We start from the raw sequence: 57,671 nt of genomic DNA on the forward strand, positions 1-57,671 counted from the left end.
TCAGGCAGTTAGCAAAGCTGCGCAGGAGGTACAGGAAAAACCGGGCAAAACTGTTAAAAAAGCTACAGAAAAAATGGTTCAGGCTCAGGCATATACCGGAATGGTTCAAAACGGCTCCCAAATGTTTATGAACCAGGTTAAACAACCGAACCCTCCCACACTGGTAGAAGATAAAGTATGGGCTAAACAGCCTACTTCAGGAATTTATAATGCCAGTACGATACCGGGAAACCAGGTGGCAGGAATCAATCGTGTGGTAAAACTTGAAATCGTAATTGACGGAAAAGTAATTAAACATTTCAAGCATTTTCAGCTAAAACAAAGTGCAGTAAAACATCATGAATTCGACTTGATGCTTGCTCACGATACTTTAGGAAGTTCAGAAAACCATAACCTGGAAGAAGCTCAAAACTTTCTTGGAAAAAGAATTACTGTAATTTTCAGGTATAAAGATGTTGAAGACGGTCCGGAACGAAACTTTGTAGGAGTTATCACAGAGGTTGGTTTTAGCCAGGAAAAAGGAAGTCTGGGAAATATTGTTCTTACGGGATCAAGCCCGACAGTGCTTTTAGATGCAGCTCCCCATATTCAAAGTTTTGGCGGAACACAGGAGATCAGTCTTAACAGTATTGCAGATCAGGTGATCAAAGAAGGTCTGGGACAGGGTACATTTGATTTTAGAGTAGATGCCGCCCATGGAAACGTTTCCTACAGCTCACAATATGAAGAAACCCATTATAACTATCTGGCCAGAATTGCGGAAGCCTATGGTGAACAGTTCTATTATGATGGTGAAGTATTGCATTTCGGGAAACTTCCTCCTCAGGAAAAGCCTGTAAAGCTCACCTATGGCAGCAGTGTGAGCGATGTTAAAATAAAAATGAAAGCCCAGCATGTGAATCCTTCATTTTATGGTTATAACAGCAGTAAAAATGAAAAACTGACAGCAGGGAATTCAAAAATTAATCATACCTCAGATATAGCCAAAAGAGCATATGAAATTTCAGGAAAAACTTTTACAACTCCCTCGTTAAGGGTAGCTCCCATAAAAGCGGTGTCTTTTATGGATGTGGAAAATTCCCAGAAAGGAACAGCCGGAAGTAAGGCTGCTGAAGTATTTGTTATTTCAGGAATTACCACAGTGCCATTTCTTTATCCTGGCTGTATTGCAGATATTGAGATGAGAAAAGCTGAAAGCAGTGAAACGACCTATTTTACCAAACTGATGATTACAGATATGCATCATGAGGTAGATGCCAGAGGATATTACACCGGAACTTTTGAGGCTATAGCTTCTGATACTGGATTTATTCCACGCCCGGAGTTTCATACTCCAAAAGCAGATGCACAATTTGCCAAAGTAATTTCCAATGCAGATCCTTTAAATCAGGGACGGGTTAAAGTTCAGTTCGACTGGCAAAACGGTTCTACCACCACAGAATATATCAGGGTAATGACTCCGGATGGCGGGGGAAGCGAAAAAGTGAGTAAAAACCGTGGTTTCATGGCAATTCCGGAAGAAGGAGATCAGGTAGTAGTCAATTTTGCACACCAGCATCCTGACCGTCCGTTTGTGATGGGAGGAATGTTCCATGGCGGAGTTGGCGGTGGCGGCGGTGCCGGAAATAATATTAAAAGCTTAAGCAGTAAAAGCGGACATACAATGAGTCTGGACGATGCTGGTGGAATTACCGTGAAAGATAAAGATCAGAATTCTGTTTTTCTGGATGGAGCAGGAAATATAAGCATAGACAGCAAAATTTCCATTACGCTGAATTGCGGAAGCAGTTCAATCTATATGGATAAAGATGGGAATATCCAGATTAAAGGAAAAGAAATATTTGTACAGGGAGTCAATATTGGTGTTGGTGGAACAACGAGTATTGGTGTTGGAGTAGGACCTGAAGACGGTGAGCCTACTTCCGGTGTTGGAATCAAATCTGATACCCTGGATATCGGAACCAATACGCTTTCCATGAGAGGTGATACTGAAGCCAATCTTAGCAGTGGAGGCAAAATTAATGTCGGCGGGGGAAGCGAAACGAATATTGTAAGTGGAACTGTAAAACTGAATTAATGAATCCTGTAGATTTGGAGCTGGTTAAATTAAAAAGACAATGGCAGAAAGTTGTTTCGAAGAATGAAGAAAAACCCATGCTGATCTGTTGGGGAGAAAAACATGAAACCGATCTTTTTGATGGATTTATTAAATCGAAGCTTTCTGAAGATGAGGATGGAGATGATATTTTTTTACTGCACTATCAGGAATTTAAAGGAATGGCCTCTTTCGGACAAACCTTATTGGATGAATGGACTGAGTTCTACGAGATGCTGAAGAAAAGCGAAGAGAATATTCCGCAATGGGAGCTGAAAAACCCGGAAGAAAAATTTAAAACAGATGCTTACAAAGCCTTTTATCCTTTAATGGAATTAAAGAAAAACTTCCCGAATATTAAGGATGCTAAAATATACCTCTACATTGCTCCACTCAGAATTAGTGATACCGGAGAACTTGCTTTATGGGTGAAAGAATGGTGTAGTATCTGTGAAAGAACGGGAAATAAAGATATTAAACTGGTCTGGGCTGAGCATCACACTTACAGAACTTTGCCCAAGATCTCTTCAGCACATAGCTTCAGAATAGAGGTAGACATTCATCAGTTAATGCAGAATACGGCTGCTCATACCAACCGAAAGAAGAATAGTCCGGATACGGACTTTCAACAGCAGATTCTTATAGCAAGTAATCATTTAAGCAAGGAAAGATTCAAAGAAGCAGAGCAAGCCTTGAAAACAGCAGTGAAGCTTGCCAAAGAACAAAAGAATAAACAGGGAGAAATCTCTGCCTATTTTATGCTTACACAGACTTATACGGCAGACAGGAAGAAAGATAAAGCGGAAGATACCTATCAGATGATATTGGAAGAAGTAGAGCCGGATACACCCTTGGAAGTGCAGATGTACATGAATTATGGCAGCTACTTGTTAGGGAACTCCAAAAAGTCCAAAGCAGAAAAAATATTTGAAAAAGCCGCAGAAACCGCTCAGAAAATAGGAGAATATGCAATGGCGATTGAGTGTTACAGAATCATTGCTACATTGAATGATACGGTTCTGACAAAAGATAAAATGATCCGGTATTTTGAAAAATGTCTGGACATAGCAAAATTGATGGAACCTTCGGCAAGAGAACAGAGCAGTCTGAGGTTTGTAGCTTCAATGCTTATTCTCAAATATGAAGGCGATACCAACAAAAAAACAATACTGGACAATGAAATGAAGACTTATTTTGGTGATGACTGGAAGGTGAGTGTAGAAAAACCAAAAGCAGGGTAATCTCAAATTAAAAAAATCATGGCAGATCTGAATAAAAAAACAGTAAAACCAATCAAGGTAACGAATCCGGACATGAACCCGGATCGCTCCTTGAAGGTAAACACAGACGTTACTTCAGTAAGTTGGGATAAAACTACACAGGGATGGAAGAACGGAATGAAAAATAATTTTGATTCCCTGAATCCTGTTTCCATGGTTAAATCCATAGCAGGAGGAGATGCTGATCAGCCAGCTAAAAGTAGTGGAGGCGGAGGCGGAGGTGGAGACAGTGCTGTGACTGCAGAAATAGCGGCTCCGGAAAGCAAAGTGAAACTGATTAAAGTCAATAATCCTGCAATGCCTTCTACTGCTATTCAGCATACGAGTAAGCATTTTGATATTGTACTGGCCATTGATATCCACTGGACTCTTATTCCGCCGCCGCCTTCATTCATGCTTATTCCGTTGCCACTGCCACATCCTTTTATCGGAATTGTTTTTGATATTATGGATTATATTACGATCAAAATTCCAGTTCCGCAATTTGCAAGAAATCTGATGCCCTCTCTTCCGGAAAGTATTCCGATGGGAGGTTCAATATATGTTCATGGAAGACATAAAGCTACTACCACAACCAGTGTAATGGGAGTTGTTATTCCATTCAGACACGTTACATCACTTATTCCTGTGTATATCATTCCTTTTCCTCAGGAAGCTCCACACGAAGGAGAGGTTTATTATGGCTCACAGACTGTTTTAGCACAGGGAAGTAAAATGAGTGGAAACCAGCCCCAGCAGGTATTAACCTGTATGGGATTCCCTTTCGGAATGACCATGCTGCCTGCAATGCCAAATAAACCAAAGAAAAATCCATTGGCCTATTTTGCTTTCTATAATAACTTTTCGAGTATGTATATCCAGATCAATACGGGAGGGCCTGTATTGGTGGGAGGAGCCTTTGTGCCGCATACTTATACCCCTGGAGAAATGCTGATGCGTCTTGCAGGGATGTTTCTTATGAGAAGTTTAATGAAGAAAATTGGAAAACTGGGAGCTAACGGTTTAAAAAAACTCAATAACAGTGTCCTTAAAAAAGCTCCGTTCAATAAATTCAAATTTGCAAACGCCTTATCCAAAAAATTATGTCATTTCGGACTTGAACCTGTGAATTTTGCAACTGGCGCCATGGTTTTCGAATGGGATGATTTTATTATTCAGGGCAGTACACCTTTAAGTTGGAAAAATATCTGGCACAGCGACCGGCCTTATGACTTTGGACCTCTTGGAAATGGCGTTTTCAATAATCATGATCTGTTTATTCTGCCTGAAGAAGATAATAAGCTGGCTGGCTGGATGCATCCTGATGAAAATATAGCCATGCTGATTCCTGCACCTGAGATTGGAGAAGAAATGACTTATTTCAGAGATCAGAAAATATGGCAGTACAGACCAAACAGCAGTATCTGGGTGATACGCAAAGGGATTGATGTCTATACTTATAGACGTTTTCATCATATTTCGGAAGGAGCCATATATAAAGTAACTCGTATTGAATTTGGTGACGGAACAATTCGGGAATATGATTATGAAGATCGCAATATTGTCCTGAAAACTATCAAAGACGTTAATAGCGGATTCAGTATAGAAACTGTAATCCATCCTGAATATAAAAAAATAACGGAAGTTTATTATTGTTATAAAAAGCAGAAAGATCTGCAGGTTCGTTATGATTATGATGAGCATGGAAATCTTACTCATGTCTGGGATATTCACAAAAAAGCAATTGCTTTTGAATATAATGGAAAAAACGAAGTAGTGAGAAGAACCAACCGAAACGGGATGAGCTATCAGTGGGAATATGACAAAAAGGGAAGAGTAGTGCATACCAAAGGTTTGGATGGGTATATGGAAGGAAAAATTCATTACCATGATGACGAGGGATTCACAGAAGTTATATATCCAAAGCAAAATAATAAAACAGAAGAATATCATTATGATGAAAACTTTTTGGTTTACAAAAAGGTAGATGGAGAAGGAGGCGAAACCTGGTATGATTACACAGTCCACAACGAATTGAAGATGATGGGAACCCCGGAAGGACGCGTTCACGGATATACTTATGATGAGATGGGAAATATCAAAATTTACCATACTCCAGATGGAGAAGAATATCATTACCATTACAATGAGTACGGACAGGTTACGGCTCGCTTTTCCCCTTCAGGAGCTTCAGAAATATGGCATTATGATCAGGATGGAAAGTTGTTAAGTTACACCGATCCTACAGAAGAAACTATCAGCTATGAATATCCTGATGGAGGGAAAGTGCCTGAAAGAAGTTTTAAAAGAGATATAATTACCCACTATGGATATAATGACCGAGGCCAGCTTATCCAGCTGACGAATAATGTCGGCGCAGAGCAGTACTGGAAGTATGATGCTTATGGCAGACTTCTGATTTATAGTCCAAAACCTTTGAACAAAACTCTTTGGAACAGAGATAAAATAGGAAGGGTTATAGAAATGAATGAACAGGGGCAATTGCCGTTAAAAGTCAGTTATGATGCTTATGACCTTCCTGTATATGCTACAGACGGGCATGCAGAATGGCTGATGAGTTATACGCCGATGGGAAGCCTGAAACGTCAGGTGCGACGCAATGCACAGACCCATAAAAAAGAAGAAACTTTAGTCTTCGGATATGATGCGTATGAAAATTTAATGAGCATTACCAATGAAAAAGGAGAAAGCTATTCTTTTGAAAGAAATAATAACAATGACATCATTGGCGAAACAGGCTTTGACGGTCAGAAGAAATTCTTTATAAGGGATAAAGACGGCCTGGTGAGCCAAAGCCGGACACCTCTTGGAAAAAATGTGTTTTATGAATATGATCTGGCTGGCCGATTGACCCAGGCACATTATGCGGATGGAGCCTGGGAAGCTTATCAGTATGATACTTCAGGATTATTGATAAGGGCAGATAATGAAAGCAGCAGCGTTCTCTTCCGGAGAAATAAACTGGGATTGGTTACCAGTGAGCAGCAAGGTGAGCATTCCATTCAGTATGAATACGACAATCATGGTAATCTGATCAGCTTACAAAGCAGTTTGGGTGCAGAAATCGATTATTCTTATAATGATTTTGATCAGCTAATAACAGTAGCAGCGTCCAGTCAAAATTCGGATCTACCCTGGAATATGAATCTTGAAATTAGCCGTAACGGACAGATGTATTCCCGCGAAATGACTGGTGGGGTAGAAAGTACCTTTGAATTTGATCACATCGGAATGCCTGTAAGTCAGAAAGTAGTGGTGAATAAAACCAATACCAAAGTCCATAAAGATTATGACTGGAGTGCCGGAAGCCGTCTGCTACATGTATTGGACAGAGTTACGGGAGGAAGAACAAGATTTGACTATGATGCTTTCGGAAGCCTGGTGGCAGCAGAATATTCCAACGGCGAAGTACAGTATAAAAACCCTGATGAAACCGGTTGTCTGTATGAAAGTGCCAAAAGAAATGACCGTATTTACGACAAAGGTGGAAAGCTTATGCGGGATAAAAACTGGTTTTATCATTATGATGAAGAGGGAAATTTACTCTTAAAAAGTAAGCGGCCTATCAATAATATTAAACCTGAACCTACCGAAAAACAGGAAAATATTCATCCTTATTACAAACCCATAGCTTCAGATTGGTTTAGTAATCAAAAAATACTGAAAGAAACCGATTTGCCTGATGTACATACTGGCCTTTCAGAAGAAATCCAGAATCCAGAATGGGAATCCGGAGATTGGGCGTATTCGTGGAATGCCAACGGAATGCTGGCAAAAGTAAAACGTCCCAATAGTAAAGAAGTACGTTTTGAATATGATGCACTTGGACGGAGAATTTCAAAAATCACAGAAAATAAAGTAACCCGATTTGTATGGGATGCTAATGTCCTTTTACATGAATGGAGTTATGATATAGAAGAAATTCCTAAAACCCACATCACTGATGCAGGTGAATGGGAAAAAGAAGATGAAGTAACAGAAAATATCGTAACGTGGGTATACGAAAGAGGCGCATTTTGTCCTTGTGCAAAAATTATAAATGGAGAGCGCTTCAGTATCGTTTCAGATTATATTGGAAGACCCATACAGTCCTATAATGAAAAAGGAGAGCTGATCTGGAAGGCTGAGTTTGATATCTATGGAAACCTCAGAGATTGTACAGGAGACCTGTATTTTATTCCATTCCGTCAACTTGGCCAGTATGCAGATCAGGAAGTGGAAGGGATTTATTATAACAGATGGAGATATTATGATTCTTCTTCCGGAACATATATATCAAAAGATCCTATTGGATTACTGGGTAATAACGATACCATGTATGCTTTTGTAAGTGACAGCAATACCTGGGTAGATGTTTTTGGTCTACATAATGATCCTGTTAACTTTTTACAGGAGTTAGTTAAGGATGCCCACAGTACTCTTGGTGATGCCAAAGGATTCAGTGTCACGGCTGTAGGAACGGATGGTAATGGTAATTACTATGTTTCTTCAAGTAAGAAATATGTACCAAGACAGATAAAAGAATGGGCAAAAGAAATGGGAGTTACTGTGATACAAAGTAAAGCAGACAATGTTCACGCTGAGGAAGCTTTAATTAATGCTAAAAAAGGAATTAAGGAAATTGAACCTAGCACGAAAATTTGTATTGATTGTGAGCATCACATGAACAATAATAATGTTAAATTTGAAGAAGGTACAACAGGTAAGTGTAGTAAAAATAGACAGGAAGGAGGGAAGTACCACATTCCTGAAGGAAAATATCAACCAAAATATAAATAAACAGACATGAGCGAAAATTCAGTTAAAGAAAAATCATTAAACCTTAGTAAAGAAAATAAAATCAAATTTAATCTGTCATCACTTATAAGAATTAAAGACCTGTATCAACTTTTTGAAGAGGAAATTAAAGATGATGATTATGATTATGCTCAGCGTTTTAAGAATGGGAGTACGCTGCTTACTGAGTTTTCTGACTATGTTTTCAACCATGTTTTTATGGGTAATGAGCTAAATTATTCAGATATTGAGAGGTTTAATAATCTGGATCAGTTAGCTCCTGAAGACGATGAATACAGTAGTTATCAGGCCGCAATTGCGGTGAATATTGTCATGATTGCAACCAATATCATAAAGATTGTAAAAGGAGAGGAGTTGAAGATAAAATCAACAATAGATTATACTTTAGATGTAATCAATAACCTGAAATCTGAAGAGTTTTTTACAGATAATCCTGATGGAGATGATGAAGAAAGTGAAGAATATCTTGAACAATTTTATGATAATGAAATAGCTGCAGAAGATAGACTGATAGATAGTATTGACAACATTTCGCAAAATGATTTTATAGCATTCAATGAGGAAAATATGATCAGTTAATACCGAACCTCCTATTTTAATGATATGACGGATCCGCCTGTCATATTTAAAAAGGTAGACGAAATTTAATCCAAATCCAATCCATATATGAAGAAAATATTCTCAGAACTTAAAGGTTTCGTGGTGTTTAGTCCACAGCTGTTAGCAAAATATCTGGAAGAAAATCATCTTTCAGGTAATAATATTTTAAAGTATTTTGTAGAAAACGAACACGGGGATGAAATAACAAAATCAGGAATTGCTATTCCAATCATAGGAGTAGAGGAAGACTATTATGCATTCAGGGTTTCTGTGAATGAGGAAAAAATCCTGAATGATGATGAAGTGGAAGTAGAATCAAGAGGCTGGGTATTCCAGACGGCTAATAATGAAGTGAAAATTGTAGGAATCGGCTATTTAAAAGATATTACTACAATTAATGAGGAAAATAGTATTACGCTATCATTGGAAAACGGATGGCATTCTTTAAAAATACGGGGAGGAAGTAAAAACGGCGAAAGATTATTTGAGTTACATATGGAGAAACAGGATATGTACCCAACTTTTAGCGGAGACGTGACTACCGAGTATTACTATGGTTAAAAAATTAGTGAAAAAATATTGAACCGTAAATATTTCATCCCTGAGTTTAAATATCTGATGTTGAGATCTTAATATTCAAATTTTATTTGGTTAAGGGCATTGCTGTCTCTTTAAAACACCAGAAATACGAATTTTATTGAAAAAATATTTTGTCAGTAATAAAAAACTTTCTATATTTGCACCACTGAAAACAACGGTACTACCGGAGTTGAAGGAGAGTTGGCAGAGTGGTCGATTGCGGCAGTCTTGAAAACTGTTGACTGTAACAGGTCCGGGGGTTCGAATCCCTCACTCTCCGCAGAGTATGAAAAGTAAATTTTTCAAAAACACTCAAAAATGTATTAAAAAGCTGTAATTTAATTAATTACAGCTTTTTTTATGCTTTGTATATGCGCATAATTTTTAAAATTGCTTAAAATTATTCTGGCAGAATCGTGGCAGTTTTAGGACGACCAAAAAACTGCCATGGAATTGGTTTTAAGTATTTATAGATGAACTGGTTAAGGTGGTTGACGACTTGACTTTATGGTAATTTAATTCGAATTTTAATAATCCAAAATTTTCGAATTATGTTAGAAAAAAGTTTAGGCGTTTCTTTTTTTTTAAAGACGCCTTGGAAAAAAGGCGATAGTTTCCGATTTGTATATCTAAGAGTTACAGTTGATGGAATACCAAAAGAAATCTCGACAAAAAGAAAGTGGGATAACCATCGATGGAATCAGAATGTTGAGAGAGCAATAGGTAATAAGGAAGATGCAAGATCTTTAAATCAATATTTAGATTCTATAATTTTAAGGATCAGTAATTTTAGAACTGAATTAATAACTAATGGAAAATCCATTACTACAAAGGCTATTATTGATTTTATTCAAGGAAATACAATAGCTAAAACAACTGTACTGCAAGAGTTTCAAAAACATAATGACGAAATGTTAGCTTTAGTTGAAGTTGGTGACTATGCTAAAGGAACACATGATCGTTATGTAACGGCAAGATCTCATGTGAAGGATTTTATTTTTGATCATTATAAATGTGAAGATATTGAATTCCGAGAATTAAACTATAGTTTTATCATCAATTATGAATTTTACCTTAAAACAATAAGAAAGTGTTCTAATAATACAACACTGAAATATATTGCAAATTTTAAAAAAATAGTTTTTCGTGCTATAGCCAAAGAAATTATAACAAAAGATCCTTTCAAGTTGTTTAAATCTCAAAAAACAAAACTTGATAAAAAACCTTTAACTAGTAAAGAGTTAAGTACAATTGAGAATAAAGTTTTTTCAACAGACAGATTAAATACTATTAGAGATATTTTCGTATTTCAATGCTATACCGGTCTTGCATATATAGATGTAAAACAACTTAGGAAAACTGATATTAAAGATGGAATTGATGGATCGATGTGGATTATTTCTAAACGTCAAAAAACTAAATCTCGAACAGATATCCCGTTACTTGAAAAAGCAGTTTCACTTATTAATATGTACAGTAGACATCCTTTGTGTGTAGAAACAAATCTGGTCCTTCCTGTTAAATCAAATCAAAAAATGAACGAATACCTAAAAGAAATTGCTGCGATTTGCGAAATTGAGGGAGATTTAAATACCCATAGAGCACGCAGAACATTTGGTAGCACTGTGACCTTGAAAAATGGTGTTCCAATTCATGTTGTAAAGGAAATGATGGGACATCATTCAGTTACGCAAACTGAAGATTATGCGATTACAACCCAAGAAATGATTAACAGAGAAATGCAAATTTTAAAAGAAAAATTTAAGACTGAGAAAAATATAAAGGATTATAAAGATAATGAATAGGAGATAATGTCTAAACGAAAGAGAGCTTAATAGTTAAAGCTCTCTTTTTATTTGCTGAATTAGTCAACATCGAACTTAGTCAAGATTGCATCCGTATATAACTTCTGATTTTTGGATGATAGGAAGGATAATAAATGATATAGCCAATTGCCTGTAATTCTTTAAAATATTTATGATATGTGGGTAGAGTTAAAATGTGTGATTTCTTCATAAGTATACTTCTGCTGACTCTAATGGTTTTTGTCTCGTTTTGATCTATACCTAATTGCATAATTGCCATAAGAAGAACAAGATGCCATACATTTAGTCTTCTATCCTCCGAAATTCTTTTCAAAAATGTTTTCCAATACTTATCCATTATCATTCTGTTTTAAATAATAGTTCTAAATCTTTTTTGTTGTAGTAATAAGAGCCCAGTATTTTTTTATACCTGATTTTTCCTCCAATACGAAGATTTTGTAAGGTTGCAGGTGAGATTGCAAGTAATTTCCGAATTGCCTTACTTCTAAGCCAATCCCATTCATTTTCATTTTTATCTAAAGTCTTGCTGTTTTCTACAAATATTTTATGTAATTCATGAAACAGTTCCTTCTTAAATTCACATAAATCATCTTTTGTTAAATATTCCATGTTGTTGATATTATTTAATAAAATTATTTCTAAAAGTTCGTAAGTACCGGATATTTTACTTTTAAGAGGTACTTTGGCTGCTACTGTCTGATTGTTTAGTTGAAATATTTACATTTTTCATAATCAACCGGTAAAAAGGCAGCTAAGGTATTGTTGACAGCCATTTCCTGTTGCCAGCAAAAGACTACGGCATAAACGGTTTCCTCCCTAAAGGTACCCTCCAATTATTCCGTTTCCTTTTGCTCTTATTCATTGCCAACACTTCATATCTGCTTTCTTTTTTCCGGTTTTTCTTTTGAAAAATATTTAGCGAAGCCCACGAGGGCTTTGAGAGAAAGAACTGAGAAGAGATTGAAAACTTATCAAAATGTGCAATTTTAAAAAGAACAATTATGAACATTATCGGAAGACTGACAAGAGATGCGGAAGTCCGTACTCTGTCAAACAAAAAACAAGTAGTTAATTTCTCTATTGCTACCAATGACAATTATCGCAACAAACAAGGCGAGCGTATCGAACAGACAACTTTTTTTGACTGCTCTTACTGGATTACTTCTAAAGTGGCTGAACTTTTAACTAAAGGCACATTAGTCGAATTGATGGGGAGAGTTTATACAAGAGCATGGATTGGAAAAGACGGCGAAGCACATGCGGGGCTCAATTTTCATACATCAAAGATTAAGATACACAGTATTAGCAAAACTAAACCTGAAAAAGAGACAACAAGCAAAGAACCAAAATCCAATCAAAATGATAAGGATGATGACTTACCATTCTAAAATTATTAAACACATTTTTTAACATTTAAATATTAACATCATGGCACATAATTTAAATTTCAACAACAGAACAGGAAAATATTCATTTTTCAGCGTAAAGGAAAAAACATGGCATAACCTGGGACAGATTGTACAAGAACATCCAACAAGTGAGGAGGCAATAAAATTTGCTGGCCTTGATTATGACGTAGAAAAATCTCCGCTTTTTACCAAAGGTTCAGGAATTATTGAAAATGAAAACGGGATAGAAATATCAAATACAGAGTTAGAAGTTCCCAACTACTATGCAAATATCCGAACGGATAATAATACAGTTTTGGGCGTGGTGGGTAAAGACTATCAAATTGTCCAAAATCGTGAAGCTTTTACATTTTTTGATGCTATCGTAGGCGGTGAAGATGGTATTTTATACGAGACTGCCGGAGCATTGGGAAACGGTGAACGCATATTTATAACGGCAAAATTACCTGATTATATAAGAGTGGGAAATGGAGACGATGTTACAGAAAAATATATTTTTCTTACTACTTCACACGATGGAAGCGGAAGCATAACAGCCGCATTTACTCCTGTGCGAATTGTTTGCCAAAACACCTTAAATGCTTCTCTTAAAAATATGAGTAATGTAGTACGTATAAGACATACTGCAGGAGCAAAGCAGAGATTAGAAGACGCTCATAAAGTCATGGGATTAGCCAACAAACTAAGTAGCGAATTGCAAAATACATTTAATCATTGGTCAAAAATTACGGTCGGTGACGAGCAGATCAAAAAATTAATTCAGTTGGCGCTATGTCCCAATAAAGAAGCCTTAAATCATTTACAACAAGGAAATTTTGATGAAATATCAACCGTTTTTAAAAATACAGTTGATGACGCATTTGCATATGCAATGGTTAGCGAAAGCCAGCAAATGGAGACTACAAAAGGAACTTTATTCGGAGCTTATAATGCAGTAACAGGGTATTTTCAAAATGTCCGAACTTACAAAAATGATGAAGCAAAATTGCAATCCATCGTTTTAGGTGGAACCGCGCAATCAAAATCCCAGAAAGCTTTTGAACTATGTGAAACTTTTGCCCGCTTGGGTTCTGATTCACTAATAATGAATTAACTGAGTACATTTTAATCTATTCTAAGCACGGGAAATCAAAGTCTCAGCCGTGCATGAGCAAAAATCATGAATTATAATATTGTCAATGAAATAAAGTTAACATATACCAGGAAAGGAAATTGCGAAAAAACGATTCTAACCTCACGTGACGCAGTGCAGGTATTTCGCCAACATTTTGATGTTGAAGAAATTGATTACAGGGAATCTTTTTATGCGCTCTATCTGAATCAGGCAAATCAGGTTTTGGGGATCAAAAAAATTTCTGAATCAGGCATTTCTTCAACGATTGTAGATGTTCGGATCATAATGCAGGCAGCATTACTTTCTAATGCTACCAGTATCATCTTAGCTCATAATCATCCGTCAGGAAATTTGAAACCTTCGGCAGAAGATTTAAAAGTAACACAGAATATTAAAAATGCATCAGAATTTCTGAACATTAAATTATTAGATCATTGTATATTAACATCAACGCAATACATATCATTTGCAGATGATGGACATTTATAAAAAACAGGTTAGAAAACGGCAACTTAAATTGCCGTTTTTTAATTTTTCGGCGAAAAGACAATTTCTTCCGCTGGTCGAAAACGTCTTTTCGCTATATTATATAGAGGCAACAACTTTGATCAAATTCAGTATTCAATCAAAAATGTTGCTGCTTTTTGATCGCTGATATCACACCACCAATTATTTGAAAATATAGAAAAGGCTATTTCTGATGAAATAGCCTAATTAAATTTATTTTTAATTCCTACCTGTTAAAGTGTCCCTGCATTTTGCGGGTTAAACTGAAAACTGTGTTTTTGTTCGTTTCCCATATTATCAGAAATCCAAATGTCAAAACTTTGAGAAACTGTTGATTCAGAAGTGTAATATAGTCTGAATTCTTTTTCTTGCAGTGGATATGTATCATTGGGTATCAACGCGGGATTATCAAAGATTCTTAAACTCCCTTTTCCGTCAGACTGAAAGTATCTGATTGAATAATGAGTTCCGGTATAGTTTCCACTAGTAGCGATAGTACATCTGATTTCTACCGTTTCTCCGATCGCAATACCTTTTTGAACCGGCATTACAGCAATTTCAAAAGGAAAGTTCCGGGTAATTTCCAGTTCATGGTCTGCGCATGATGACAAAGAACATTCGATTAAAAATAGCACTGCAAATGTATAAAGAATGCCTGAAGCACATCTTGTGATATTAATTAATTTTTTCATAACAATTTTTTAAAGATTAATACGGATTCCAATTCCTAAAGAACTCACCAGTTGATTTTGTGAAGTTTTGAATAATAGCCTGGCTTTGGATGAAGCAATAATGGCAATACGGTCTGATAGATAGGTCTCCAAACTAAGTTTGGCTCCCGTACCATAAATGAAAGAAGATTCGCTCAACAGTTTTGCACCATCATACAACATCTCTTCCCCTTGATTAATATGCTCATAACCGCCCATTGCTGATAGTGTTGTATTGACCATGAAATTTTTCGTCCGGTTAGCGAGTATATTGAAACTGTAACCGGCTTCTGCAATATAATTTTCAATAGGAATTTTTACCGATTTATAAGGGACTGAATTATTACTGTATTCCAAACTGTAAAGCATGTAATTTCCTTTTTTAGCGAAAACGGCTATACCAGTGTTAATAAAATAGTTTTCTGAATTCTTTTTAATAAGAAGCCCGGAATTAATTTCTATACTTTTTTGCTTAGGGAACATTCTTTGTCCGTACACACTATCACTCAGATAAAAAAACATGATAACGATTAATATACTTTTCATCTTATTTTAATTTTAAATGTAGATCTTCAACTATTTTTGCATGAACCAGATCAGAATTCTCAATCTGAATCTTTTGATGACGTCCGCCATCTTTTTCCATTAATTCAATTTCCAAAACCTGATCTTCCAAAAGGGTAAACTGATCCAGGAGGAAAAGATATTCACCATTGGATTGAAAGTTGACTGGCGAAAGGATAGGATAGGTTCGAAGGGGTGACAGTATTTTGTCTTGGACGACTGTACGTTTAAGATTCTTTTTATCTGCGATCTTAAAATTGACAAAATCAATATGAAAGGAGAGATTGCTTTTATTTTTTATCTGAATAATAAAATAAAACTTTCCCTCATAAACATATAGAGATTTGAGAAAAAACTGGATTCCAAAACTTTTTGAACCAATATGCCTGATCGTTCTTTTAGGAATTTCATACAGTGTTTTTATCATCAGCTCAGTGAGCGATGATGATTCACCGTCAAGTTCTTCAAACAGGACATCCGTACTGTATTGCTGTTCTTTTGTTCTTTCAAGTTTTGAGAGATCATAGCTAAGCGTGTCCGGATATGTACTGTAAAAAACATCAAAACTGTAAAACCTGCCATCTTCTGTAACCACAGAAAAATTAGTTTCTTCTTCAAAATCTCTTACTGAGGATTTTACTCTAAGAACATTAGCTATATCTCCAGCTTTGTTGGCGATGAGGTTTTCACTGCCTAAGTCTACATACCGAATAGGTGAAGGGAATAGAATGTGGCTCGTTTTGTTGTACGTGACTTCCATTTTAAACGGTTCCAGCCTGGCTTCTTGTAATGGAATGGATCCCTGAATTTCCTGAGATTTTATTCTGCTGATCGTCAGTAGGATAAAAAGCAGTATAAAAAATATTTTGGATTGTAATTTCATTGCTTTGTAATTGTATTTTATTAAAATTTATTTCTTGGAGACCAGTAGTACCTGATGACCTGCTTTTACAGTGACTTTCGGTGTTCTGATCTTTTTCTGGAAGTATCCCGATATACCCTGAATCAGCCCTCTGCTAAGATCTGAGGCTGCCTGTTGTCCGGCAGACTGAGTCATCATAATATTGGTTCCCGAATTCTGACTCATGTTCGCTGCAATATCTTTTACTGCATTTTGTTCAGGTGAATAGGGGATGTACAGCCCAATCTGCCCGTCATTATCATAGATATCGACGTCAACAGGACTGATGCTTCCTTGATGTTCAATGCTGGATATCTTTAAAAGCAATCTTCCGCCTTCAAATTTTCCGTGCGCTCTTACAATCGTTCCTGTAGGAAGTACTGATTTTCCAAGTTTCATCGATTCAGTGAGTCTAAGCGAAACAGTGGTTTCCGCAATCAACGTTTTTGTTTCATGAACTATGGCTCTGATACTGTTTTTATTTGCCGGAACCGTATTGCCCGGATCTGACTGCAAGCCATTAAATCTGTTGTGGTTCAATGTTGCAATAAAAACACTGTCTGACGGTTCTCGGTACAAACTCGAAACAACACTATGCCGAATAGATTTTACCCCAACCAGGTTATCCTTTTTATCAGATTCTTTTTTGTTTGTACTGCCTTGTGTCAGAGTCTGTTCCGGAAGTTTAGGAGCAGGAAGATACTTGGCGGCCATCTGGTAAGATTTTTCCATCAGTTGTAGCTGATCTTCTACTGTCGTATTCTTAGGCTCTGTTCTATTTTGAATGGCCTCACTTTTTAACCTTGAAATTTCTTTTCTCAGATGATCAATTTCCGTATTATCCCTGCTGTAGAAATTTCCTAAAGTCTGTTGTGCATTCCTGTAACTCACCAGTGCGTTTTGATCAGCTTGCATTACCTTGGTAGTGCTAACGGGCACAGATGACTGATCGTTAACAGAGTTTGTTGGATGAATATCTGTCCAGTAGTCGGATAAAGAAGTCAAAGCATTTCTTTTTTCTTCATCTTTCTGCTCCAGCAACTGCTGTTCGTAAGCTTTCTGCTTATCTGACTGCAGTTTGTCGTCGGCTGCCTGTGGTACAGCTGTGTTAAATCCGACATTCTCTGTAATCCGATTTTCCTCTTTCGGCTTAAAAATCATATAGAGGCATCCTACGCAGGCAATGACCATCAGAAAATAGATCATCGGTTTTTTGAACTTTTCCCATCCTTCACGAGGTGCTGACTGTCGTTCTCCCATATCAACGGAAGAGTTTCCTTCCGTAATTCTGATATTATTTCTGTTTTCTGAATTCATGGTACGGCATTTTTAACGGTAATATTTTTTGGAATGCCACTGATATGGCTTATTGACAAAGAATCGTTTTTCCCTGACCATATATAAAACAATGAGAACACTGTTATAAGAATATAAACTGCTAACAGCAATTTTGTAAACGTTCTTTGCCGCTTACGGGTCAAAGCGTTCCAACGGTTTTCCAATCGGTGAACGTAACTGTCAATTTTTTTTCTGAATTTTTCCATGGCGATATTTAGCGTGTAACAGTTTCTATATCTGTATTTTCAACGACGTTGAATTTTTCAATCGTAAATCCCTGAGGATTGCTGTCCGAACGTACTGAGTTGACTAGGGAACAGTGAGTGACAAGACTTCTCTTAGTAAGGTTACTCGATCGGATGATATATTGCCTGGCAAATGTTCTGATCTCGTAAGGATAGCTGTTGAAATTACCCACAACACTGTCGATTTCAATTCTTTGCTGAATGTTTCCGCTGATAATCCTGTTGTAATAGCCTTTTTCCGATAGGTCTTTATAGTAGTTGAAGGCTGATTGGTCGGCCAGATTGAAGGCTCTCTTAACATTACTTTCAATCGCATCCTTATCAGGAGCTATTGTAAAGAACAACTCATGAAACCTTCTGACATGTTCTCTGGCTTCTACAGGTCGGTTGATAGACATATCCTGTGACAATGCAACCATCAGGGATTTGCCATTATCCAGCACATAAATCTTCTGCCTTTGTTCCTCCGCAAAACTGTAGGATTTGTAAACCACAATTCCCACAACTCCGAAACACAAAAGGGAAAAAACGAATGTGAAAAGCCTGATCTGCTTAAAACTGTTTTCTATATTTCTTAAGATTTTAAATTCCATTGTTAATGATTTTATTATTTAAGGAGTCGACCTGAAATATTGCCTGCAGTTGATCCTGCTGCAGCCCCTGCAACATTTCCTGATTTTTGAGCCATCTGTGTTACATTACGCATAAAGTTTCCTGCACCTCCTGCCTGAATGATCCATCCGGTAACGGTGGGAACAGTAAAGTATCCGATAATTCCGATAATCATATAGATGATATAAACCGTATTGGAAGTATCAGGGATAAAGTTCGGATCAGCGAGCATTTCAATATCTTTTTCAATAATCAAAGACTGTATCTTCGCAAGAATAGCACTGAACATATCAGCAACAGGAAGCCATAAATACACACTGATATATCGGGTCAGCCACTGGGTTAGGGTAGACTGAAAACCATCCCATACCGATATGGCAAATGCTATAGGCCCGAGAATAGACAAGACAATGAGAAAGAAGGTTCGGATCGTATCGATGACCAAAGCTGCGGCCTGAAAGAGTATTTCTAAAAATTCCCTGAAGCCGTCCCTGATATCTTTCTTAATGGCAAACATTTCCCGTTCTATATACATTCCGGACATGGTAACCAGATCTGACGGCGACCAGCCTAACTCTTCCAACTTTTTATCAAACTCCTCATCTGAAATCAGATAAGCCATTTCAGGGTTTCGAAGCATAGCCTCTCTTTCCAGCAGATCCTTTTTCTGCTGCAGTTCATTGAGATCCAGTACCTGATTTTCCAGCATCGAATGACTTCCTTGAACAACAGGGCTCAGTACTCCGTTGATACTGCCAAGAACCAGCGTAGAAAAGAACATAATGCAGATACCTATGGCAAATGGTCTGAGCATAGGAAACAGATCAATGGGTTCGGCACGGCTTAGAGCCTGCCAAACCTTTAATGACACATAGAAAAGGGCTCCCAATCCAGCAACACCTTTAGCAACTGCTGCCATATCTGCACAAAGTGGCATCATTTCGTCGTACACCGAACGAAGTACTTCATGTAAATTATTAGGCTCCATCTTACCAGTATTTTTGATTGACTGTTCCGTAAAGATTTAATACCCTTTGGGTATTATTCTGTTTTTTAGCACGCAGGTAGCTGACCGAGATGTTTTTGTTGGTATAATACCTTACCAGATTGTGATAGTCCTTCACTTCTTTATATACCCGGTCAATAACATCCATTCTTTCTTTATCATTCAATGATAAGTTGGTTGAGGTCACAATCTGCTTTAATTCTTTAAGCAGTTCTGTGCTTTCATTAAGTAAAGTAGAATAGCCATTAGCAATAGCCGTCAGTTCCTGCGCATTGAAATTGGGGTCGTTCAGCATTTTTCCGAAATTGTTGACATACATTTCAGAAACATCACCTACCAGTAACACAGTCTGTTGAACTTTACGGGCATCTTTAACGAGATTATTTACTGCTTTGAGTTTGTCGTAATACTCTTTCCCCTGTTCATAAACCTTCTTCACCTCATTGAAGTTTTTCACCACATTGGAAACCGTATTTGAGGTTTGTACAATTTCATTGGCAGAATTAAGAATACCTGATGCCAGATTCGCAGGGTCTGTTACTACAAATTGAGCTTTAGCTAGTGATGTTACGGCCAGTATAATAACCATAACTGTTGTAATGATTGAATTTTTCATTGTTGTAAAATTTTTAATTGTTTTAATCCTCTTTGCTGTTCGGTTTGATTCTCCGCAGAGATATCCTCTTAATGGCATGTTCAACATTGCCATCAAGTTCTGAAGCCAGATTCATGACTTCCATTTTTTCAGTTTCTTCGGTCGTATAAGCAAGATATTCTTGAGTTGAAACTTCTGTGGCATACACTGCCGAGTGCGTTCCGCCCAGTCCGATCCAGACTTCTTTATACAGTCTCTTAGGATCATTGTTCATGTTGATAGACAGTACCTGTGCCTTTTCTTTGTCGGTAAGACCTAACATAGCCTGAATATCGTCGAACTTGTTCATGTATTTCCGCTGATCCAAAAGAATCTTACAGTCTGAATTGTTGATAATGCTCTCTTTAACAATGGGTGACTGAATGATATCGTCCACTTCCTGAGTGACCACAATCGCTTCTCCGAAGAATTTCCTTACCGTCTTGAAAAGATATTTGATGTATTCAGCCATTCCTTCTTTGGCAATCGCCTTCCATGCTTCTTCAATGAGAATCAATTTCCTGATTCCTTTCAGTCTTCGCATTTTGTTGATGAAAACTTCCATAATGATAATTGTGACAATCGGAAAAAGGATTTTATGATCCTTAATCGCATCAATCTCGAAAACAATAAACCTCTTAGATAAAAGATCAAGCTGCTGATCAGAATTAAGCAGATAATCATATTCTCCACCTTTATAGTAAGGTTCCAGTACATTCAGGAAGTTGGCGATATCAAAGTCTTTTTCCCTGACCTTTTTCTGTTCCAATACTTTTTGGTAATCATTTTTTACATATTCGTAAAAGCCATTGAATGACGGGAACTGCTCATTGGTTTTGATCTGCTCAATATAACCACTGACTGCATTCGATAAGGCTACTTCCTCGGAGCGGGTAGGTGGTTCATCATCTCTTTTCCATAGGGTCAGTACCAATGTTTTGATACTTTCTCTTTTTTCAATGTCAAAGATGCCGTCATCAGTATAGAATGGATTGAAAGCAATAGGATGGTCTTCTGTATACGTAAAATAAACCCCATCTTTACCCTTGGTTTTACCTTTGATCAGTTCACACAGTCCCTGATAGGAATTTCCGGTATCAACCAGTAAAACATGAGCTCCCTGCTCATAATACTGTCTAACCATATGATTCGTGAAAAAGGATTTACCACTTCCTGAAGGACCAAGGATAAACTTGTTTCGGTTGGTAATAATCCCTTGCTTCATCGGAAGATCGGAAATATCCAGATGAATAGGTTTGCCCGTTAATCGGTCTGCCATCTTAATCCCAAAGGGTGAGGGCGAGTCCTGATAATTGGTTTCTTCAGTGAAAAAACATAGTGCAGGTTCTATAAACGTGTAGAAACTTTCTTCACTTGGAAAATCTCCTGCATTCCCGGGAATTCCTGCCCAATACAATGTTGCAGTATCTGTTGTGTTGTGACGGGGCTTGCATTCCATCAGTGCCAAGGCACTTCCGGTATCATTTTTCAGCTGTTTAAGCTCAGCAGGACTGTCAGACCAGCACATGACATTGAAATGAGCACGGATCGACTGCAGTCCGAAAGAATGCGCTTCATTGAGATATTTTTCAATCCATTCCTTGTTAATCTGATTGGCTCGGCTGTATCTTGCCAAGGAGTGCATATTTCTGGCGGACTTTTCAAACTTCGACAGGTTTTCTTCACTGTTGTCAATGAACAGATATTGATTGTAGATATGATTACAGTTTAAAAGCAGTCCGACAGGAGAGGCAAAGGATAACAGACAATCACTTCTGTCTGTGCTTAACTTTTCGTATCTGCTATGCGAAGAAACTGTACCCGGAAGATCATCCGTATCCGAAAGGGTGTGCATGCTGATGCGGTTGTTACCAATACGCATTTCTTCTGCTCCTAAGTTCAGATCCTGAAGGGAAGGATTGATTTCTCTTGATAGAGTCAGATACTGTTCTAACAATCCAGATTGTTTTTCTGTACCTGTAATTCCATCAGCGGTCATTTTTTCAAGGAAAACATATCCACTGTCGTTCATAATCCTTTCAAACTGATCAACGGCTTCCATAAATCTGCTGATCGCTTCTTTGTCCCTAATCTCTTTCGGAATCAAAACTCCTTTACAGAGCGATGAGAAATTACTCTGCGTTCTCATCCTTTCCTTTGTAGTTTTGGTAAGAAAAAGATAACAGTAGTGATTCAAGAAAGGTCTTTCGTTAAAGTGTCTTTCAAAAGATTTGGACAGAAAACTTTGGTCTTCTTTCAATAAATCCGGCTGGTAATTTTCCTTGATAAACCAATCCTGTTTATGAACAATGCTGTAATCAGGTAATGTCTTTATTGCTTTGAACCATGCCGAATGAATGGCTTCGTACTCAGCAGATGCAACGGTAAACAGTTCGGGTAGTCTTACCCTGAAACAAACGGTAACATCAGCATCTTTTGAAATAATACAGTTCTCTTCAATGCCAATCAGTGGAAACTTGCTCTCCAGTGTTGCCGCTTTTGATTGATTTCTCATGATGCAGCATTTTTGACGTTCGATTTGAAATACCTACAGATTGATTTTCTGCTGATGATGTATTTAGGATGTCTCTTTTTAGCACCTGATTTCATCAGTCCATACTCACCATACTTTCTGTTGAGAGAGAATATTTGCCAGATCAAAAGACCTGAAATTGAGCCGCCAAGAAAAAGGCATAAGTAGGTATTGACTCCAGCCATATATATGATCATTACGAATACTAATATTCCCAATAATCCTCCTGCAAATATGAACAGGTACTGTGCTTTCAATCCTTTGAACTCTACCGTTCTTCCGATTCCTTTGTTGATATGATAGCTAACCATAAACAATGTTTTAAAGGAAGAATGAACGAAGGATTGTTGCGGCAACAATTAAGAAGATACATGCTCCAAACCAGCTGGCAGCGGTTTTACTGGTATCAGGATCGCCACTGCTGAATTTGTTATAAACCTTTACCCCTCCGATGAGTCCTACAACCGCTCCGATGGCATAAATAAGTTTTGTAGCCGGATCAAAATACGAGGTGACCATCTGCGTAGCTTCATTGATTCCGGCAGAGCCGTTTCCCTGAGCACTCATAGTCAATCCGATTAACAGAAGCAACGCTGTTAACAAGATTTTTTTTCTTTGTCTTTTCATAATGAATAGATTTTTATGATTATGAAAACCCATGCTTTATGGGCTTTGAGACAAAGGTGTTTGGTATGAGAGTATCTTACTGGAATTTGGTGTTTTTAGGAATTGTTTGGCTCCATTGTGCTTTGTAAAGAATATTTTTATTACTTTCAAAAAATAGTACTTAACCATGAAAGAACAATCAAAGAGACATCACTACATACCTAAATTCCTGAGTAAGAATTTCAGTGATGAAAACAATATGTTGTGGGTATATAACAAGGAATCCAAAAGAATTATCAGTAAGATGCAAAGCCCTAAAGCTATTTTCTTTGAAGATGGCAGGAATCTTTTTGATATAAATGGGAGTAAAGGGGATAATATCGAAAGGATGTATGAAGAAGTAGATACTATATTGTCTAAAACTTTAGCAAAAATTTTAAAAAGTCAACAGATGAGTGGAAGAGAACTTACATGGATGATTTATTTGGCTAATCTAACAAAATGGAGAGTTCCCAAAGTTGATGAAATTGCCAAAAATCTTGTTAAAGATATTCCTATCGAACAATTGGGATTAGCTATACGTCCAATTGATTCAGACCAGAAAATAACACAAGAAATTATAAATAATTTAAATAAGAAAGAGATAGTTCAGGAAACAAAACGAATTCTTCTTTCACTACAGCCTATTTCTAATGAAGAAAGCTTAGATGAGATTCATAAGAATTGCTTTATAACTTTTTATGATAAGTATCCCTCTCTGATAGGCGATTGTCCTATTATCGAAGAACACGACTCAAACTATAAAACCATGGGAAACTTTATATTTCCATTGAGTGACAGTGCGACTTTAGTCTGTAAAAAAGATGCGAAAAAAGAGATAAAAAGTGAGCTATTTTATATTTGGAAAGATTTGAACATCTTTCATTTATCACAAAAATATGTTGCTTGTAAAAGTCGTGATCAATTAGAAAAAATGGAAAAATTGTATAAAATAATGGCAGAAAAAGGTGATCTTCATTTTTTACAAAAAGCTGTTTTTGATTAAATAGTTTAGTGCTTTATAAAGAAAATAGGGAACTTCAAATGAATTTCCCTATTTCAAAATCATTGAGATCGCTTTTCCGCATATCGGAAGAACCGGATATTCCTTCATTGTTAAAAGAATTATCTAATAGTAATGCTATTTTATGGGAATCATTTTCCATAGAATTCTCAAGTAAGGTATATAATTCGGTTCCATAAGTTTTCTGAACAATCGCTGCTGCTGTTTCCTTTTGAGATGCGGTAAAACTATTTTGTTTCACAAACATCTCCACAGTGCTTAGTTCTTCAAAGGTAACCCCTTGGGCAAAACTATTATCCTTACCAATTATTCTGTATTTTTTCCATTCTTCTTCCTCTTCAATAAGATCAGGTTCACTATTAAAACGATATTCCAGCTCTTCCTGCGGATTTAATAGACTGACATTTTCGCTGATATCATATTCTATGTCTAAAGTAGAAGGATTAAAACCAAGTTCATTTTCTTGTCTTTCAGAGGAAGTCATTGTCACAGAATGGAGTGACGTTTTTGCTTCACCCATAATATTGGGTTGCTTTTTATTATTTGCTTGTTTTTCAGTTTTATGAGAATGGGATAGTTTTCGGGTAATTTTGTCGTGGAGTAATAACAGAATTATGGTCAGAAGGCAAATGATGATGAGAATTTCCATGGTTATAAAATGGGTTTAAAGTGATTGTTAAAGTAATTGGTAATTTCATTTCCATATTCCAAAAAATGCTGTTCCAGAATATTGTCGATGTAGGAATAAAGGGTTGTCCTTTCTTCTCTGGTAAGCTGTACAATCCGCAATAATCTTTCATGATACTCCGGGCGTATGTAAACGACTTTACCATTCCGTCCTGAAGGAAAGCGATTCGTTAAAAAGGTTTCCTCATAGTTTAGTTTTTTAGAAGAATAAGGTTTTGTTTTTTCTTTAGATTTTTGAACGGCTTGTTTGGTTACATGAGTTTCTTCATCAAGAGCCGGTTGTTCGCCACTGATGACCTGCATTAAATATTCTTCATCAACGGTAGGCTTTTCTAAATCGTTGTTGTCATTGTTTGTAGCCATCTTTCGGGTTTTATAGATTTGTGATTCTTAGAAATTCTTCAACAAACAGATCCATTCTTGTCGCTTTTAAAAGCAGATGTTCTGCTGGTAAAAGTGTTGATCTGAAAATACTGTTTCCGATATGGTCGGATTCCTTACGAAATCGTTTGCTATCCATGATTCGTGTCTGCATAATATTCATCTGAAGGGCGGCAATCGCTTTTTCGTATATTTCGTACAATCCTGTCTTTTCCCGTCCATCAATCTGATTCCAGAATAGCCAGAGCGCTTGTTCTGTAAGATCATGCTCACCGGAAGGAAGAGCCATAAAAGCTTTGGTAAATCCTAACGTACTTTCCACGACCAAACGGTCAGCGGTCATTGGGGCAAAAATAAAATCCATGGATTTCAAGGTTGTCAAAACCCCTTTGGTATTGGCAGTACCAGGCAGATCAAAAAAGATAATACCCGGAGCTATGGGAGTTTGTTTAATATATTGGTTCGATTCCTCCATTGCATTTTCTGCTTTACAGCGTATAATCGGATATGCTTTTTTATTAATAAGTTGGAATTGTTTCATAGCAGCCTTCTTATGGTAATCATTCAGCATAATTGCTTTTTTATCACGTTCCCTCATATTGCTTAGACTGTATTGTGGAAAATCACAATCCATGACTAAAACATCATATCCCAACCGGTAATGTAATACGCTGGCAAGTAATAGGGTAATCGTCGATTTTCCCACACCTCCTTTTTGAGTGGAGAAACTTACTTTTAAAGTTTTTTTTGTTGCTTTCATAACGTACGTGTTTATTGTTGTTTTATAATTTTGATTGGTAAGAATCTGTATAAGTTGATTTATATATTGAAATACTCCGGTATTATCCTAAATATCTAAAGATGTATACAGCTATATAATTTTTAGAGGTCATATTTGTAACTGCTTTGTTTAGAAGATATTTTTTTTTGAATATTCGTAACTGCTTTTTTGCTTTTGCGCTTTTATAGTTTTAAAACTTTACATTTTTATGATTTACCCGTTTCATTATCAATTTTATATGTTGCTGTAAAGGAAAGAGTTTTCAAACCCAGTGCGGATTTTCAGGTAATTGATGGTGTTATTTGGCAGCAATTGGAAGAGGGTAATATTGTATATATCTGCTTGCTTCTGTTTACCTTGTTGTATCGATTTTTAGGAAGAGTTAGTGTTTATTACGACATCTGAAAGATGTTGATCGTTTGTTACAACAGTTTTTGTGATATGGTAAATATAGTGTTCACCGGAACACGGCAAGTTGTGTTTTGAGTGCCTCATAACTGTTTTTTGTGCCTCAAAACAACTTGCCCAGCCGGGAGCTTTAAAACACTCTCCGAAGTCGAGGTTTACAAACTTTAAATGGATATCTAATGAATGATCAGAAAAATAATAAGAGAAGTAAAGGTGGGCGAAAGCCAAAGATAAACCCTTGTAATCACCGTTATGTTTTTCGGCTGGATGATGAAGACAATAGCAAATTTCTGTCTTTATTTGAAGCCTCTGGAATAGACAATAAAGCTAAATTTATAACATCCGTATTGTTTTCGAAAGAGATAAAAACAGTAAAAATTGATAAGGGTACGGTTGATTTTTATATGAGACTGACTTCTTTTTATTCCCAGTTTAGAGCAGTGGGTGTGAATTACAATCAGGTGGTTAAGTTATTATACACCCATTTTACCGAAAAAAAAGCCGCAGCATTTCTGTATCAGTTGGAGAAACACACTGCTGAACTTTCAGCTTTATGCCGTAAAATTATCGAATTGGCGAATGAATTTACTAACGAGAATATAGAAAAATGATGGTTCAATGATAGCAAAAATTGGCAGAAGCAGTAATTTATATGGTGCCTTAGCATATAATCATCATAAAGTTGAAAAGGGACAAGGACAAATTTTGTTGATGAATAAAATGGTGGAATCCACAGATGGAGCGTATACAATATCCCAATTAATGAGATCTTTCGATCCTTATCTGGCTGCCAATCTAAAAACGGAAAAGCATACGGTACATATATCGCTTAATCCCGATCCGAATGATAAGGTCAGCGATAAGGATTTTGTAAAGATGGCAGAAGAGTATATGAAGGAGATGGGGTATGGAGAGCAGCCCTACATGGTGTTTAAACATACTGATATCGACCGTACCCATATTCATATTGTGTCTGTATGTGTTGATGAAAATGGTAGGAAAATATCAGATCGATTTGAGAAAAGGCGATCGATGAATATGTGCAGGCAACTTGAAAATACCTATAATTTATTGCCAGCTGCAGAAAATAAGGATTTTAAAAATAATCTGGTTTTCAAACCGGTTGATTATCAGTCCGGAAATATTAAACATCAGATCGCCTCAGTCATCAGGAATATAGCTGATGTGTATTCCTTTAAAACACTTGGAGAGTACAATGCTCTGCTTTCATTGTTCAATATAGCGGTTGAAAAAATTGAAGGTGAACTGCATGGAAAATCACAGCGGGGTTTGGTGTATTTTGCATTGGATAAAAACAAACATAAGATTGGAAACCCCTTTAAAGCTTCAACGATGGGAAAAGCCACACAGCTGCCTGCACTGGAATCTCATTTTTTAAAAAGTAAAGAATCTACTCTTCAATCGAATAAAACTGAAATTAAAAGTAAGATTGACAATGCCCTTAAAGTGAGTCATCATGAAAAAGATTTTGTTGAGAAATTAAAGTCTGTGGGTGTCAATACGGTAATCCGCAGAAATGAAGCCGGACGTATGTATGGAATCACATTTATTGATCATAACTCTCAAACAGTATGGAATGGGTCAAATTTAGGAAAAGAATATTCCGCTGCTGTCTTTAATGATTTATGGAAGGATCCTGAATATTTAAAAAGATCTTCTAATGAAAAGCAGGTACAACCTGAATCACTCCTAACCAATCAATTTTTACCCCTTCAACTTCATCCCTTATTTGGATTTTTAAATGATGACAATAATGATTTATGTGACACTGAATCAATGGACTCATTTCACGGATTGTTGCCAACGGTGCCGGGAGAAGACTATGAAGAACAGATTTTTTTACAGCAAATGCAGAAGAGGAAAAAGAAAAGAAAAAGATAGTCTGATGACCTCTCATACTTAACTTTCTTTTTGCATGATCGCTTGTACCTTTTGCTGTAATTCTTTTTTATCAGGTAAATACAACTGGTATTTGGATACAAATATTTTATTAGAAATACCACCTGTTGCATATTCTACCAATACTTCATCTTTTTCCGCAGAAAGGATAATACCTATAGGCTCATTATCATCCACTACATTTTCTTCAGCTTTGAAGTAGTTCAGGTATAAATTCATTTGTCCTATGTCATTGTGCTCGACCTGTTTTATTTTTAAATCAATCAGCACAAAACATTTTAAGATACGATGATAGAATACGAGATCAATATAAAAATGCCTGTTACGAAGTGATATTTTATACTGTCTTCCTACAAATGTAAAACCTTTTCCCAGTTCTAAAAGAAACATCTGCAGGTTGTCAATAATCTTCTGTTCCAACGCTTTTTCGGTAACACGATGACTTTGAGGTAATTTTAGAAAGTCCAATACATAAGGATCTTTTATAGCCTCTGTGGAATCGGTTACGATGTGACCTTTTTCCGCCAGCTGCAGTACACCCTTTTTATCTTTGCTCAATGCCAGCCTTTCAAAAAGGGAAGAGTTGATCTGCCTTTCCATTTCGCGATAGCCCCAATTTTCCAGTACTGCCTGCTTTTCATAGAACTTCCTTGCCGTATCATCGGAAATACCCAACAATGTAACCAGATGAGTCCAGCTTAATTTGGCAGGCACTGCCTGCCATTTTTGATAGGTCAGATAAAATCTGCGCATATCTAAAATGTTACGCCTGCCAAATCCTTTACCATAACGCTGTCTCAGATCTTTGGAAAGTGTTGCCAGTAAGTTACTTCCGTATTCCGCACGTTCTTCACCATGCTGCTCATATTCCACGATATGCCTGCCAATTTCCCAGTTGGCTTTCACCAGTTCAGTGTTAACTGCCTTAACTGCATTTTGTCTTGCAACCTCAATAGCGGATCCGATACTGTCCAGTAGTTCAGTGTATGTTGATTGTACAGGTTTCATTGATATTTTGTTATAGGACAAATGTAAAAAATTCCTTGGTCAACAACTGCTATGATCCATGAGAAAATAAGTTTCAGTACTGTGCCAAATGCTTCCTTATAACGCCTGACACTGCCAGTGTAGAAAGCAGACTTCTGTCACCCGGTAAATTCATCATCCTAACTTTAAAAATTAATGATATGCAAGGTGAAGATGATCTACGGGGCTTAGCTAAAATTATGGCATTTATGCGTGCCGTCAGTATTATAATATTGCTGATGCATTATTACTGGTATTGTTATTCCTTTTTTCATGAAAAAGGATGGACATTGGAAATCATCAACAGAATACTGCAGAATTTCCAGAGAACGGCAGGCTTGTTTTCTCACAATCTCTATACAAAAGTTTTTACCATTGTATTACTCTCTTTAAGTTGCCTGGGAACAAAAGGAGTAAAAGACGAGAAGATAACCTGGTCTCAGATTATTGGTTTCATGGCAGTAGGAACGGTGATGTTTTTCTTCAATACTATTTTGCTGAAATGGGGTGGGGCAGGCATTCTTTTATATATGCTTTCAATGTCGATAGGATATATCCTCCTAATGGTATCAGGGGTATGGATGAGCCGTCTGTTAAAACATAACCTGATGGATGATGTATTCAATAATGAGAATGAAAGTTTTATGCAGGAAACCCAATTGATGGAAAATGAATACTCTGTGAATCTTCCTACTAAATTCTATTACAAAGGAAAATGGAATCAAGGCTGGATCAATATTGTCAACCCATTCAGAGCAACCATTGTACTGGGAACTCCGGGATCAGGAAAGTCATATGCTATCGTCAATAATTATATCAAACAGCAGATCGAAAAGGGTTTCTCCATGTATATCTATGATTTTAAGTTTGATGATCTTTCAACAATCGCTTATAATCATGTATTGCAACATCAGGATAAATACAAAGTAAAACCAAAATTTTATGTTATTAATTTTGATGATCCCCGAAGAAGTCACCGGTGCAATCCTTTAAATCCTGATTTTATGACGGATATTTCAGATGCTTATGAAGCAGCCTATACCATCATGCTTAATTTAAACAGAACGTGGATTCAAAAGCAAGGGGACTTCTTCGTGGAATCTCCCATTATTCTTTTAGCTGCTATTATCTGGTTTCTGAAAATATATGAAAATGGTAAATACTGTACTTTTCCTCATGCCATTGAACTGCTCAATAAAAAATACTCTGATGTTTTCACGATTCTAACTTCTTATACTGATCTTGAGAACTATCTTTCCCCTTTCATGGACGCGTGGCAAGGTGGCGCACAAGACCAGCTTCAGGGGCAGATCGCCTCTGCTAAAATCCCTTTATCACGAATGATATCTCCTCAGCTATATTGGGTCATGACCGGTGATGATTTTTCATTGGATATCAACAATCCAAAAGAACCGAAAATATTATGTGTAGGAAATAATCCGGATCGGCAGAATATCTATTCAGCAGCACTTGGGCTCTATAATTCCAGAATCGTAAAGCTCATCAATAAAAAAGGACAATTAAAAAGCTCAGTGATTATTGATGAATTGCCCACGATTTATTTTCGGGGATTGGATAATCTGATTGCAACCGCAAGAAGTAATAAAGTAGCTGTCTGTTTAGGATTTCAGGATTTCTCCCAGTTGACAAGAGATTATGGAGATAAAGAAAGTAAAGTGATTCAGAATACAGTGGGGAATATATTCAGTGGTCAGGTCGTGGGAGACACGGCTAAAAATCTCTCGGAACGTTTTGGAAAAGTCCTTCAGAAAAGACAAAGCATGACCATCAACAGAAATGATACGTCCACTTCTATATCTACGCAACTGGATAGTCTGATACCTGCTTCCAAAATTTCAACATTAAGTCAGGGAATGTTTGTAGGGGCTGTGTCTGATAATTTTGATGAAAGAATTGAACAGAAAATGTTTCATGCAGAAATTGTTGTGGATAATGAAAAAATAGCTGAAGACACTAAATCTTATCAGCAGATACCGCAGATTTTATCATTTGTAAATGATAGTGGAGAAGACCGGTTCACATCAATTATTGAAGAGAATTACAAAAATGTTAAACAGGACGTTATGAGGATCATTGAAAATGAAATTGAGCGTATAAAAACTCACCCTGAGCTACAGCATTTAATACCAAAAGAATAAAGTAAAAATCCCCGGAGACCGGGGATAAAAACTAATAACCATGAAAACTCAAATTAAACATGAGAATCGGGTGCAAATTTACTGTAAATAAGTTTTTTTTCCGATTCACCTCATCTATGAGTTGTATTGTAAAGTTTCGTAAAAATTATTTGGATTGAATACCTAACCCTCATAAGTATAATGAATGGTATCATATCTAATATTTATTTTCACAATTATACTCTGAGGCAATATTTTCTATCATAAAGTTTAATAAGGTATATTCCCTTTCCTTAATCTCAAAACAACATTTTTAATTTGAGGTAAGAGAAGTAAAGTGGCTATTACGAAAATCACACCAGTTAGCATCCAATCATAATAATCTCTAGTAGCACGAGCCAATATTTGATGACCTACCATCTGATTAAGATATCCTGTGGAAACTACTTTTGAGGTATAGATATCACTACCTGCATTCATATATTGATTTTGGATATCGAGTAAGGTAGCTGGCAATTGAGGGTTGGTTTCTGTAATTGCTTCCCGAAACTTTTCCCGAACTTCTGATTTAGTAAATAACTGAAGTTCGTTACTAAATGCCAGACTGGCTGTAAACCCTGTAAACCTAGCGAGTATCCCTACAAATGATGCATTAATTGCGATTTTAGGTGGTGCTGAAGAAGCGGTAAATGAAACAATCGGGACAAACAATACACCTGTTGCCAATCCATAAATAAACATAGGAAAAATGAAATCTATTGTATCGCCCTGTACAGAAACAAACAGTATCATATAGGCATAATATACTGCCATCATCCCAAAACCAACAATAATAATACTTATCAGATTATAACCCATTAAGACAAATCGGGAAGTAAGGAACATACTCAGTATAGTTACTAAAATTACAGCAGTCCATATGGGAATGGTGCTCAGTGGATCATTTCCTAAAAGCACTTCAAGATAGCCGTAGGCAAGCCCTGTACTTCCTTTAAAGATGTAAAAGGTAAAAAGAAGTAATAATCCAATAACAAAATTCTTTGCCTTAAAGATCTGCAAGTTGATTAATGGTCGTTTAAGTTTTAATTCTCTAGTGATAAAAAGCGCAAGAATGATTAGATTACCCAGACTAAGAGCTGTAATTAATGAACTATCGAACCATCCTAATTGTCGCCCGTAGACGAAAATGTATCCCAATATTAAGATAAATGATACATAAAACAGATAGCCTGCCCAATCCACCTGATAAAGTGGAATCTTTTTGGTAAATCGAGCCTTACCGTTCATTGTTAGCAATACGGTAATTGTTAGAATGAGGAGTATGATAATAAATCCGTAATATAACCAGTTAAAATCAAAGAAATGAATGACAACACTGGTCAAGATCGAATAAAAAGGTACAGCAATCTGTATGCTGCCATAAAGTAGACTGTAAGCAATCACGCGGGCTCGTACTGAATGTAATCGCGGAAAAATAAGTTGTAACACAATACCTGACATCAATGCACAGGTAACTCCTAACAAAAACTGGCACAAAACAAATAGTATCCAATCTTTGAAATAAAAACATATCATTGAGCATATCGCATTTACAGCAAGTGCTATCAGTAGATATTTCCTAGGTGCAAAATATTTTACAATTCTAAAATCCAGTGCAAGGAAAGCGACGGTAGAACCATAAATAATGACCATGCCATATTGTACATCGGTAGGTTGTATGCCGTAAAACCCCATCACCGCAATCGGACTGCCGTAAAAGGCGAAGCTAAACAGACAAGTCATCAGAATGGCAAATATAGTGGATCTCGCCACCCATTCAGATACCCAGGATTTGAAAATCGGTATTTTATGTGCTTGCATCATTAATTTTTTAAAACATAAACATTGGCATTCATTCCGGCAGAGAGTTTTCCTAACTTTTCAGGCGCATCGGTCAATTTAATCCGAACAGGAATACGTTGGATGATTTTGACAAAATTACCTGTAGCATTATCTGGTGGAAGTAATGAATAACGGGAACCGGTGGTTGGCGAAAGTGATTCGATATTGCCGTTAAATGTTTCGTTCGGAAAAGCATCAACTTCTATGGATACCGCCTGTCCGATTTTAAAGTTGCCAATCTGTGTTTCTTTAAAATTTGCAATCACCCATTTTTGTTCCGCTTTGTTCATCAGGAATGCCAGTGTTTGCCCAGCTTGTATCAGTTGACCTTCCTGAATAGTCTTTTTACCAATTTGTCCATCAAAAGGTGCAGTGATGACCGTATATCGAATGTCCAGTTCCTGTCGTTGAAGAAGTGCTTCTTTGATTTTTATTTCCGCCTGTACAGCAAGATGTTGAGCTCTAAAATCATTCAATTTGGATTCCGCTACTTGTAATGAAGCTTTGGCCTGATTATAGTCTGACTGTGCAATAGATAAAGAAGTACTGATGTTGTCAAATTTTTGTTGTGTGGTAGATTCATCCGCCAGTAGATTTTTATAGCGGTCAAATTCTTTTTGTTGTTGGTTCAATCTCGCTTTAGCTCCTGCCACTTGCGCTTTGATGACTTCAATACTTTCGAACTGCGTTTCTTCGTTCGCAGTCAGTATAGGTAATTTGGCGTGTGAACTCATGAGTTCTGCTAATGCGGCATCTTTTTTCAGCCCATACTCGTCCAATTCAATTAGCACAAGCGTATCACCTTTTTTAACCAGCTGATTGTCCTTGTAATATATTTTACTGATATACCCGCCCACTTTTGCGTTTATGGGTGAGAGATAAGCATCTATCTGTGCATCATTAGTCTGTTCATAGCGATATCCCTTTAAAAAATAGATAGCCCCCCAAATAATGATTCCTACGAATAATGTAATCCCCAACCATTTGGTTAAGCTTACAATAATTTTATCTGTTTTATTTTTATTCATGATATTTGTATTAAAGAATTCCTATAATTGCTAATAGTCTGATATGAGTTACTTTTACGTTTGTTTGAGCTGTTGTCAGATTAAATTTTGCTTCCAATAAAGCGTTTTCAGCTTCCAAAAGATCGGTCAGTAACGATTCCTGATTCATGTAGCTACTTCTGATAACACGGACGGTTTCTGTAGTTTTAATGATGTTTTGTTCTGCCATTTCCACGCTCTCCAAAGCCTGTTTTAGCTGTAAATAAGTTTCTTTTACCTGAAGAGAGATTTCGTCCTTCTTTATTTCTGCTTTTTCTTTAACCTGATTGCTGACAACGTGGGCACGAGCAATTGTATGTTTACTTTTATACAGATTATCAATAGAATACTGTACTTTAATTCCTGTCTGACCAAATCCCCACAAGTCATTTGAATACGGATAAAAGGAAATCTGAGGATAGGTGTAATTATAGTTAGAGTATAAAGAAACTTTTGGGAATAGTGTAGCTTTAATCTGTTTGATATTCAATTCGCTCAATTTGATATCACTAATAGCCATTTTGTATTCAGAAGATTGATTAAAAGCAATATCTGCATAATCATTATAGTCGTCATCTGCGATAGCATTTAAATCAATTTCATCTTCGTGTTTTATGGCAAGTTCCGTATCATCTTCACGCCCCATCAGTATATTAAGTCGTTGTTTAGCAATTTCAATCTTTTTTTTGGTATCGGAAAGGCTAAGTTCCAGTTGCGATAACTTTACTGAGGTTCTCAGCACATCACTCTTTAGAACTGTACCGTTTTTATGAAGGCTTTCTATGAGTTTCAATTGTTTTTTTTCGGATTCAATTTCTGCAGTAAGAAAATCATGGAAGTGAAGAAATTTATACAAATCAAAATAAGCAACGGACACATTGTATTTTACACTGTGCTTTTGCAGATCTACCTCATATTGTTTTCGTGTCTCTTCTTCCTTTTTCATGGCTATATTCCTTTTTTCTTTACCACCATTGAAGAGATTAAAGTTTAAATTGTAGCCTGCATCATATCCATAGCCTTTTATAGGCACATCCTGTGGAGAGGAGAATAATCCGTTGTCGTAAATCAGAAATTTGGAATTTGCCTTTATATTCCCGCTTACAGAAAGTTCCGGCAATAAACGATCTTTCGCTTCCAATATTTCTATTTTACTTTGCTGAAGATAGAGATCAGATAGTTTTAGTTGCCTGTTATTGAGTTCGGCCAACTTCCAGGTTTCTTCCAAACTTAATGGTTTAATATTTTCTCTATTTTGAGCATACATTGGGGATGCAATTGACATCAGAACGATACCTAAAATAAGGGTTGTCTTGTAATGTTTCATGAGTTCTTTTTAGATGATAGATTTTTCCTAGATAACCATTTCTTAACCAATTTTTTCAGCTCATCGAATGCAAGGGTTGCATCTATCATCGGCATAAAAGGACTGGAATACGCATAAGCATACCAGTATATATTTGATTTGTCTATTTCTTCATGGGGTTGTAGTATTTTATCACTTGTTTTTTTATCTGGAATCTCAAGCGCAAAATTGCTGTTAGGATTTATGATTTTATGTTTCATAATGATTTAATTATTATACAGCAAAATTATTGAGCATACAATTTTTTGTTTTTATATAATTAGCCTAATATTTGTTATATTTGGCCATATGGACATCCTTAAACAACTTATCAGTATTGTGGATCAAAATCCTGATTCAATCATGGTGATGAGACAGCAGATGGAGCAGCGTCTGCCTGCCCATCAGCATGGTAAGGCTCAGCTGTTATTAGTTTATGGTGGGATTGCTTACCTGCAGACAGAAGAAAAGGATTTCTATATTCCATCTAATCATTACATCTGGATACCTAAAAATTATCCTCACAATCTGATGTTTAATACTAAGGATCTGTATATTATCAATATTTATTTTCCGGAAAAAACAACTGAAGGTTTTTATGATGAATTGGGTATTTATCCAGTAAGTAAACTCGTTGCAGAAATGCTCTCATTTAGTGAAAAATGGCAGGGTGATTATTACAAAGGTTCATGGGAATTTGAATTTTTATCAACACTTAAAGGCACATTATCAAAAGAAAATCTTAAAAAATTTTCAATTCAACTTCCTACAACAGATGATGAGAGACTTAATTCGATAATCAATGGCTTTAGAAATCGGTTAAATGAAGACTTAACCTTGGAGAGTATGGCAAAGCAGTCGGGAATGAGTGTGAGAAGTCTAACAAGATTATTCCAGACTAAACTGCACATTACATTTGTTCAATATTTAAAAATGTTGAGAATTATTCGGGCGATGGAATTAGTAAAAGATACAGATTTGAATATGACCGAAATAGCCTATGAAATTGGCTACTCTAATATATCTGCATTTAGCAATAATTTTCATCAAATGACTAATATGAGACCAACCCAATTTAAAGAAATGTCAGGAGTCTGATATTTCATTATTCTGAATGTATTTCTTAGGTTTGGAGAGAAGATATCTTTTCAAATGATTTTTCTCAATATCTTAAATAATGGTTTGCTTTAAGAGAAAATTATTGGTTTACTATTGTTTCCTTTCAAATTCAAATGAGCTTTCAACTTTGTCATTCAAGATGATATGAGCATTAAAAGTTTTTCCTGACTTACTTTTCATTCCTTTTATTAATGAAGTTCTACCGCCATTAACGAGGCTTTCGATATCATGTAATGATATTTGGATACCGCAGATATTTCTAAACTGCAACCAACTGCAATGATCATCAGGACACTTCACAATATGGTCATGAATAACCAAATACTGCGTTTTACATTTTGGACATCTAATATTGGGAAGATGAGGCTGTTCAATGGGAATCTGCAGTAATTCCTCAGTAACAGATTTTGTATAGCTTTCGATTTGCTTTTGAAATTCAGGTGCCTTTGATTCATTATTTTCTATACGCTGCATTTCTAATTCCCATTCTGCAGTTAAAGAAATATCAGCTATTTTTTTATCTTTTACGAGATCATGAACATATAGACCTTTATCAGTTGGGATGATTGATTTTTTATCTCTTTTAATATAACCCCGATGAATTAACGTCTCAATAATAGATGCCCTTGTTGCAGGTGTGCCAATGCCTATATTTTTTAATATTTTCCGCTGTTCTGTTTCTTCAATATCTTTTCCTGCATTTTCCATTGCAGACAATAGGCTTCCTTCAGTATAAAGACTTGGAGCGTGGGTTTTCTTTTCGAGGATCGAAATCTTTTTAATTTTGAGTTCTGCACCTTCCTTAATCTCAGGCAACTCCTCAACCAACTCCAAATCATCTGAAGAAATACCGGTGATATTACGCCAACCTTTTTGTAAGATTTTACATCCCTGAGCTGCAAAATCAAAATGAAGCACCAATAAACCAATATTTGTTATTTCTTTTATACAAGGCTGTGAAATAGCCTCCAGTAATCGAAAAGCAATCAGTTCATAAATCGCATTTTCTTTCGCCGTAAGTGCTGAGGGTATTTTTTCAGTAGTGAGCAGCCCATGATGATCAGTAACCTTAACATCATTCACAATTCTTTTGCTGAAGTTTCCCCAAGGAAGGGAACCCGCTGCCTTTTTATAGGGTTCTTTTTCCTGAAGAATTCTGATGAGATCAGGTATTTCCGGCCATAGATCTTCCGGAATGTATTGACTTCCCGTTCGGGGATAGGTAATAAATTTATTCTCATAGAGACTCTGAGCAATATTCAGCGTTTCCTCTGCACTGAAATTTAATCTCTTGTTTGCTTCTTTTTGAAGACCTGTTAAATCAAAAAGGAGAGGAGGTTGCTCTTTTACCGTTTTTACATCAATGGAGGTAATTGTTGCTGTTGTCGGGTTTCTTTCCAATGCTTTTACAATATCTTCAGCTTGTTTTTTTTCTGTGAATTTTAGTTTACCAAGACTTTTAAATTCTATATAATCTTTTTGATGACGTAATTCAATCTGGCAGTATTTTTGGCTGATGAAGTTTTTGTGTTCCTGATAACGTTTGCAGATTAAACCCAATGTCGGAGTCTGAACCCTGCCTAAGGAATATAATCCGCTACCTGCGGCTATCGTCAATGCCTGAGTGGTATTAATACCCAATAACCAGTCAGCCCTGCTTCTGCACTGACCCGCATAAAATAAGCCATCATACTGACCTCCGGGTTTTAAATTTTGAAAACCTGTTTTAATGGCTTTTTGTGTTAAGGAACTGATCCATAGCCTTTCAAACGGTTTTTTGCAATTCAGATATTCATAGATATACCTAAAGATAAGCTCTCCTTCTCTTCCTGCATCTGTAGCGACAATAATACGTTCACCTGCATCGAATAACTTTTCAATGATTTTCAGTTGTTTGGATGCTCCCGTGTCCAATATAAATTGCTCACCCTTTTTTACTTTTCTGATGGTTAATTTGAAAGATTCGGGTATAATAGGTAAAGCTTGTTTACTAAAACCTGAAATGCCGTAATCTTCAGGCATCGCCAATGCCAGTAAATGGCCAAAAGACCAGGTAACGGCGTAGCCATTACCTGTTAAATATCCGTCGTTCTTTTCAGTTGCTCCCAAGACCATCGCTATTTCTCTGGCAACACTGGGCTTTTCTGCTAATACTACTTTCATACCGATCGTTATTAAAGTTTACATCAGACACCTCGCCTTCTTGCACGAGACTGAGGTTTATCCTGTTTTGCCTGCTGACTTTTATCTTTAGGGGTTTGTTGCCCTTTCTGTAAAGGTTCTTTTAAATTCTTAGTCGCTTCATTGGTTTTACCTTCTGAGTTAACTGCTGTTTGTGTTTTGTGTTCCTCCATAGGTTTTGCCTGTTCTCTGACTTTATTTGGATTTTGAAACGAAAAATCTACTTTTCCTGTCTCCTGATTAAGGGTGATATATCCCTGATAAGGCTGACCTTTTTTATCCAGCAGTCCATCAAGATAGATGGTTTGCCCACCTTTAAATTTCTCATACTGTTCATCACTTAAATCCTTGCCTCTGAATGTTTTTGGAATTTCCGAGTGAGATTGTTGTTGATGCTCTTTATGATCAAACAGAAATTCCACATATTTTTTATCAGCATTAAACTGAACATGTGCATTAAAGGGTTCTCCTTTGGTAGAAATCATGCCTTCCAGATAGAGAGCTTTACCTTCTATCAAAGTTTGTTTTTGCTCTTCATTTAATTTGATACCTTTAATCTCATCGGGAATTTTGATATTTTCAACTTTGTAAGCAACCAGTTCATTCGTCAGACGGTCTCTGCTGATAACGGAAGGAATAATTTCATCAGTCTTTGGATTAATAAGCTCAACAACACGTCCCATATTACCGTTTTCCATTAAATTTTTTTTGTCTTCTGCAGTAAACTCATGACCCAGAAACTTGAAATTGAAATTGGGTTCTTTTCTGATTCCATGAATATTGATGACCACATCTCCGGCATCATTGGTATTCAGTGAAAGCCGGGCATCCATTCTGGTAAGGGCTGTTCCTAGATTGATGGTAACAGGAACAAGACCATTGGTTTTAAATCCTTTTAACATAGGATCTAAAGCATTTGCTTTTTCTAATTTTTCTTGAGTTAAGCCAAATTTTGACATCGTATTCCAGTCGATTTGATCAGCAGAATACTGATACTCTTTTTCTGATAAAGGGGTTGTACTCATTGTATTGGTATTTGGGGTTAATATTTTGTAAGTGTTTAGAAATTCTTCACCCTCAGTACTGGGGTGGGTAAGGTGATGCTGGATCTGTTTTCCTATATTTTCTGATTCTTTAAGTGGCGATTTAAAAAAGTTGAACAGAGTCGGATTTTTAAGTTGACTCAAAAAATTGGAGAAAAAGTTGGAGAATAGATCACCCTGTTTATCAATCTTTAGAAATTGATTTTGATTCTTCTTGGTGTTAGGTACTGTTTTTAAATCTCCTTTATCGTCCACTGTTTTCACAGCTTCAATCTTATTGGTTTTGGGATTGAAAACCAATAGAATATTGATTAAAGAAGGATCCGGTTGAGTGTTTTGAATATCTTCCATGATGCTAAATATTTAATTTAACATCGAAGGTAGCGGACTAAATTTGTTAAGAAAATAGGTTGGAATGAAGTGGAAGCCTTTGGCTGTAAAAGGTTGAATCAGATATTGTTAATTAATCTGAAAGTAAGATTGATGCGCTCTTTCATAGGAGTGGCTGATTTAGCAATTCGATGCTCCCAGTTTTCCTGTAAATCACCTTTCATAATAAGCAAAGAACCATGGGGAAGCGGCAGACTGTATTTACTCTGATGATGGTCTTTCTTTCTGAAATCGAAATTCCTGGTTTGTCCGAGACTTATTGAAGCAATAACCGGTCGTTTCCCATATCTGCTTTCTTTGTCCCTATGCCATGCAACAGAATCATTGTTATCTCTGTACAGGTTCAACAATACACCATTAAATCTGTATCCGAACTCATTTTCAATTCTTTCTTTTAACGAAAGTAGTTCCGAGGTCCATGAATTAGTTTTTGAGGAGTTGCTGTCTGCGGGTTGATAAGATTTCTTATCATCACCGTACCATGCTGTTAATCTCGGAGTCAGAACCATTTTGTCATACATCTTTTGAGTACGCTGTTCCCAAGGAGTATTTTCTAATAGTGATGCTTGAAGTGTATCCGCCTCTTCCGCACTTAAAAAATGCTCCTTGTATTCCAAAAGATCTTTTGGAAATTCATAAAATTCTTCTGCATCGAATAAACTGAGTTGGCTCATTGTGATATTTCATTAAAATATTTATCTTTACAATAACCCGTTAACACGGGATTTTTTTTCATCATTTGTGTTTTTACTTCCCTTCGGGGAAGTTTTATTTTGTTTTCATGCTAAGCAGCCTTTTTTCTAGATTACTGATACTCCTTTTGGCATCATCGACCAGATTTTTCAGACTCTCCTCATCAGGTAGATAATGCGGTTTGTAGTCCTGAGGTAAAATTCCTCTGACATACCGCCATATTTCCACGACATCTTTAAGAAAAATATCATATGGCTCATAAAACATATTATCTGCAGCTACAGTAATTGTTCTGGAATTTCGTTTAACAAAAGTTTTATAGGTGATTCCCTCAGTCGTAACAAAAATATATTCTTTTTTGGCTTTGAGATCTTCAGGTCTTTCAACATATTCCCCAATAATAATTGACTGATCTGCAAAAGGAGGCATAGAATCTCCATCTGCAAGGAAAGCTCTGAACTTACCGTTTTTCAGAAACGGAAGCTGCATCTTCTGAAGGCTTTCCATATATTCAGGGTCGCTGTATCCGTTTAAATAACCCATAGAAGCTTTTTGAGGAACAATCTCAATAAAATTATCGCCATTTGAATCTACTACAACTGGTAAAATAATTTTATTACCCGGAAGTTTAACAATATCATCTAAAGGAAACTTACGAATATCAATACTGACCAGTAAATCAATACTGACCTTATGATACTTTGAAATCCTTAATAAGATTTCTATCGGTGGTTCAGAGCGACCATCTTCGTACTTCGCATACCGCTCACGGGTAATGGTAAGGTCAGCTGAAATCTTTGCCTGAGAGATTTTCTTCTGATCTCTCAGAAACCTGATGTTTTCTGAAAAAATTGACATTGGTATAATTTATACCAGCAAATATATAAATTTTGAGACAAATAGTATCTAATTTTGTCGCATGAATCGTTCGATAGTACATATGGATCTGGATACTTTTTTCGTCTCTTGCGAACGGAAAAAGAATTCAGAATTGGCGGGAAGACCGATCATCATTGGAGGTGGTGACCGTGGGGTTGTTGCATCCTGCTCATACGAAACACGATTCTTTGGCGTACGATCGGCTATGCCCATCAAGATGGCTTTACGCTTATGCCCTGAAGCAATGGTGATCAAAGGTGATATGGATATGTATCTTAACATGTCTCAGCTTGTTACCGAAGTAATCAGAGATAAAGTTCCGGTAATGGAAAAAGCAAGTATTGATGAGTTCTATCTTGATCTCTCAGGAATGGATAAGTTTTTTGGTTGTTATAAATGGACTCAGGAAGTCGCACAGGCAGTTACAGACAATACAGGGCTTCCCATCAGTTTTGCACTTTCTACCAATAAGACCGTGGCTAAAATAGGTACTGGTGAATCTAAACCTGTCGGAAAACTTGAGGTTAAAGAAAAAGATGTGCAGCCTTTTCTGAATCCTTTATCTATTAAGAAGATTCCCATGGTAGGCAATGAGACATTCCAGTTACTGTCAAGATTAGGAGTCCGTACCATTGAAACGCTTTCCCAGACGCCGCCTGACGTATTGCAGCAGCTGATTGGCAAAAACGGAACAGTGCTCTGGAAAAAAGCCAATGGGATTGATGAAACGCCAGTCATGCAGTATTCTGAAAGAAAATCCATTTCTACGGAAGATACCTTTTCACAGGATACCATTGATGTGTTTGCTGTGAGAAGTATTCTTTCGGGAATGGTGGAAAAGCTATGCTATCAGCTAAGGGAAGAGAAATGGCTTACTTCCACAGTGGTGGTAAAAATCCGCTATTCCAACTTTGATACGGAAACAAAGCAATGCAGAATCCCTCATACTTCAGCTGATCATACCTTACTGAAATATGTACTTGAAATGTTCAATAAACTTTATACCAGAAGGATCAGGATCAGAATGGTGGGTGTAAAATTTACCAACCTCGTTCATGGATGCCACCAGATGAATCTCTTTGAAGATACTGAGGAACAGATCTCACTGTATCAGGCAATGGACAAAATTAAAAACAGGTTTGGTACAACCAGTGTATGCAGGGCTTCAGGTTTAATACGTTAAAAATTTTAGGTTATGTTTCTCAATTGTCATTCTTTTCACAGCTTACGCTATGGAACCATTCCTATTCAGGATCTTGTTCAGCAGGCTGCTGAGCATAATGTAAGATGCTTAGCATTAACGGATATCAATACTGTTACCGGAATCTATGATTTCTATAAACTTTGTAAGGAAAAAGGGATCAAGCCTATTGTAGGAATGGAAGTGAGGGTGGATCATGAACTATATTATATCTGTCTTGCCAAAAATCCTAAAGGGATTGGAGAAGTCAATAAACTTCTCACCGATTACAATTGTGATCATGTACAGATTCCAAAGATCAATCCTAATCTTCCTAATAATATCATCATTTATCCTCTGCATAATCTGTCGGAAAAATTATATGATAATGAATACATCGGTATTCGATACGACGAACTTAATCTGTTGATAAAACCTGAACTGAAAAAGCTGATTCCTAAAATGGTTATTCTTCATCCCGTAACATTTAAAACAAAACAGGAATATAACCTGCACAGGATATTGCGAGCCATTGACAACAATACATTGTTATCAAAGCTTAATGAATCAGATGTTTGTAAGGCTACAGAAACGTTTGTTGATAAAAAAGAACTGTTGCAGAAATATATTCATTATCCTCAGATTATCGAAAATACTAAATCAGTGATCGGTTCCTGCAGTTTTGATTTTGATTTTTCTACTCCTAAAAACAAGAAGTATTATACAGATTCAAAAGAAAATGACATTAAGCTGCTGAGAAAATTAGCTTATGAAGGATTGGAAAAAAAGTACTCAATGAATCATACAGAAGCTAAACAAAGACTGGAAAAGGAATTGGCAGTCATTGACCAGTTGAATTTCTGTGCGTACTTTTTAATAACCTGGGATATTATCCAATACAGTAATAAAATGGGATTTATGCATGTTGGAAGGGGGAGTGGGGCTAACTCGATTGTTAGTTATTGCATTGGTATTACCGCTATCTGTCCGTTGGAACTTGACTTGTATTTTGAACGATTTCTGAATCTTAACCGCAAGACTCCCCCTGACTTTGACATTGACTGGAGCTGGCAGAGAAGGGATACTATTCTGGAATACATTTTTAAAAAGTATGGAAAAGATCATGTCGCTTTTTGCGGAACGAATGTTGAGTTTAAATACCGTTCCATTTTCCGTGAAGTAGGAAAAGCATTCGGGCTCCCGAAAGAAGAACTGGATGCCCTGGCGACAAAACCCATGAATCAGCATGATAATAATTCAGTATTCAGGCTTGTTCATAAATATGGAAAATTGTTAGAGAAATTTCCCAATCAAAGAAGTATGCACTCATGTGGAATCTTGATATCGGAAGAACCTATTACCAATTATTCCGCACTGGAGATGCCTCCTAAAGGATTTCCGATTGTGCAGTTCGATATGCATACTGCTGAAGATATCGGACTGGAAAAATTTGATATCCTCTCTCAACGGGGTTTGGGAACTATTAATGATACCGTACAACTTATTGAAGAAAAAAGAGGAATTACTGTAGATATAGAAGATACAACCCTTTCTAAAGATGAGGTAAAATGTAATGAATTTCTGAGTATCGGAAAAACTATCGGATGTTTTTATATTGAATCGCCCGCCATGCGGGGATTGCTGAGAAGACTGAAGTGCGATAATTATAAAGTGCTCGTGGCTGCTTCATCGATTATTCGCCCGGGTGTAGCGCAAAGCGGAATGATGAAAGAGTATATTTTCAGACATAATAATCCTACTCAGTTTGAATATTTTCATGAGGTTTTCGAAAAGGAACTGGGTGAAACCTACGGCATTATGGTATATCAGGAAGATGTCATTAAAATTGCCTTACATTTCGGAGGGTTACCTGCCTCCGATGGTGATGTTCTTCGCAGAGCTATGAGCGGTAAGGGCCGTTCTCTGGCGGCACTTCAGAAAGTGAAAGATCATTTTTTTGAATCCTGCAGAGCTAAAGGACATCCTGAACAGCTGTCTAAAGAGGTATATCGCCAGATAGAATCTTTTGCCGGATATTCCTTTTGTAAAGCACATTCCGCATCTTATGCCGTTGAAAGCTACCAGAGTTTATTTCTTAAAGTCTATTATCCTATCGAGTTCATGGTATGTGCCATCAATAACGGAGGTGGCTTTTACAGAACGGAAGTATATGTGCATGAAGCTAAGATGTCGGGAGCTGCCATTAATAATCCATGTGTTAATTTCAGTGAATGGCAAACCACAGTATACGGAACTGATGTCTATCTGGGACTGATGCATATCGAAAAACTGGAAGCAAGACTGGCTCAGTTGATTCCTGAAGAAAGAAAAAAGAATGGGGATTACCGATCCTTAGAGAACTTTGTCAAAAGAATTCCTATAGGCATCGAAACATTACAGATCCTGATTTTTATCGGTGCATTCCGGTTTACAGGAAAACAAAAACATGAACTGCTTATTGAAGCAAGATTTTTATTAGGGAATAATAAAGAGGTTTACCGGCAGCCTACCTTACTGGAGGAGCCGCAAAAAAGCTACCACCTTCCTAAGATTGAAAGAAATAAGTTTGAAGATGCTTTTGATGAAATAGAAATTCTGGGGTTTCCGGTTTCCTTTTCTCCTTTTGATCTTCTGCAGACAAAATACCGTGGATCAGTAATGGCTAAGAATCTGATACAATACCATAAGAAGCAGATAAAAATGCTGGCCTATCTGATTTCAAGAAAACATGTTCCTATCAAAAATAAACGGGATGGAAATAAACGGGATGAAATGTTCTTTGGAACCTGGATTGATGCAGAAGGCGAGTATTTTGATACTGCTCATTTTCCGGATTCTCTTAAACAATATCCTTTTCAGGGAGGAGGATGTTATCTGCTGTTGGGAACTGTGGAAGTCGACTTTCATTTTCCTACGATTACCATTCATAAAATGGCAAAAATGCCTTTCATTCCCGATCCCAGATATTCAATGGATCAGGAAAAATCTCAGGAAATACAAAGGAATCTTAGGGAAGACGTTAGTATGACCTTTAGAAAACCTTATCCACAGGAACATGAGATTGGGTTGCCTAGGGAAAAGATGAGGTAGTCTAATTAATTATAAAAATCAAAAAGAGTTATATTTTTTTAATTTGAGAAATGACCTTAAAATTATGGACATAATATAAAAGATATTTTACTCTATTTCAAAGTTGTAAAAAATAATTATAGAAATAATTAATAAAGTTCAATATATTGGCTCTGATAGCTTATTTCCGGAGCATCAACTGATATTTTATCAAAAATTTGTCTTTCTAAGATTTGTATCATTCTTTTTATCAAATGTATAACATCACTATATTCATCCGGATTAGATGTTGTGATATGAAACTCACTTTCTTTGTTGTGTACGATGCTGTTTCTTATTCGATAAATAAGAGTTGCAATATGTGATGGTTCATTGTTGTTAAATCCATTCATTCCCCAATACTTTCTAATAAATGTACTTTCAGTTGCACTTAGTGGAGCAAAATTAAAATTTCCTGAGGCAATTTCTGCGGAAAATATTTTCTCAAAATTACGTTTCAGTAATTGGAGTTCTTTATTACTGGAATCACCTTTGCCCGTTAGGCTATGTATCTCTCTAATAAAAGTTCTATTATTTCGCGCCTTATCCTCCAGTTCAACTAACTCACGTCTGTATGCCAAATATTCAATAATATGATAAAGTTTAAGAAACCTTGTGATAACATCACTAGCGTGATTTAACTCATTGATAATATCAAAAAGTTCAAAATATTGTTGATAATTAGTAGTATGAACTAAAGCAGCGTTTGCACCATGTAACAATGAATAATCCAGGACAGGAGCAAGTTTAATTTTTCCACCTTGTAAAAGCTCTTTATAATAAAGATAGCCATAAATACTTAAATTACTGTTTGGTGCCGCAATCTTTCGAACCAAAATTCCATGAAGATCATCAGAATTTTCAATTAGAATTAATAGACCAATTGCTTTGGTGGTATCAGTATTATTTATTGCGGTTGATAGATAATCGACAAGAGTACGATATGCAGAAGGGATATTGTCAATTAATGATAAAGGGGTAATTTCAACCAATTTCTTTAGTGCTAAATAACCAAATTCACTATCCGCATAACTAAATGCTCTATTTCTTTTAAGAAAATCCGGTTGTGCAAAATTAATTAATTCTATTGCTGTGAGTGAAATAAATTGATTATCCAGATAGTCTGAACCAATTTTTGCTTCTTTAAAAGAATCAAGCAATTCATAAATTCTCGGTACTGCAATAATTAAAGGGTCATTTTTTAATGTATCAATTATTTGATCATTTGAAATCAGATCGTTATCTACTTGAGGATTAAAATCAGCTATATTCAATCCATAATGCGAATGGATTATTTTGTACAGATTCTTTAGTATTTCTCTACCGTTCATAGAACTTTTTGTTTTTTTAGATTATGCATTAAAAATCATTTCCCAAGAAGGCTTTTTACCTTCGAGTAGCTCTATGGTATAATTCATGATCATTTTTCTAATAAAGCTACCGATATTCACTGATCGGCTTGACATGAGATTATATTGAGCAGTAAAGCCATTTAGATCATATCCAATCTTATCGACTTTCTCCATAAGCTCTTCAAAACTTGCTTCTGTTAGTCTCGATAAATCATCTATTGGCATTTTTTCATCTACTTTGGCATAGCTTCCCAAACCTGCTAATATTCCTGTTATGGTAGTATCTTTTACAAACCATTTATTTCCTTCAGTCTCTCCTTCTTTTTGAAGTATAGCTTCGTCGAGATATTTCAAATTCTCTAAGAATGATTTAATAAAATCACTACTAAATATTTCTTCGTTTATATTATCGGTAGATTGATCTTGACTTAGTTCCTCAATATCTAAATCATCCAAGGAAACACGAAGAGCTTTTTTCTCCAAAAATGAACGTAATCCTATTATTATTGAGGTAAACATATAGTCACCAGCCATTCTGTCACCTGATTTTATTTTTGTTGCATCTGCATCTTTTTCTCTGAATAGGCGAATTCCTAACTGTTGAGCTTGCAGATCTTCCCATAAGTATAAAAAAAGTAATTCATATTGATGTGTTGTACTTACACTTCGCTGTCCAGCGTTTAAAACTAACATCTTATGAATAACTTTTTTAGGTGTAAGGTTTACCCAAAGAATAAAGTAAACATCAAAACTGTAAAAAGCATCTCGAATCTTATCAAATTCTTTATCATTAAATAATTTCTTAATCTTTGCTAAAGAAACAATTCCACTGTCAAAGAAAATAGGATACTTCTCTTTGATATATTTTGCGAACGTAATAGGATCTACATCTTTGTCTGCTTCATATTCTTTAACTAATTTATTATGAGCCCAAAGCCTGAACGTTCTTTGAAGTCCATCCAAAATCTCGATTTTTTCCATATCCACTTTAATTTCGTCACCAACTTTTGACGTTATCAATTCGTGACTGTAAGTGAGGGTTATCGGCGGAATTGGATCTTTTTCTTTTATTGTAGTTACTAAACTATCAAGATATTGATTTTTTACAATTTTTCTTTGTATCGAAAAGTTATAAAATCCTTCTTTCAAACTTTCAAGATATTCTTCTAGGTTTCCTTTGCAAAGAATCCACTCTCTATCTCCTAATGATTTGTAGTCTAATATTTGTACTTTAAACATTTCGCTTTACTTTTTTTAACTTGAGAGGACCGCAGATTAGCATCCTTGAATTGATTAGAAATAATTTTGTCAGAAAATAGCATTTATTGTAAAAATACAAATTTAAATGATTTTGAAAAAAACTATTTGGTATGCATTAACCGGATAGTTATGATGTACATTAATTATTTGAATGTCAACGTAACAGTATGAACTGCAGAATTTTCATATTCGCTACCAATATCAGCGCCTACACCCCAGATTTCAAATTCTACTCCTAATGCAGTAATATTTTTTATCATAAATGAAATTTCAACTGAAAATTCATTTTTTTCCAATCCGGTAATTACATCCTTGGTATCAATCCATTGAGTTGCAGCTTTGACAATAGCTTTTGTTAAATTATTTTCAAAACTCTGTATTCCATTTTTTTTTGAACCTGATTTTAAATTTGCTAACGAAGTTTTTGCATAATTAAATTTAACAGTGGTGGCTTTTTCAAGTTGCCATTTTTTTGTTGCTTTGACAAATAATTTAAATTCACCTCCTCCTTTAGCATCATAAGTAGTTGATAAAGCAATCTCGGCATTCTTAATCTCAATTTTCCTGCCTTCTAAATCGGCACTCGCACGACTTAAGCTATTATTAATAATAGATATCATTGATTTAAGTGGATAAGTGGTAGGTGAAGATTCTGTTGTTTGTGCGAATAGAAGATTTCCAAAAAGGCACAATAGTAATAAAATTAAATTTTTCATGATTAGTTTTTATGGTTTTTAAGTTTGCTCTAAGTTACTCAATTGAACATAATTATCAGTATTAAATTTTATCATTAAAACTCTCAATGTATTATTAACTATGGTAGAGTAAAGAATACTGGGATTAAATCAAAAATGATATCTTTACTATCTTAATTGATTATTTTTATTAAATAATAATGTTACATACAGATTCCGTTTATCAAATCTATTCTCCTTCATCAGTACTTGGTTTATTTAGTAACGCACTAAAAATTAATGCAACTATTAATCTTATTTACCTAAAAGGTAGATATGCATATGGTGGAGGTAAGGCATATGGTAATTACTATTACGATAATTTATTTTCGGAATCGGATAACATTTCAATAGGAGTTAGAATTTCAGCATTATTAAGAACAAAGATTGTTAATAATGATGTGTATACTTTACGTGGGTATATTGAAAAAAGTATAAAAAACTCTTCTGTTGAGTTAAGGTTTGTGGTAGATGAAATTATACAACAGGAAGAGAGAGCGATCTCGGAAGAAGAGTTACAGCGGTATGAACTTATACAGGAAAAACTGAAAAAAGGATCAACGGATCTGGAAACGGTAATCAGAAATAAAATACTAAAAGAAGAACCTATCAGAATTGCGAATATTTATGGAAATAATGCGATTGTTCAAAGAGACTTTGCTGAAGGACTTGATGTTTCGCAGAAATATATTCAGGTTTCTGAATATACCTGCAGCATTACCTCTTCGACATCCATTGCAGAAAAACTGAAGGAAGTCTCTAAATCTGAGTATGATATTATTGCGTTAGTCAGAGGAGGAGGGGATCGCCAAAGCATGGAGACCTTTAATGATATTACATTATCAAAACTCTTTATTAATTTACCGGCAGTGTCGGTAACGGCTATTGGACATACAGTAGATGAAACCCTTTTGGATAAACTCGCTGATAAACGTTTTCATTTGCCTCATGATTACGGTGCAGGTCTACATGCTATTGTAGAGAAGCTATTACATGAAAAGTCCAATTCGAGAGCGTTGCTTATTGATGAGGTTAAAAAAGATGTTAGCAAGCAATTTACTGAGCAAGTGAAAACATTGTCCGAGCAACTTGCTAAAAAAACGGAAGAATTTCAAAAACTACAGGAGATTTCTTCTAAGCAACTTATTGATACACAGAAAAATTTCACTGAACAGCAAAAACAAAGACAGCTGGAGATGGATAATTATAAAAAAGAAATATCCGTACTGTACGAAAAGAATTTGCAATCTGTTATTAATGAGAAAACAGCATCTTTGAAAGCAGGTATGGAATCTTTACAGAAAGAAAATTCCAGACTTACTACAGAAGTTCAGCAAAGCAAAGGGGATTATTCCAAGATTATTATTGCTGTGATTGTGGCTCTGCTAATTGGTTTTGCTGTAGCAAAAATTTTATGATATCCTTTACAGTCATTATGTAATTTCCTATTTTTCTAATTGCCCTCAGAGTTGAATGCTGATAATTTATTAGCTTGTCACTTATACTTTATCTGAAGAGAATTTTCAATAAGGCTATTAATTGATAAATATTTCATATATGGAGACATGGTGGTATCATGATAATTTCTAACCAAAATAAATTCTGTATCTGTTAAACTTTCTAATAATGGAGGATAAGCTGGATCATCAGCGATTAAAATAACCTGCTTTAAGTTGTCATCTATTATGCTATCATAGATTGAAAAACATATTAAATCATGTGTACGTACATAGTAAATATTAATCAAGTAATTATCAACTTTTACTATTTCTGAATCAAATGAAAAACTTTCAATACTATGATAATTAGAAATGAAAATTGTAAGTTCAACAAAAATTTTTCCATTCGTCCTATCCATTGCTTTAAAATGTATGAAGAAATCACTTAAAAGTCTAAGAAATAAAGAACTTCTTACACTTTTGTTGAATGATTTAATTGTATTATCATTTTCAAGAGACCTAAGGGTAGCTCGGATCTCATTATTTAAATAAATTCCATCGGCCAAAATGTTAATAGAAGGTTTGGCTTGTTTTATAGTTTTTAAGAGATTAAAGTATTTTTGTCTGAAAAAATCTGAAGCCATTAATTGTGAATCATCACTTGACCATGCTCTAACAATCTCCAAATCTTCAAATTCATGAAACCCTTCTAACCAGATTTGATCTCCTGTTACGTTTCTTACATACTCAGAAATAACTTTACAGCAAAGTTGAGGAAATTTAACAACCTGCACTTCAGCAAACCTTATGATTCCCCATCCTTTATTTAAAAAGTACTGATTTCTAACTTCATCCTTCTCTTGATCATTTGTATGAATTGGAATATTTCCTCTTAAAGTGTAAGGTTCATCGATTTCAATATCTATATAGAGACTATATTCTGGAATATGCAGCACATAGTCAGGATAATATGGGTGTGTTTTGCCATCATCTATTATTACATTTTTGTAGACATAATTTTTAAAATAACTTAAGAACTTTTTTTCAAAGAAACTTTCACTAAAACCTGTTTTGGAGTTTTTGGTTGGTATCATTTTTTGTTCCAAAGGAGTGTGCTTAGGATAAAATATATGAGGATATTCTTTCATTGAATGAATTTAATATAACAATAATGCTGATAATAAGGGAAGTTAAAGGATGAATACGGCTTTCCGCAATTATTAATAATTATTTTTAATAAATTTGGAATTAGTGTTAAATATAAACAAAACTAATAACTCAGCTAATAGAAAACTTATTAATTTCATTTTCTAATTATTGATGGTAAACTCTGCCATTCATTCCGATATTTAATGAGACAATCTATATTCCCATAAAATGATAACAAAAGAAAATATACAATCATTGGCAATTCGCCAACTGAATACTATAAAAAAACTCTATGCCGATGATCCACACTTTATGCTTGAGCATTATCAATTAGAAAAAAGTACAACTTATGAATATGAGGGAAGAGAATTACTTGAACTCCTTCAAAATGCTGATGATGCTGCCGAAAGTACTTTTGATCCAAAAGTTTTTATTCATCTGGTAGGTAATCAACTTATTATTGCAAATACTGGCAAGGTTTTTTCGAATGAAGGACTTATGTCTATATTTCACAGCCATCTCAGTTCAAAGTTCAATCAAAAGAACCAGATCGGCAATAAAGGATTAGGTTTTAGAACCACATTATCATGGGCTGAAAAGGTTTCAATTTTGAGTGGTGATCTAAAAATAAGTTTTTCAAATATCAATAGTAAAAATATCCTCGATGAGTTAATTGAAATTAATTCTTCAATAAAAGAACTTATATGGCAGACATATTCAAGAATGGAAGATGCTATTTCAATTTTCAGATGTCCGGAAATCATAGAAAAAATTGATTTAATTCCAGATTTAGAAGGCTATGATACTGCAATTATTCTTGATTTAAAGGATAGTATTGTGGTTGATGGTCAAGTGAAGCCTACATTAGAGGTAATTGAAGAGCAATTGTCCAAAAATGTAGACCCGGAAATTTTACTGTTTTTAAATAACTTGAATGAGATTAAAATTAAAACACCTAACATAGATGAATTAATAACTAAAGAAATCATATCGGAGGAAAGTATTAATGATGATTTTATTTTAAAAAGAATCGCGGTAGGAACGGATCATTTAAAAAATGAATGGAATATTTTTACTAAGAAAGGAAATCATCAACCAATAACTGGAAGTAAAAAAAATTATGAACTTGCTATCGCTTGGAAGGATGATCTTCAAGGAGCAAAAAAAGTTCTTCATTCTTATTTTAAGACTGAAGTAGCTTTCAGTTTCCCTGGAATTTTGCATGGTACTTTTGAGTTAAGTAGCAATCGTAATGAATTAATCAAAGGAAAAGGTTATAATGCGTTTCTTTTTAAAGAAGCAGCCAATTTAATTTCAGAAGTTGCACAAATTATTGCAGATAAGAATTCTGATCCTGTTAGTTATTTACCATTACAAATAACTAATGTTGATTTTAGCAATCTCAATAATCTCATTAAAGAGTTGTCTTTTAAGACAAGTGTATTAGATTCCTTGAAAGATAAAAGAGTTTTTCCTACGATTAATAATGAATATATAAGATGGGACGAAGACGAAACTCCACCAGCTTTCTACAAGGAAAGTGTTTTTTCTCAATATTTAGATCCTCACGAATATAATTATCTTCTTTTGCCTAGTGATGATGAATTTATTATTGGTCTTCTTGACAAATTAGAGCACAGCACATACGATATTGACGAAATTATTAAAAGTGTTGCAAAAAGCGGAAAAAATATAGCCGTTTCTGAATATGCACGATTAATTAAGGCAATAGAAGAATATGTAGATAGCAATATTGATTTACAGAAAACAGATGGTCTTTTTTATGATAAATTCAACAATTTATTAACCTTCGATTCGCCTATATTTTTACCTACTAATGGAATAAGCTACGCTGTTCCCGAAGAAATAGGTGTTAAGATCATGGATGATGAGTTGGCTCAACAACTGTTAATTTGCTACAATTCCCATGACTACAAAAATCTGACTTTTCAGCTTGAAAAATATAATATTAAGGAATTTAATTTTAATGAAGTTGTTGAATCGATTATTTCTTTCTATTCAGCTAAACAGAACTTACAAATAGAAGAAATCAAGAAAATGCATCACGTTATTTTCAGTCTTTATAAGTCGAGTTCTGAACATGATAAATTTTGGAAAGGATCAACAATAAAACTCATAAGTAAGAAATTAAGTGTATTAGATTCAAAAGAATTTTATTTTGGAAAGGATTATGACAATTTTCTGGCTGAAGATCTTTATCATTATAAAAAAGATAAAATTGTTGCGGCTATGAAAGTTTATGAGATCGATGCTACTGAAATCTCAGATTGGAAAAGGTATCTTGAGTGGCTAGGTGTTGCAAACCTCCCAAGAAAATTACAAGTCACGGCAAAACAGGACTATGCTGACTATGTGATGATGAATTTCAATTACAGATATGATATCGGAAATTATAGCTTTAAGGGTGGTTATAATGAATTTAAAGAGGAATTAACAGGGGGCTATGGACCAATATATGTTCAATCAGTAGATGACTTAGAGGGTATTTTAAAAAACAATACAACTGAATCTATAATCAATTGGATTGATAAAGATCCAGAGATGCTGTCTCTTTTAGAGAAAGATATTGAGGTAGATTCCAGTTTAATATACTTTAATTTCTATAACACTAGAAATTACCGTCAAATTAATGGTAAAAGAATGAAGTCTTATTTAAAGTGGAAATTAGGATATTTTAGCTGGTTGCTTACCGAAAGCCAAACTAAAGCCGAACCTTCCAGATGCATGACTGCGGCTTATATTAATGAAGATTTTAAAGGACTGATTGAAAAACCTAATATTGATTATGATAAATTAAAAAAATTGAAAGTTGAAAAGGATAAGGTAGATTATATTCTTTCTCAAGTTGGTGTTCATAAATCTATGAGTACATTACCACCTGCTCTAATTTATTCAATTTTGAATAAGCTCCCTGAGATTCATGAAATTGAAAAAAAGGCGAAAACTATCTATAATCAGATAGCAGTTAATTATGATGATATTTCACTCACCAAACTACAGAATACAGAAAGGGATACGTACATTAAAACAGGAAAAGTATATTGTAAAGATGGTAACTTTCACTCTGTTGAAGAAGTTTTTTATGTGAATGACAGACGGTATGGAGAAGCTGTTATAAGACAGTTTAACACCATAGATATTGAACGGAGGCGTGGTAAGGACAAGATCCGTAAAATCTTTGGGATAAAGGCATTAGATAATCTTGAATTTAGTACAATTGGAAACCCTTTAGTTCATCCGCTCTCTCTAAAATTTGAGCAAGAAATCGAAAGTTTTAAGCCATATGTTTATGTATTAAGAAAAGAACAGGATAATGGCAATGAAAAAAATATTATAAAGAGTACAAAGTTTCAGCTTGTCTCCCAACTAAAAGCAGCATCAAATAAAGGGGAGCATTCGAAAATATTTGAATTGAATGATTTTGAATATTTATATATCAGAAAACGAAATATGATATATTTAAAAACTCCTACTCATTTTGACGAAATTGTAGATTTAAAAGATGACATTCATTTTTGTTCTGCAATAGCAGAAATATTTTCAGCAATCATTGATGTGGATGCTCCGCGTCTTCAGATTAGAGAACTGTTTTCAAAAAGTGCGTCTGTGCGTGATGAACTCTTAAGATCAGAACTTGATGATGATAAGCTTGAAAAATTAAAAGATGCTCGGAAAAAATTAGGAATTACAAGCAATCCGAAAATAGATTTTTGGACTTCATTTCTTAGGTGTTTTAAAGGGAAAAAATTATCACTAAAAGATAATACTGATAATGAAATTTTAGCTTCGCTTTTGACAAAGTTTTCAAATCATAGTTCAATAATCAAAACATCTATAGATTTAATAAATTATCTGGATTACAATGATGAGGATAGTTTATTGATTATTGTAAATTTATTTAAAGATTTGGGAATTACTTTAGAACAATTTAATAAATATCATTATCCTTCAATTGATCTTGATTTATTATATGAAATTGAATTAAAAAAAACAATTTCAGATTATTCGGATTCTTTTAAAAGTTTATTATATGAAAAATGTAGAATCGGATTCTTGGATAAGAAAGACTTTCTTAAATTAAGTGATGAATATCATAGTCTGAAATTCGAAAATACAAGTGATGTAAATTTTGATATATTACAGGATTTAAAGACTGCTGTAAAAGATAGATTTGATATCGATTTAAATGATTTATACATTACTATTGACTTCAATAAGCTGCATTTTGAAAATAAGAACAACTTGTGGAAGTTTCTAAATTTTGAAAACTTAGATCATAAACTTTTTAATCAGTTTTTAGATAATTCTCAAATGCAATCATTGCTGTTGTTTGATGATGAATTTTCAAACATAGAAGAAGTTTTACTGGGATGGTTGGGACGGAATCAAAATGGTTCAGATACTCCTAACCCTAATTCTTCAAAATCTTTTAAAGTAAATTTTGGTAATAATCAATTGTTCTATGATGATTTTTTTGATCTAAGATCACAACTTGATCATCTGGTTAGCGATGATGCCTTAAGTCATGTTAAACTTGAAAATATCAAAATATCAAAGAAAGATATTTCTCAAGGAAAGAGAAATTCTTCGGAAAAGAATCCTCCAAAACGAGTAAGCAATAAAAAACCAAAGGAAGAAATTGGATTTTTAGGCGAATATTTGGTTTATAAGCACTTACTTAAATTAAGCGAAGATAAGTCAAATGTAAATTGGGTATCTGATTATGCAAAAAAGTGTGGAATCAATTTAGATGGTAAAGATGGCTGGGGATACGATATAGAATATATTCCAAAAGGCGCAAAACATAAACGTTTTGTGGAAGTAAAAGTTGTTGGTTGGGATGATTCGTTTCATATTACTCCCACAGAAGTATATGCCGGCGAGCGTTTAAAAAATAATTATGAGATCTTTTTGGTTAAAAACATTGATAATCTACCATCACTAAAGATTGAAAAAATACAAGGTATTTTTAATTATAAAGGTAAATCGTTTTCAGACAATGACATGTTTACGGTTGTAAATGATAACTTTATTTTAAAATTTAAAAGGGAAATTTAAGACAATGCAAGATAACTATAAAATATAAACACA

The 57,671-nt window shown here is 35.3% G+C and carries 45 protein-coding genes and 1 tRNA gene (1 of these 46 running past the window's edge); 19 read left to right on the forward strand and 27 right to left on the reverse strand.

The features are described from left to right. The 7 genes from FB551_RS03370 to FB551_RS03400 form a co-directional block, all read left to right on the forward strand. Positions 1-2,077, forward strand: the 3' portion of a protein-coding gene (locus FB551_RS03370) for a type VI secretion system Vgr family protein (protein WP_142015004.1). It extends 86 nt beyond the left edge of the window; only the last 2,077 of its 2,163 coding nucleotides appear in the window; its start codon lies beyond the left edge, outside the window; its stop codon occupies positions 2,075-2,077. Continuing rightward, positions 2,077-3,336 carry a tetratricopeptide repeat protein gene (locus FB551_RS03375; protein WP_142015007.1) on the forward strand — a complete coding sequence of 420 codons (1,260 nt, stop codon included), beginning with the start codon at positions 2,077-2,079 and terminating at the stop codon, positions 3,334-3,336. Before FB551_RS03370 ends, FB551_RS03375 begins: the two co-directional genes overlap by 1 nt. Before the next feature lie 18 nt (positions 3,337-3,354). Next, complete coding sequence (locus FB551_RS03380; RefSeq protein WP_142015010.1) at positions 3,355-8,154, forward strand: RHS repeat-associated core domain-containing protein; 4,800 nt, start codon at positions 3,355-3,357, stop codon at positions 8,152-8,154. A gap of 6 nt (positions 8,155-8,160) precedes the next feature. Then, positions 8,161-8,751, forward strand: a complete 591-nt coding sequence (locus tag FB551_RS03385; protein WP_142015012.1) for a hypothetical protein — start codon at positions 8,161-8,163, stop codon at positions 8,749-8,751. Between the two features lie 87 nt (positions 8,752-8,838). Continuing rightward, entirely contained in the window at positions 8,839-9,333 is a 495-nt protein-coding gene (locus FB551_RS03390; RefSeq protein ID WP_047431534.1) for a hypothetical protein, read from the forward strand. Positions 9,334-9,546: 213 nt separating this feature from the next. Then, positions 9,547-9,631: transfer RNA gene (locus FB551_RS03395), tRNA-Ser, on the forward strand. 271 nt (positions 9,632-9,902) lie between these two features. After that, complete coding sequence (locus FB551_RS03400) at positions 9,903-11,156, forward strand: site-specific integrase (protein ID WP_142015015.1); 1,254 nt, start codon at positions 9,903-9,905, stop codon at positions 11,154-11,156. A 360-nt stretch (positions 11,157-11,516) separates the two neighbouring features. Here the strand turns inward: FB551_RS03400 and FB551_RS03410 are convergent, their stop codons facing one another. Then, positions 11,517-11,786, reverse strand: coding sequence for a helix-turn-helix domain-containing protein (locus tag FB551_RS03410; protein ID WP_142015019.1), 270 nt, complete (start codon positions 11,784-11,786; stop codon positions 11,517-11,519). Positions 11,787-12,178: 392 nt separating this feature from the next. On the opposite strand from FB551_RS03410, the gene FB551_RS03415 reads away from it, so the two are divergent. The 3 genes from FB551_RS03415 (at position 12,179) to FB551_RS03425 (ending at position 14,189) form a co-directional block, all read left to right on the forward strand. Continuing rightward, a complete protein-coding gene (locus tag FB551_RS03415) occupies positions 12,179-12,565 on the forward strand; it encodes a single-stranded DNA-binding protein (RefSeq protein WP_142015022.1) in 387 nt (128 codons plus the stop codon). Positions 12,566-12,605: 40 nt separating this feature from the next. Beyond that, positions 12,606-13,679 (forward strand): DUF932 domain-containing protein, encoded by a 1,074-nt coding sequence (locus tag FB551_RS03420; protein WP_142015025.1) that lies wholly within the window; start codon positions 12,606-12,608, stop codon positions 13,677-13,679. Positions 13,680-13,745: 66 nt separating this feature from the next. After that, positions 13,746-14,189 carry a JAB domain-containing protein gene (locus tag FB551_RS03425; protein ID WP_142015028.1) on the forward strand — a complete coding sequence of 148 codons (444 nt, stop codon included), beginning with the start codon at positions 13,746-13,748 and terminating at the stop codon, positions 14,187-14,189. 251 nt (positions 14,190-14,440) lie between these two features. Here FB551_RS03425 and FB551_RS03430 read toward each other — a convergent pair whose 3' ends face one another. The 10 genes from FB551_RS03430 to FB551_RS03475 form a co-directional block, all read right to left on the reverse strand. Continuing rightward, a complete protein-coding gene (locus FB551_RS03430) occupies positions 14,441-14,899 on the reverse strand; it encodes a DUF3872 domain-containing protein (RefSeq protein ID WP_142015031.1) in 459 nt (152 codons plus the stop codon). A 9-nt stretch (positions 14,900-14,908) separates the two neighbouring features. Next, the gene (locus FB551_RS03435) at positions 14,909-15,463 is read right to left on the reverse strand and encodes a conjugal transfer protein TraO (RefSeq protein WP_142015033.1); all 555 of its coding nucleotides are present in this window, start codon (positions 15,461-15,463) and stop codon (positions 14,909-14,911) included. Between the two features lies 1 nt (position 15,464). Further along, entirely contained in the window at positions 15,465-16,364 is a 900-nt protein-coding gene (traN, locus tag FB551_RS03440) for a conjugative transposon protein TraN (RefSeq protein ID WP_142015035.1), read from the reverse strand. A 27-nt stretch (positions 16,365-16,391) separates the two neighbouring features. Beyond that, complete coding sequence (gene traM / locus FB551_RS03445; RefSeq protein WP_185150199.1) at positions 16,392-17,699, reverse strand: conjugative transposon protein TraM; 1,308 nt, start codon at positions 17,697-17,699, stop codon at positions 16,392-16,394. Positions 17,700-17,934: 235 nt separating this feature from the next. Continuing rightward, positions 17,935-18,558, reverse strand: a complete 624-nt coding sequence (gene traK, locus FB551_RS03450) for a conjugative transposon protein TraK (protein WP_142015038.1) — start codon at positions 18,556-18,558, stop codon at positions 17,935-17,937. A 14-nt stretch (positions 18,559-18,572) separates the two neighbouring features. Then, entirely contained in the window at positions 18,573-19,565 is a 993-nt protein-coding gene (gene traJ, locus FB551_RS03455) for a conjugative transposon protein TraJ (RefSeq protein ID WP_142015040.1), read from the reverse strand. Position 19,566: 1 nt separating this feature from the next. Then, positions 19,567-20,199: a DUF4141 domain-containing protein gene (locus FB551_RS03460; protein WP_142015043.1), complete on the reverse strand. Its 633-nt coding sequence runs from the start codon at positions 20,197-20,199 to the stop codon at positions 19,567-19,569. A 22-nt stretch (positions 20,200-20,221) separates the two neighbouring features. Next, positions 20,222-22,732, reverse strand: coding sequence for a TraG family conjugative transposon ATPase (locus tag FB551_RS03465; RefSeq protein ID WP_142015046.1), 2,511 nt, complete (start codon positions 22,730-22,732; stop codon positions 20,222-20,224). Then, positions 22,729-23,061, reverse strand: coding sequence for a DUF4133 domain-containing protein (locus FB551_RS03470; protein WP_142015049.1), 333 nt, complete (start codon positions 23,059-23,061; stop codon positions 22,729-22,731). The genes FB551_RS03465 and FB551_RS03470 overlap by 4 nt, the downstream gene beginning before the upstream one ends. A 10-nt stretch (positions 23,062-23,071) precedes the next feature. Then, positions 23,072-23,377 (reverse strand): DUF4134 domain-containing protein, encoded by a 306-nt coding sequence (locus FB551_RS03475; RefSeq protein WP_142015053.1) that lies wholly within the window; start codon positions 23,375-23,377, stop codon positions 23,072-23,074. Positions 23,378-23,543: 166 nt separating this feature from the next. Here FB551_RS03475 and FB551_RS03480 point away from each other — a divergent pair, with 166 nt between their 5' ends. Continuing rightward, the gene (locus tag FB551_RS03480; protein ID WP_142015056.1) at positions 23,544-24,401 is read left to right on the forward strand and encodes a DUF4238 domain-containing protein; all 858 of its coding nucleotides are present in this window, start codon (positions 23,544-23,546) and stop codon (positions 24,399-24,401) included. A 34-nt stretch (positions 24,402-24,435) separates the two neighbouring features. Here the strand turns inward: FB551_RS03480 and FB551_RS03485 are convergent, their stop codons facing one another. Genes FB551_RS03485 through FB551_RS03495 form a run of 3 tightly spaced genes read right to left on the reverse strand, consistent with a single transcriptional unit; the run spans position 24,436 to position 26,247 of the window. Continuing rightward, entirely contained in the window at positions 24,436-25,068 is a 633-nt protein-coding gene (locus tag FB551_RS03485) for a conjugal transfer protein TraD (RefSeq protein ID WP_142015059.1), read from the reverse strand. 2 nt (positions 25,069-25,070) lie between these two features. Then, positions 25,071-25,469, reverse strand: coding sequence for a DUF3408 domain-containing protein (locus tag FB551_RS03490; RefSeq protein WP_142015063.1), 399 nt, complete (start codon positions 25,467-25,469; stop codon positions 25,071-25,073). A 10-nt stretch (positions 25,470-25,479) separates the two neighbouring features. Then, entirely contained in the window at positions 25,480-26,247 is a 768-nt protein-coding gene (locus tag FB551_RS03495; protein ID WP_142015065.1) for a ParA family protein, read from the reverse strand. Between the two features lie 608 nt (positions 26,248-26,855). Between FB551_RS03495 and mobA the strand changes: the two genes are divergently transcribed. Beyond that, on the forward strand, positions 26,856-27,287 hold the full coding sequence (gene mobA, locus FB551_RS03505; RefSeq protein ID WP_142015069.1) for a conjugal transfer protein MobA: 432 nt from the start codon (positions 26,856-26,858) through the stop codon (positions 27,285-27,287). Between the two features lie 7 nt (positions 27,288-27,294). After that, positions 27,295-28,578 (forward strand): conjugal transfer protein MobB, encoded by a 1,284-nt coding sequence (mobB, locus tag FB551_RS03510; RefSeq protein ID WP_142015072.1) that lies wholly within the window; start codon positions 27,295-27,297, stop codon positions 28,576-28,578. 18 nt (positions 28,579-28,596) lie between these two features. Here the strand turns inward: mobB and FB551_RS03515 are convergent, their stop codons facing one another. Beyond that, entirely contained in the window at positions 28,597-29,604 is a 1,008-nt protein-coding gene (locus FB551_RS03515) for a PDDEXK nuclease domain-containing protein (RefSeq protein ID WP_142015075.1), read from the reverse strand. A 179-nt stretch (positions 29,605-29,783) separates the two neighbouring features. On the opposite strand from FB551_RS03515, the gene mobC reads away from it, so the two are divergent. Beyond that, positions 29,784-31,781 (forward strand): conjugal transfer protein MobC, encoded by a 1,998-nt coding sequence (gene mobC, locus FB551_RS03520; protein WP_142015078.1) that lies wholly within the window; start codon positions 29,784-29,786, stop codon positions 31,779-31,781. A 249-nt stretch (positions 31,782-32,030) separates the two neighbouring features. Here the strand turns inward: mobC and FB551_RS03525 are convergent, their stop codons facing one another. From FB551_RS03525 to FB551_RS03540, 4 genes are read right to left on the reverse strand one after another with little or no spacing between them, the layout of a single operon-like run. Beyond that, the gene (locus FB551_RS03525) at positions 32,031-33,623 is read right to left on the reverse strand and encodes an MFS transporter (RefSeq protein ID WP_142015081.1); all 1,593 of its coding nucleotides are present in this window, start codon (positions 33,621-33,623) and stop codon (positions 32,031-32,033) included. Continuing rightward, positions 33,623-34,669, reverse strand: a complete 1,047-nt coding sequence (locus tag FB551_RS03530) for an HlyD family secretion protein (RefSeq protein ID WP_142015083.1) — start codon at positions 34,667-34,669, stop codon at positions 33,623-33,625. Before FB551_RS03530 ends, FB551_RS03525 begins: the two co-directional genes overlap by 1 nt. 10 nt (positions 34,670-34,679) lie before the next feature. Further along, positions 34,680-36,014, reverse strand: coding sequence for a TolC family protein (locus FB551_RS03535; protein ID WP_142015086.1), 1,335 nt, complete (start codon positions 36,012-36,014; stop codon positions 34,680-34,682). After that, positions 36,011-36,253 carry a hypothetical protein gene (locus FB551_RS03540; RefSeq protein ID WP_142015089.1) on the reverse strand — a complete coding sequence of 81 codons (243 nt, stop codon included), beginning with the start codon at positions 36,251-36,253 and terminating at the stop codon, positions 36,011-36,013. The genes FB551_RS03535 and FB551_RS03540 overlap by 4 nt, the downstream gene beginning before the upstream one ends. Before the next feature lie 88 nt (positions 36,254-36,341). On the opposite strand from FB551_RS03540, the gene FB551_RS03545 reads away from it, so the two are divergent. Then, positions 36,342-37,130: an AraC family transcriptional regulator gene (locus tag FB551_RS03545; protein WP_142015092.1), complete on the forward strand. Its 789-nt coding sequence runs from the start codon at positions 36,342-36,344 to the stop codon at positions 37,128-37,130. Between the two features lie 111 nt (positions 37,131-37,241). On the opposite strand, the gene FB551_RS03550 is transcribed toward FB551_RS03545, so the two are convergent. The 4 genes from FB551_RS03550 to FB551_RS03565 form a co-directional block, all read right to left on the reverse strand. After that, positions 37,242-39,314, reverse strand: a complete 2,073-nt coding sequence (locus tag FB551_RS03550) for a type IA DNA topoisomerase (RefSeq protein ID WP_142015095.1) — start codon at positions 39,312-39,314, stop codon at positions 37,242-37,244. 23 nt (positions 39,315-39,337) lie between these two features. Next, positions 39,338-40,726, reverse strand: a complete 1,389-nt coding sequence (locus FB551_RS23580) for a DUF3945 domain-containing protein (protein WP_142015098.1) — start codon at positions 40,724-40,726, stop codon at positions 39,338-39,340. A gap of 98 nt (positions 40,727-40,824) precedes the next feature. Further along, complete coding sequence (locus FB551_RS03560) at positions 40,825-41,439, reverse strand: alpha-ketoglutarate-dependent dioxygenase AlkB family protein (RefSeq protein WP_142015101.1); 615 nt, start codon at positions 41,437-41,439, stop codon at positions 40,825-40,827. Between the two features lie 94 nt (positions 41,440-41,533). Continuing rightward, a complete protein-coding gene (locus FB551_RS03565; protein ID WP_142015104.1) occupies positions 41,534-42,316 on the reverse strand; it encodes an XRE family transcriptional regulator in 783 nt (260 codons plus the stop codon). 61 nt (positions 42,317-42,377) lie between these two features. Here FB551_RS03565 and dinB point away from each other — a divergent pair, with 61 nt between their 5' ends. Then, a complete protein-coding gene (dinB, locus tag FB551_RS03570) occupies positions 42,378-43,520 on the forward strand; it encodes a DNA polymerase IV (protein ID WP_142015107.1) in 1,143 nt (380 codons plus the stop codon). Between the two features lie 12 nt (positions 43,521-43,532). Then, a complete protein-coding gene (locus FB551_RS03575) occupies positions 43,533-46,607 on the forward strand; it encodes a DNA polymerase III subunit alpha (RefSeq protein ID WP_142015110.1) in 3,075 nt (1,024 codons plus the stop codon). A 128-nt stretch (positions 46,608-46,735) separates the two neighbouring features. Here the strand turns inward: FB551_RS03575 and FB551_RS03580 are convergent, their stop codons facing one another. From FB551_RS03580 to FB551_RS03590, 3 genes are all read right to left on the reverse strand, one after another. Then, positions 46,736-47,956: a hypothetical protein gene (locus tag FB551_RS03580; protein WP_142015113.1), complete on the reverse strand. Its 1,221-nt coding sequence runs from the start codon at positions 47,954-47,956 to the stop codon at positions 46,736-46,738. A 21-nt stretch (positions 47,957-47,977) separates the two neighbouring features. Further along, on the reverse strand, positions 47,978-49,216 hold the full coding sequence (locus tag FB551_RS03585) for a hypothetical protein (RefSeq protein ID WP_142015115.1): 1,239 nt from the start codon (positions 49,214-49,216) through the stop codon (positions 47,978-47,980). Between the two features lie 164 nt (positions 49,217-49,380). Further along, a complete protein-coding gene (locus tag FB551_RS03590) occupies positions 49,381-49,953 on the reverse strand; it encodes a hypothetical protein (protein WP_142015118.1) in 573 nt (190 codons plus the stop codon). A gap of 179 nt (positions 49,954-50,132) precedes the next feature. Here FB551_RS03590 and FB551_RS03595 point away from each other — a divergent pair, with 179 nt between their 5' ends. Continuing rightward, the gene (locus tag FB551_RS03595; RefSeq protein ID WP_142015121.1) at positions 50,133-51,389 is read left to right on the forward strand and encodes an exodeoxyribonuclease VII large subunit; all 1,257 of its coding nucleotides are present in this window, start codon (positions 50,133-50,135) and stop codon (positions 51,387-51,389) included. Positions 51,390-51,466: 77 nt separating this feature from the next. Here the strand turns inward: FB551_RS03595 and FB551_RS03600 are convergent, their stop codons facing one another. Next, a complete protein-coding gene (locus tag FB551_RS03600; protein WP_142015124.1) occupies positions 51,467-52,558 on the reverse strand; it encodes a hypothetical protein in 1,092 nt (363 codons plus the stop codon). A 229-nt stretch (positions 52,559-52,787) separates the two neighbouring features. On the opposite strand from FB551_RS03600, the gene FB551_RS03605 reads away from it, so the two are divergent. Continuing rightward, positions 52,788-57,638 carry a sacsin N-terminal ATP-binding-like domain-containing protein gene (locus FB551_RS03605; protein WP_142015126.1) on the forward strand — a complete coding sequence of 1,617 codons (4,851 nt, stop codon included), beginning with the start codon at positions 52,788-52,790 and terminating at the stop codon, positions 57,636-57,638. The last annotated feature ends 33 nt before the right edge of the window (positions 57,639-57,671 follow it).

It is taken from the genome of Chryseobacterium aquifrigidense (genome assembly GCF_006716485.1).
GTDB lineage: Bacteria > Bacteroidota > Bacteroidia > Flavobacteriales > Weeksellaceae > Chryseobacterium > Chryseobacterium vietnamense.

Bases quoted from the DNA above. Each gene is read 5' to 3' on its own strand.
- dinB (WP_142015107.1), top strand. From the start codon at position 42,378: ATGAATCGTTCGATAGTACATATGGATCTGGATACTTTTTTCGTCTCT.
- FB551_RS03545 (WP_142015092.1), top strand. From the start codon at position 36,342: ATGGACATCCTTAAACAACTTATCAGTATTGTGGATCAAAATCCTGAT.
- mobB (WP_142015072.1), top strand. From the start codon at position 27,295: ATGATAGCAAAAATTGGCAGAAGCAGTAATTTATATGGTGCCTTAGCA.
- FB551_RS03495 (WP_142015065.1), bottom strand. From the start codon at position 26,247: ATGAAAGCAACAAAAAAAACTTTAAAAGTAAGTTTCTCCACTCAAAAA.
- FB551_RS03415 (WP_142015022.1), top strand. From the start codon at position 12,179: ATGAACATTATCGGAAGACTGACAAGAGATGCGGAAGTCCGTACTCTG.
- FB551_RS03590 (WP_142015118.1), bottom strand. From the start codon at position 49,953: ATGAAAAATTTAATTTTATTACTATTGTGCCTTTTTGGAAATCTTCTA.
- FB551_RS03490 (WP_142015063.1), bottom strand. From the start codon at position 25,469: ATGGCTACAAACAATGACAACAACGATTTAGAAAAGCCTACCGTTGAT.
- FB551_RS03465 (WP_142015046.1), bottom strand. From the start codon at position 22,732: ATGAGAAATCAATCAAAAGCGGCAACACTGGAGAGCAAGTTTCCACTG.
- FB551_RS03385 (WP_142015012.1), top strand. From the start codon at position 8,161: ATGAGCGAAAATTCAGTTAAAGAAAAATCATTAAACCTTAGTAAAGAA.
- FB551_RS03585 (WP_142015115.1), bottom strand. From the start codon at position 49,216: ATGTTTAAAGTACAAATATTAGACTACAAATCATTAGGAGATAGAGAG.
- FB551_RS03480 (WP_142015056.1), top strand. From the start codon at position 23,544: ATGAAAGAACAATCAAAGAGACATCACTACATACCTAAATTCCTGAGT.
- FB551_RS03515 (WP_142015075.1), bottom strand. From the start codon at position 29,604: ATGAAACCTGTACAATCAACATACACTGAACTACTGGACAGTATCGGA.
- traM (WP_185150199.1), bottom strand. From the start codon at position 17,699: ATGAATTCAGAAAACAGAAATAATATCAGAATTACGGAAGGAAACTCT.
- FB551_RS03485 (WP_142015059.1), bottom strand. From the start codon at position 25,068: ATGGAAATTCTCATCATCATTTGCCTTCTGACCATAATTCTGTTATTA.
- FB551_RS03595 (WP_142015121.1), top strand. From the start codon at position 50,133: ATGTTACATACAGATTCCGTTTATCAAATCTATTCTCCTTCATCAGTA.
- traK (WP_142015038.1), bottom strand. From the start codon at position 18,558: ATGGAATTTAAAATCTTAAGAAATATAGAAAACAGTTTTAAGCAGATC.
- FB551_RS03460 (WP_142015043.1), bottom strand. From the start codon at position 20,199: ATGAAAAATTCAATCATTACAACAGTTATGGTTATTATACTGGCCGTA.
- FB551_RS03375 (WP_142015007.1), top strand. From the start codon at position 2,077: ATGAATCCTGTAGATTTGGAGCTGGTTAAATTAAAAAGACAATGGCAG.
- FB551_RS03540 (WP_142015089.1), bottom strand. From the start codon at position 36,253: ATGAAACATAAAATCATAAATCCTAACAGCAATTTTGCGCTTGAGATT.
- FB551_RS03565 (WP_142015104.1), bottom strand. From the start codon at position 42,316: ATGTCAATTTTTTCAGAAAACATCAGGTTTCTGAGAGATCAGAAGAAA.
- FB551_RS03410 (WP_142015019.1), bottom strand. From the start codon at position 11,786: ATGGAATATTTAACAAAAGATGATTTATGTGAATTTAAGAAGGAACTG.
- FB551_RS03600 (WP_142015124.1), bottom strand. From the start codon at position 52,558: ATGAAAGAATATCCTCATATATTTTATCCTAAGCACACTCCTTTGGAA.
- FB551_RS03425 (WP_142015028.1), top strand. From the start codon at position 13,746: ATGAATTATAATATTGTCAATGAAATAAAGTTAACATATACCAGGAAA.
- mobC (WP_142015078.1), top strand. From the start codon at position 29,784: ATGCAAGGTGAAGATGATCTACGGGGCTTAGCTAAAATTATGGCATTT.
- FB551_RS03420 (WP_142015025.1), top strand. From the start codon at position 12,606: ATGGCACATAATTTAAATTTCAACAACAGAACAGGAAAATATTCATTT.
- FB551_RS03380 (WP_142015010.1), top strand. From the start codon at position 3,355: ATGGCAGATCTGAATAAAAAAACAGTAAAACCAATCAAGGTAACGAAT.
- FB551_RS03470 (WP_142015049.1), bottom strand. From the start codon at position 23,061: ATGGTTAGCTATCATATCAACAAAGGAATCGGAAGAACGGTAGAGTTC.
- traN (WP_142015035.1), bottom strand. From the start codon at position 16,364: ATGAAATTACAATCCAAAATATTTTTTATACTGCTTTTTATCCTACTG.
- FB551_RS03605 (WP_142015126.1), top strand. From the start codon at position 52,788: ATGATAACAAAAGAAAATATACAATCATTGGCAATTCGCCAACTGAAT.
- FB551_RS03430 (WP_142015031.1), bottom strand. From the start codon at position 14,899: ATGAAAAAATTAATTAATATCACAAGATGTGCTTCAGGCATTCTTTAT.
- FB551_RS23580 (WP_142015098.1), bottom strand. From the start codon at position 40,726: ATGGAAGATATTCAAAACACTCAACCGGATCCTTCTTTAATCAATATT.
- FB551_RS03435 (WP_142015033.1), bottom strand. From the start codon at position 15,463: ATGAAAAGTATATTAATCGTTATCATGTTTTTTTATCTGAGTGATAGT.
- FB551_RS03390 (WP_047431534.1), top strand. From the start codon at position 8,839: ATGAAGAAAATATTCTCAGAACTTAAAGGTTTCGTGGTGTTTAGTCCA.
- FB551_RS03535 (WP_142015086.1), bottom strand. From the start codon at position 36,014: ATGAAACATTACAAGACAACCCTTATTTTAGGTATCGTTCTGATGTCA.
- FB551_RS03560 (WP_142015101.1), bottom strand. From the start codon at position 41,439: ATGAGCCAACTCAGTTTATTCGATGCAGAAGAATTTTATGAATTTCCA.
- FB551_RS03530 (WP_142015083.1), bottom strand. From the start codon at position 34,669: ATGAATAAAAATAAAACAGATAAAATTATTGTAAGCTTAACCAAATGG.
- mobA (WP_142015069.1), top strand. From the start codon at position 26,856: ATGAATGATCAGAAAAATAATAAGAGAAGTAAAGGTGGGCGAAAGCCA.
- FB551_RS03580 (WP_142015113.1), bottom strand. From the start codon at position 47,956: ATGAACGGTAGAGAAATACTAAAGAATCTGTACAAAATAATCCATTCG.
- FB551_RS03550 (WP_142015095.1), bottom strand. From the start codon at position 39,314: ATGAAAGTAGTATTAGCAGAAAAGCCCAGTGTTGCCAGAGAAATAGCG.
- FB551_RS03475 (WP_142015053.1), bottom strand. From the start codon at position 23,377: ATGAAAAGACAAAGAAAAAAAATCTTGTTAACAGCGTTGCTTCTGTTA.
- FB551_RS03575 (WP_142015110.1), top strand. From the start codon at position 43,533: ATGTTTCTCAATTGTCATTCTTTTCACAGCTTACGCTATGGAACCATT.
- FB551_RS03525 (WP_142015081.1), bottom strand. From the start codon at position 33,623: ATGATGCAAGCACATAAAATACCGATTTTCAAATCCTGGGTATCTGAA.
- FB551_RS03400 (WP_142015015.1), top strand. From the start codon at position 9,903: ATGTTAGAAAAAAGTTTAGGCGTTTCTTTTTTTTTAAAGACGCCTTGG.
- traJ (WP_142015040.1), bottom strand. From the start codon at position 19,565: ATGGAGCCTAATAATTTACATGAAGTACTTCGTTCGGTGTACGACGAA.